Raw genomic sequence first — 57,124 nt, 5'->3', positions numbered from 1 at the left:
GCAGCAGAGGATAGAAATAGATATTGCTGACCTTCTCTTCGGTATCCGCTCCAGTCACGGCACCAGCCCGCAGGACAGAAGCGCCCTGATGCAGCCCCTGATTCCAGAAATTCACCGCATAACGGCTGAGGATAGCAAAGACCGACCCCACCAGACACAGGATCGAGGTCAGATCGGCAGCCGTATCAGGGTCTTCGATCGCCTCCCACAAGGCGACATAGCCCAAATAGAAGAGGAACAGGATCAGGAATGAGGTCAGACGTGGATCCCAGGCCCACCAGGTGCCCCACATAGGCTGCCCCCAAATCGCCCCGGTTGCCAACGCAATCAATGTCATCACGATGCCCACAGGTGCGGCCGCGCGCGCAGCCAGCGCACTGACATGATGACGGCGAACCAGCCAAACCAGAGAGGTCGCCAGCATCATAAGCCAGCAGTTAATCGCCATCAGTGCGGCGGGCACATGCAGGTAAATGATCTTGACGGTCGATCCCTGCTTGTAATCATCGGGTGTGAAGAAAAATCCCCACACCAGACCAATGACGATGCAAACCAAAGCCGCGCCCCAGAAGAACGGCATCACCCGTTCACTGGTGGCAAGAAACTTGCGCGGATTGGCATATTCCCAGAGGGTATTGGCTTTGGCTGCGATAGACATGGGCCTTATCTAGTCCGAGTCGGGTTCATTCTCAATTGACATCCGTCAAAGTTACACTGTGTCACCGTAGGTTAATGCGCAACACGGCGGCGCTGGCAAAAGGTAACAGGGCAATCGTCGCCGCAGTGATCCCAGCCAGCATCAACAAGGGTGTCTGCGTTTCCATTCCGGTTGCGCCGCGGCGCGCGACCTCGGCCCCGAAGATCAATGTCGGTACATAAAGAGGCAGCACAAGAAGCGACAGCAGCAATCCGCCGCGTTTCAAGCCGACCGTAAGAGCGGCACCAAAGGTTCCGATGACGCTCATCGCGGGCGTGCCAATCAAAAGTGAGACGACAAGCCAGAAAAAGCCGGGCAAAGGCAAATTAAGCAGAACGCCCAGGAAGGGCGCGGCCAGAACCAGTGGCAAGCCCGTAGTCAGCCAATGCGCCAAAGACTTGATCGTTACGACCGCTTCTAACGGCAGGGGCGCCGTCGCCAATAGGTCGAGCGAGCCGTCCTCCCAATCCAGCGCAAGCAGCCGGTCAAGTGACAGAAGGCAGGCCAAAAGTGCCCCCAGCCATAGCACGCCAGGTGCAATCGTGGACAACAACGCGGATTGCGGGCCAACTGAAAAAGGCACCAGCACGGTGACGATAAGAAAAAACGCCAGGCCAAGGCCGAACCCTCCGCCCGCACGGAAGGCCAGTTTCAAATCACGTAAAAGCAGGGCGATCACAGGAAACCTCCGTCGAGATCATCGACAGGTTTCGGTTTAGCCTTGTAGGGCCCCACATCCAGGACCTCTCCGTCCAGACCAAGGTCGATATGGGTGGCAATCAAGGCAGACCCACCCTGCCCCAGATGCGCGCGCACCGCGTCTGCAAACATCTGCACTGCATTCTTATCCAGCGACACAGTGGGCTCATCCAACATCCAGATGGGTCGTTCGGTGACCAACATCCGCGCCAACCCCAATCGACGTTTCTGGCCTGCCGACAGATTGCCGGCATGGCGATCCGACAGCTCAGTCAAAGCAAACGCGTCCAAGGCCGGTTGAATGCTGTGACTGCCGAAGACCTGCGCCCAGAACGACAGGTTTTCCACCACGGTCAGAGTCGGCTTGAGTCCGTCGGAATGTGAGGCATAGGCGATCCGGTCCTCAGCCCCGTCGATCTGCCCCTCAAGCGGAGGCTGCAGGCCTGCCAGCGTTCGCAGCAGCGTTGTTTTACCGATCCCGTTCGGCCCGCGTAGGATAAGCGCCTTTCCGGGCTCCAGCGAAAAGCTGAGATTTTCCAGCACAGGAACGCCCCCTCGGGCGATCGACAGGTCGGTCACGGTCAATGTCATGAATCCCGCTTATCCTATTGCCGTCAGAGGCAAAAGGCGGGATTTGCCGCAGCATACCGACAGCAACGTATTTGGGTGGCATCTAAGCGCAAGGACAGAGGAAAAGAATCCTATCAGACCGGTAGCAGCGCCAGCGCAATACGGCGCCCTTCGGATAACAGGATATTGTATGTGCGGCACGCGGACGGAGAGTTCATGATCTCAACCCCGATCCCCGAATCTTCCAAGGCGGCGCGCAGATCAGAAGGAATATGGGCCAGCTCAGCGCCGGTTCCAATAAACAGCACATCGACCTGACCCGCCAATTTCAACAGACCATCCCTGTCGTCGTACCCGCCCCATTTCGCTGATCCTGCAGGGCCGGTCAGCACCGACCCGTCATAGACCTGACCACCGATACGGAAAAACCCAGGACCATATCCGTCAACAGGGGCCGCATTGTCATAAGAGATTTCATTCATACGCATAGGAGGCATCTAGCCCCAAAGCGGTAGGCCCGACAAGGCTGCAAGCGCTATCGCCAGATACGCAGCGGCACGATAAAGCTTTTCCCGCTCGGGCCGGAACATCCAACCACCCAGCCAATTACCAGCCAGATTGGGGACCGCCAGAGCCAGACCCAATATCACAGCAGGCAGCGTGATACGGTCCATGCCAGTCAGGTACCCCAGAAGCAGAAAATCAAAGGCGAACAGGTATAACAGGATCGTCGCACGGATCACGGCCACGGGAAGAGGTCGAGACATATAGAACAAGATAACGGCCGGTCCGGGCAGGCCCGCGACACCGCCCAAAAACCCACCAGCGCTTCCTATTCCCAAAACCATTTTGCGACTGACATGACCGTGATAGCGCAGACCGAACACCAGAATAGCCAGCATAAGAAACGCCAACAGGCTAACGGTATAGCGAAATACATGTGGATCGACCGTGGTCAGCAACCACAGCCCCAATGGCAGAGCGAGTGCGCACCCTCCCACCAGACGGACCAGATCACCCCTGTCGACCTCTCGCCAGGCCCGGCCAAGGTTGGGCAGCGGGCCCAGTATATCCATGATTGTCAGGCAGGTCAGCGCCTTGAAAGGATCAAGGAATGGGGTTGCGATTGGCAGGAATATCAGGGCGGTCCCAAATCCGGAAAAGCCGCGCACTACACCGCCAAGAAAGGCAGCAAAAACTATGATGGCCAGCCCTGTGGGGGACTGGCCAAAATACTCAGGCATCGATGTTGGCAAACTGGTTGCCAGAAGTGTTTGATGGCTTGGACCAGTCGCGCTTGACGCCCAGCCACAACAGGATGGTTGAGGCCACAAAGACGGACGAATAGGTACCTACGATCACACCCCAAATCATAGCAAAGACAAACCCGCGGATCACATCCCCGCCCAGAACATAGAGCGAAATCAACGCCAGCAAGGTGGTGACAGAGGTCATGACTGTCCGGCTGAGCGTTTCGTTGATCGAAATGTTCAGAACCTCCTTTAGGTCCTTTTTCTTGTATTTCCGCAAGTTCTCGCGCACCCGGTCGAACACGACCACCGTATCATTCAACGAATAGCCCACGATGGTCAGCAGCGCAGCGATGATCGCCAGATCAAAGCGGATCTGCAGTTCGGAAAAGATGCCGATAGTCAGGATGACGTCATGCACCAGCGCAGCGACAGCCCCCAGCGCAAACTGCCATTCAAACCGCAGCCAGATGTAGACAAGCACCGCCCCAATGGCGAGCACCACCGCGATTACGGCGGTCTGGATAAGCTCTCCCGAGACTTTGGGTCCTACAGATTCGACGCTTTCGAAGGGCAGTTTCAACCCGGGGTCCGCTGCGGCAAGAGCTTCGCCAATTTGTTCAATCGTGGCCGCATTGACAGCCTCAGCATCATCCTGCGCCTGAATGCGGATCATCGCGACATGTTGATCTGGCCCGAAGCTCGGATCGAAAATCTCGGTGATCGTCACGTCGCCAAGTCCAAGCGGCGCAATAGCGTCACGATATGTGCCGACATCGATTTCCTGCGCGCTTTGGGTCCGAATGGTGGTCCCTCCACGGAAATCAATGCCGAAATTCAGGCCCTGCAGCATGAATGACGTAAACGCGACAATCATCATCAAGGCCGAGATACCCAGCCAGATCTTCCAGCGACTGAAGAAATCGAACGAGGTATTCTGGGGTACGAGTTTCAGTCTCATGTCAAACCTCGATCGTTTTCGGACGGCGGCGTTCGAACCAAATCACGATCATCAGGCGCGTCACGAAGATCGCGGTGAAGACCGAGGTCAGAATACCCAGACCCAAAGTGATTGCGAACCCGCGCACTGGCCCGCTGCCCATGGCAAACAGGATTACAGCGGTAATGAAGGTGGTCACGTTGGCGTCCAGAATGGCCGACAGCGCTTTTTCATAACCCAGCTCAATCGCGCGGGCAGGACCTTTGGCAGATTTCAGTTCCTCTCGGATACGCTCGAAGATCAGTACGTTGGCATCCACCGCCATACCTACCGTCAGAACGATCCCCGCGATCCCAGGCAGGGTCAACGTCGCCCCAATCAGGGAAAGCAGACCAAACAACAGGCCAACGTTGATGATCAGCGCAATATTGGCGAAGAAACCAAACAGGCCATAGCTGAGCGCCATGAATGTCAGCACCGCGACAAAGGCCACGATGGTAGCCACCTTACCCGCGTCGATACTGTCCTGGCCCAGCTCGGGGCCGATGGTTCTTTCTTCCAGAAACTCCAGCCCGGCGGGCAGTGCCCCTGCGCGCAACAGGACAGCCAGATTTGTACTTTCCTCGACGGTGAAATTACCGGTGATGATACCAGACCCGCCGGGGATATGACTTTGGATCACCGGGGCTGAGATCACTTCGTCATCCAGAACGATGGCGAAGGGTGCCCCGATGTTTTCCAGCGTGTAATCACCAAATTTACGCGCGCCAGAGGTGTTAAAGCGGAAACTCACCGCCGGGCGGCCATTCTGGTCAAACGCGGGCTGCGCATCGACCAGTTCCTCGCCCGTTACAACCGGCGCGGCATCCAACGTGTAATAGACGCCATTTTCGTCAATCGACGGCACCACCTCTTCGCCAACGCCCGCTATCGCATCGGGGTCGGTTCCGCGCCCAACGACGGGGTTAAAGGTCAGTTGCGCGGTCGTGCCGATGATCTCTTTCAACTCTCCTGCGCTGCCGATACCTGGCACCTGGATCAGAATTCGGTCGGTGCCTTGCCTTTGGATGGTCGGCTCGCGGGTGCCCACCTCGTCAATCCGGCGGCGAATGATTTCCAGCGATTGACGCACGGTGCGGTCGTCTGAGGCCAGCTTCTCGGCCTCAGAAAGTTGTACAATGATCGTATCACCTTCGGCGCGGGCCTCGATATCCGTGGCCCCTACACCGCTGAGGGTCTGCACCTGACGGGCCAGACCGCGGACAACCTCCAGCGCGCGGGACATGCCCTCGGGCTGACTGATGCGAAGGCGAATCTCATCAGGCGCCGCTTCCTGGCGACGGATGGTGCCCACAGTGGCACGTTCATCCCGCAGCGCATCCCGGATTTCCGGCCACATCGCATCCATGCGGGATTCGTAGACGTCACCCACCCGAACTTCGGCCAAAAGATGCGCGCCACCACGCAAATCCAGCCCTAGATTGACCAGCGACGACGGCAGCCAGTTCGGCCATTGCGCCGCCTCTGCCTGCATTTCAGGGGTGTCGACGCCAAGCTCGATCGCCGCCTTGGCGTCATTGGATTGTTCAACGCGCGTATAAAACGCATTCGGCAGGGCCATCAGCAAGCCAGTCACGCAGACAAGCCAGATCAGAACCCGCTTCCAGGTATCAATTTGCAGCATTACCCTGCCTTTTCAAGGGATTGTATCGCGAAGTTACTTCGCCGGCTCAGTCTTGTTCAGAACCTGCGAAATGGTCGATTTAACCACGCGGACTTTGACTCCCTCGGCGATTTCGACTTCGATCTCGTTGTCGCCTTCTTTGACCTTGGCCACTTTACCAATCAGCCCACCCTGGGTAACGACCTGATCGCCCCGGCGCACGGCCTCGACCATGGCTTGATGTTCCTTCATTTTCTTCTGCTGTGGACGGATCAGCAGGAAATACATGATCGCAAAAATCAGGATCAGCGGGAGAAACTGGGCGATTGCGCCACCTTCCATGGGATATTCCTTTTGGTTTGGTACTGCGAAAATGCTCCGCAAATTTGGCGAGAACCTATTCTTTGAAATGCCTGTTTGCAAGGACAGGAGGCGCTTGGAATTTATTCTTTAAAAAACATGGATAACTTTGCCGGTCTTTCTGCATTTCCAAGGATTAAGGGCGCCGGGTCAGTTACCCTCTATGAAGATGCTCCCGCTCGGATATAGTTGTAATGAGGGAGGTCCGATGACGCATTTTATTCAATCCTTTGGCATGTTTGTCCGGCTGATCGTGACGGCCTTGCTACTGGCCCTGCCAATCGCGGCATCAGCTCAGGATATCGTGGAAGACATCCGCGAGGATGATGAACAGTCCGAGACCTTCAAAGCACCGGTTATTGTCGACGGTGAGATGCTGTTTTTCTTGCGTGGGTCCAGCGCGCTACCGGCGTCGGAACGTGTCGAGCGGGTGCAGGAGGTCATCGTCGAAGTTGCCGAAGCCTCAACAAGCACAGAGGTCTCGATTACTTTTGAAGACACAGAGCTGGGGACCAGCATTCGGGCCGACGGCGTACAGGTCACCATCGTCACAGAGGCTGACGCCGCGCTGGATCAAATAAAGCTGGATGTTCTCAGCTATTTGCATGGCCAGGCCATCGAAGAGGCGATCATCGCCTACCGAGCCAACCGAACCGATCAGGCCCGCGTATCCGGCGCCATAGAAGCGGCGGGCTGGACCCTTGGTTTCGTTGTGTTCGTCGTGGTTATCTTGTGGCTGCATCGCAGTATCCGACGGCGGACCTTGAAGTTTGTTAAGCGCCACCTGAAAGATGTTGAGACCGCTACAGCCAAAAGCGTACAGGCCGAAGCGATTGCGGCACTGGTCCGTTACGGCCTGAACTTCATACTGCTGATCATCTTCTTTCTGGGCTTTTACTACTACCTGTCCTTTGTCCTACTTTCCTTTGCTGAAACCCGATATTTCGCTCAACTGCTGCTAACCTATCTGACAGAACCCGTTCTTCTGATCTTTAAGGGAATCATCAGCTATTTCCCGAACCTGATCATGCTGGGCCTGATCACATGGGTTACAATGTATATTATCAAGGGTATGCGTGTGTTCTTTGACGCGGTTGAGGCCGGAACTTTTGACCTTGGAGATTTCGAAAAGCACTGGGTGAACCCAACGTTCAATATCGCCCGCGTGGTTGTTATCCTGATCGCTCTGGTGTTTGCAGTGCCCTACATTCCGGGGTCGGACTCGGCCGCGTTTCAAGGTCTGACCCTTCTGGTGGGTGCCATGCTGTCGCTGGGCGCAAACTCGGTTGTGTCCAACATGCTGGCCGGTCTGTTCGTGATCTATCGCCGGTCAACCTCGATCGGGGATCGCATTCAGATCGGGGATCACATCGGCGACGTGGTTCAGATCAAGCTGATGGAGACGCATCTCAAATCCATCAAGAACGAGTTGATCTCTATTCCAAATGCCCAGTTGATGAACTCGGACGTGGTGAATTTCTCAAAAAGAACCGACGGCAGCGGGCTGTTGCTGCATACGACCGTGGGAATCGGGTATGAGGAACCATCCGAAAAAGTCGAGGCCATGCTGATCGAAGCGGCCAATCGCACCAAGGGCATCAAGGCCAAACCCGAGCCGTTTGTGTTGTGGACCGCGCTGGCAGACTACGCGATCAACTACCAGATCAATGGGTATTCGACCCGTGGCAGTATCATTCCCAAGATCCGCTCGGACCTGCATCGCAACATCGTGGCCGTGTTCAATGAAAACAATGTGCAGATCATGACGCCGTCTTACATGGCCGATCCGCCAAAACCAAAAATTCCGCTCGAAGACTGGGATGGCCATTTGGCGCATGAAACACACGACGATACGGATAAGTCGTAACCGGTGCTACACCCCGCCTTTCAGATGGTGCATAAGCGGCTGCAGTGATTCACGCATTTAAGGACCTGAACCATGCACGACATCCGCGCCATACGCGAAAACCCAGCCGCTTTCGACGCCGCCCTTGCGCGCCGTGGGGACGCGCCGGTGTCGTCGGACCTGTTGCGCCTGGACGAAAGCCGCCGCGCCAAGATATTGGCCGCAGAAACCGCTCAGGCGGAGCAAAACAAGGCGTCCAAAGAGGTTGGTGCGGCCAAGGGTCGTGGCGATGAGGTCGAGTTCGAGCGCCTGCGCGCGCTGGTCGCCGAGAAAAAGGCCGAGATCGCCCGGATGCAGACCGAGGCCAAGGATCTGGACGCCCTTCTGACCGATCAACTGATCCGCATCGCCAACCTGCCCGCCGAAGATGTGCCCGAAGGCGCGGATGAAAACGACAATGTCGAAGTCAACCGCTGGGGCACTCCGCCCACGCTGGATTTTGCGCCCAAAGAGCATTTTGAGATCGAAGCCGTCCAGACCGGTATGGATTTTGAGACTGCCGCGAAACTGTCCGGTTCGCGTTTTGTGCTGCTGTCCGGTGGCGTAGCCCGCATTCACCGCGCATTGGCGCAGTTCATGCTGGACACACATATCAACGAAAACGAACTAACCGAGGTCAACGGCCCGGTTCTGGTTCTGTCCGAAATGATGCAGGGCACCGGGCAACTGCCGAAGTTTGGCGAGGACAGCTATCAGACCCGTGAAGGCTGGTGGCTGATCCCGACCTCCGAAGTGTCGCTGACCAATATCGTCAATGAAACGCTGATCGAAGAAAGCTATTTGCCTCGCCGCTATACCGCGCATTCCCTGTGCTTCCGGTCCGAGGCTGGCAGCGCTGGCAGAGACACCCGTGGGATGCTGCGCCAGCACCAGTTCGAAAAGGTCGAGATGGTCTCAATCACCCATCCGGACAAATCGGATAAGGAACAAAAGCGCATGTTACGCTGCGCCGAAGGTATTCTGGAAAAATTGGGCATACCCTATCGCACGGTGATCCTGTGTACGGGCGACATGGGCTTTGGCGCGCGCCGTACCTATGACATCGAGGCATGGTTGCCCGGACAGGATACCTATCGCGAGATCAGCTCGGTCTCGACTTGTGGTGATTTTCAGGCCCGCCGCATGAACGCGCGGTTCCGCCCCGAAGCGGGTGGCAAACCGGAATACGTCCATACACTGAACGGCTCCGGCCTGGCTGTCGGTCGTTGCTTGATCGCCGTGCTGGAAAATGGTCAGAACGCCGATGGTACCGTGACCTTGCCCAAGGTTCTGGCCCCCTATCTTGGCGGTAAACTGACCTTACAGCGGGACGGCACGCTGGTATAAGAAAACCGGCGCTAACCAACTGCGCCGGTCCTGAGAAAATCAAAAGGTGGAGGAGGTCTACTTCTTCGCCTTTTTCTTATCTTTTTTCTTACTCTTCTTCTTGCCGACTTTCTCTTTGGCGTCCTGTTTCTTTTGATCTTTTTTCTTGTCGTCCTTTTTGGACTTTTTATCCTTTTTGGCTTTGGCTTTCACCTTGTCCTTTGCCTTTGAGAATGCGGCCTCCATTTCCAGCAGCTTTTTGGCAGCTTTCTCAGCCTTGGCTTTTGCCTTGGCCTTTTTTCGCGCTTTGGCTTCAGCAGCGGCTTTCTCTTCAGCAGCCTTCTGGGCGGTTTCCTCAGCCCGCTTCCGGGCGGCGGCAGTAACGCCCTTCCGAGCAGCTGGGCGCTTGGATGCCGCGCGCGCAGTCGTGGTTTTGGCTGAAACAGCTGCTTTCGCCGCCGCTATAAGAACCGGTGCCCGTGCCACACCGATGCGGGGAACTTTGACGAGCTCTGCGGGTTTCGCGCTCGCAAGGTCTTCTGCGGTCTTGAAGCCATTGGCAATCAACGCTTGCCCAAGCACCTCGCCTACACCCTTTACATCGGTCACTGCGGTCATCAGAGTTCCTTTCCTTCTCACATCGGGCCGGAATACCGGCTAGCTGCTACGGGCCAGCCCCCGGGATTGATCCTTAGGAGGGAAAGGTACAAGCCGTTTGGTGTCCTCATCCCAAAGTTTCAGATTCAAAGCCGCTACCGCCTCGGGGAATTTGATCCGGCGCGGCGTATACTCGGACGGGAGGTTATAGTGGCATTCCCGCAGCCGGTAAGAGGGGATGCGCGCGTTGAAGTGGTGTATATCGTGCAATGTGATGCAGGCCACCGCATTATCAAACCACCAGCCGAAATCCAGCGCCGACGACCCCTGCAGCGCGGCCAATTTCGGATCCAGATCTGGGCGACGGTCCCAGTATGTGTCTTCGAAATTATGCTGAAGATAGACTAGGAAAACTCCCAGCATCCCGCCAAGGAAGGAAAAGGCCACCCAAACCAAAATACCGGTCGCACCGGCGATCAGATACAGCAGGCCCAGGAAAATCAGGATCGACAGGTTGTGCAGCAGCACGCCTTTGACGCCGAACCGCACCGTATTCTTGGGCCAGCGGTAGCGAATGAAATAAGTAAACAATGCTCCGACCGGTACCAGCACAAACGGGTTGCGGTATAGGCGATAATACAGCCGCGACCACCAGTTCGCCGCATTCCATTCCCTCACGGTCATGGTATGAATTTCGCCGGTCTCACGATGTTCCAGATTGCCGATGCCGGAGTGATGCAGGTTGTGGTTTTGCTTCATCACTTCGAATGGAGCGAAAGTGAACGGGGACAGCCCATGCCCTGCCCATTCATTCTGTGCACGCGTTTCAAATAGCGAATGATGGCCGCAATCGTGCTGCAGCACGTAAAGGCGAACAGCGGAAAACGCGAAAACCACCCCGGCAGGCATCATAACATACCAGCGGTCCACATAGATGATGGCTAATGCCAACGATGAGAAATAAACCGCGAAAGTCCCAAAGTAGCTGATCGCGGCCAATCCATTGTCCTGAACCGCGTATTGACGTGTGTATTCTCTCAAATCCATTCCGTCGGCTCCCCACAATGGCCCGTTGCAATGTGATTCTAAAAATGAGTGCGGTCTTCCCGCAAACAAGCGACACGCTTGGAAACAAAAGCGCGCCAGCGAATGCTAGCGCGCCATCAAAGGGCTGTCACGCCCCGAGATGAAAAATGCAACAGATTGGCGCAGTTACGCGCGTCCCTTCAAATGTTTGGCCAAGGCACCTGCGTTTTTCTTACGCCGTCCCTTATAAGGGTTCTTGTCTCCCTGTCCGCGCAAGGTCAGTCGGATGGGGGTCCCGGGCATATCGAAACTCTCACGCAGGCCGTTGACCAGATAACGGTTATAGCTTTCAGGCATCTTGTCGGGGTGCGAACACATAACCACGAATCCAGGGGGGCGGGTTTTGGCCTGAGTCATATACCGCAGCTTGATCCGGCGACCCTGCGGCGCTGGCGGCGGGTGCTGTTCCAGCATTGCGATCAACCAACGGTTCAAAGCAGCAGTCGGCACACGTCGGTTCCAGATATCATGGGCGCGTAGGATAGCAGCACGCAGGCGCTCAAGCCCCCGCCCTGTTTTGGCGGAAACCGTGACCAGTGGCGCGCCGCGCAACTGCGGCAGAAGACGTTCGAACGATTCTTTCAGATCGCGCAGTTTTTCCTGCTTGTCCTCTTCGATATCCCATTTGTTAATGGCGACAACGACGGCTCGGCCCTCGCGTTCGGCCAGATCCGCGATGCGCAGATCCTGCTGTTCAAACGGAATCGCCGCATCCAGCAACACCACCACAACCTCGGCAAATTTTACTGCCCGCAAACCATCCGATACAGAAAGCTTCTCAAGTTTTTCCTGTACCTTGGCTTTTTTGCGCATCCCCGCCGTATCGAAGATCCGCATCGGCGTGCTTTCACCCTCGGGGTCGGCCCAGTCGATCCGCAGGCTAATTGCATCGCGTGTGATCCCGGCCTCGGGTCCGGTCAACAAGCGATCTTCGCCAACGATCTTGTTGATCAGGGTGGATTTTCCGGCATTCGGGCGACCAACAACGGCAACTTGCAACGGCTTGGCGTCGGTGATCAACGGGGTTACGGCTTCGCCGTCTTCATCAAGCTCGATATCAGTTACGGGCGCTTCTTCGATCGCTTTTTCCGCAGCAGCATCCGCCAGAGGCATCAGATGTGCGTAAAGATCGGTCATCCCCTCGCCATGTTCACCCGACAGGCGGACCGGCTCGCCCAGACCCAGATTATAAGCTTCGAGCACACCGGCATCAGCCGCCGAACCTTCGGCTTTGTTGGCCGCAAGGATCACGTGTTTCGATCGTTTGCGCAGAATCTCGGCAAACATCTCATCTGTGGGCGTCAACCCCACACGCGCGTCGATCATGAACAGGCACACATCAGCCATGTCCACGGCGCGCTCGGTCAGGCGTCGCATCCGGCCTTCAAGGCTGTCGTCTGTCGCATCCTCAAGACCCGCCGTATCAATAACGGTAAAGCGCAGATCGCCCAGACGCGCTTCGCCTTCGCGCAAATCGCGCGTAACACCTGGCTGGTCGTCGACCAATGCCAGTCGTTTGCCGACGAGGCGGTTGAACAAAGTGGATTTGCCCACATTGGGGCGCCCCACGATAGCGAGGGTCAGGGACATGATACTCAACTTTCAAGACTCAGACGCGCCCTTTAGCGCATCTTGTCGTCAACGGAAAGCGTGCAGTTCACCTTTGGTCGAAACGACGTACAAGGTTTGCCCGGCAACAACTGGCGCCGTAGTGGCACCGCCGGGAACCTCGACGCGGTGAACCAGCGTGCCGTCGAGCGGGTTATAGAACCTTAGATAACCATCGTTCGATGCAACAACGATACGCCCACCAGCCATGATCGGCCCGTAATGCGCATAGATTGCGCCACGCCGACCGGGCTTGTCCTTGACGAATCCAGGCAAGTCCTGCGCCCACACAATCGAGCCATCCGAGGCATCCAGACGCACCAACTGACTGCGATCACTAATCAGGAAGATGCTGTTTCCAGCCGGCCAAACCGTATCAACGGCGCCTTCATCCGCGGTCCACCTCCGCTCACCCGAAGTGGAATCGAATGCCACGGTGCGGCCTGAATGGTTGCCGATATAGATGGTATCGCCGACCACCATCGGGCCGCCTGTTACGTCAACGATCTGCGCTGCGGCGCGCCCTCGACGCCCACCAGCAACCGACGCGTTCCAGCGGCGAATACCACCTCTGCGGAACGTTGCAGCTATATCGCCCGAGCCAAATGCAAACACCGAGAAATCCGAGGCAATCACCGGCGCAGGCGCGCCCAATACATTGCCAACGCTTGGGGTGCCCTGAACCTGCCAGAGGATGCGCCCATCTTTTGTATCAATCGTCCATCCGATTTCATCTCCGGCGACAAGATACAGCAGGCCATCATTGATCAGAGGTGAGCCGCTGCCCGTAGCATTCAGGCGCTTTTGCCAACGAATGGCACCGGATTTGCCATCCAGAGCGGTCAGGCGACCAAAACCAGAAGACACATAAAGAACGCCATTAGCATAGGCCAATCCACCGCCGGTTGCATCTGAATCTCCGTCGGTGCCAGGGATTAGATCTGTACTCCAGGCAACCTGCCCCTGCGGTGAGACCGCTGAAACGGTCGCTCCGGAATCCAGCGTGTAGACCAAACCACCTGCAACGACCGGCTCGGCCGTGATGCGCTGCTTGCGCGAATCTCCATCACCGATCGACGTTGACCACAGTTTCTGTGGAGTATTACGCAAAGAGGCATTTGTCGTCCGATACGCAGCGGTTCCCGGGCTTTGCGACCAGTTGGCATTGGCCGTCTGGGCGGGAAGGCTGATTGGCTTGGCCCCCTGGGTCTCAACCGTTTCATTGTCGGATGTGGGTCGGATGTCCTCACGAGCTCCGGGCAGGATGACCTCGGGCTCCTGACAAGCCGCCAGCAATGTCAGGGAAACAACCGCGACCGGCAACCCAATACGGGGGAAGAGACTAATCACCATGATACTCCGAACTTGCCTGTCATTTATTTTCTACCGGTTCAGCTTTGCCGTGCGACCAGCGGTTCCGGTTCACCACCCAGCGCAACAATCAACTGTGTTGCACGTTGCTGCAGATCTACGCCGATTTCAGCGTCCTGCCGCATTGCCTGCAAACGGGAAATGGCGGCATCGACTTGACCTTCGGACACTTCGATCAGTGCCAGTTGCTCCTCTGCCAGCAACCGCAATGGGGCTCCCGGCACGGCCAGCGCTTCGAATTGCTGACGCCGGTCTGCTACCGGCATTGTCTCGCTTTGCAGCAGCAAAGCCTTGAAGGTCGCGATGGCCCGGTAAATTTCAGGCAGATCACCCTGAACCGCAATGGCGTTCAGACTCTCAACAGCGCCCTGCCCGGACTCGATTTCGGTCTGCGAGGCAGAAAGCAGCATCTTTACAATCGCATCTCCACCGGGTGTTGGTGCAGGTACCAAGGCAAGATCATCGGCACGATCGGCGGACTCATTCTGTGCCATAGCGGCCAGAATCGCATCTCCCAGATCCTGTGCCTGACTGGTTGCGCGCGCCTTGCGCAGTTCGTTGAACGCGGCACCACCAACGATCAGAACAACCGCCACTACGCCAACCCAACCCCAACGGCGCAAAAGCAAGAACAGACGGTCGCGGCGCACCTCTTCGGTCACCTCATCAATGAAACTGTCGACGTCGCTCATCCCTGCTCCCCGGGCTTGTGTTCTGTGATAATGGGCAATGTCATACCCCGCTGCCATTGCCAAGCCAAGGGTCCGATTTCATACAATTCCCACACCTGCGGATACCCTTGCAGAAAAAAGTGAACCGAACTATTCAGTTTAGTGTGGAAAAGATGAGGCCCCGCCCCCATTTCTAAGCATGCGCGCCGAGGGACAGTCGGCAAAGAATTCTGGGAGAGACCCTGTATGCGTTTGATTTCATTCGTAAACGCCTTTTTGGTGATTGTTGCCTTGTTCTATTTGGTATTCGAAAGGGATGCATTATTAGCATTCGCCGGCCGCGATGATTCAAACCCGGGCACTACGTCCGAGGCAGAATCTTCTGAAATTCCCGCAGAGGATCGGCACGTAATCCGTGTAGTTGCACAGCGCGCTGTCGCCCGCGAAGTAGACAGTGCAGTGACTCTGCGTGGACAAACCAGAGCAAACCGCGAGGTCGAAGTTCTGGCCGAAACGACGTCAACTGTCGTATCAGAACCCAAGCGCAAGGGCAGTTTTGTCGAAGCCGGTGATTTGTTATGTGAGCTGGATCCAGGCACCCGTCCGTCAAGCCTGGCCGAAGCAACAGCCGCCAAGCTTGAAGCCAAAAGCCGGGTGCCCGAAGCCGAAGCGCGTCTGCTGGAGGCACATGCGCGCGTAGCCGAAGCCGAAATTAACTTGAAAGCCGCACGAAAGCTATCAGAGACCGGTTTTGGGTCGGAAACCCGCAGGATTTCCAGCGAGGCGGAAATGAGTACAGCCCAGGCTGGTATCAAAAGCGCCGAAGCCGGGCTGGAAGCAACACGCGCCGGTATCGAAGCGGCATCAGCCGAAGTCGAGGCCGCCGAACGTGAAATCGAACGCCAGACGATCGAAGCTCCATTCAAGGGTCTGTTAGAAAGTGACACAGCTGAGCTTGGAAGCCTTATGCAACCAGGGTCGCTGTGTGCGACTGTGATCCAGTTGGACCCAATCAAGTTGGTCGGGTTTGTTCCCGAGGCAGATGTGAACCGGATCATCGTAGGGTCCGAGGCTTCGGCCCAGCTGATCTCGGGGCTTCAGGTCTCTGGGCGGGTCACCTTCCTTAGCCGGTCGGCCGATGAGACCACCCGGACCTTTGAGGTCGAGATTACCGTTCCTAACCCCGACCTGACAATTCGGGACGGTCAGACTGCGGACATCCGAATCTCGGCTGAAGGGACCAAGGCACATCTGTTGCCTCAGTCCGCACTGACGCTGAATAACGATGGCAAAGTTGGTGTACGGACCGTTGGAAATGGGAACATTGTGGATTTCCTGCCGGTCACTTTGTTGCGCGACACTTCCGAAGGTGTCTGGGTCGACGGGTTGCCGGAAACGGCGGACATCATCATTGTCGGGCAAGAATTCGTGACTCGCGGCGTGATGGTTGAGCCAACTTATCGGGATGCAGCGCAATGACCGGAATAGTAAGCTGGGCCGCTGGCCGAGCCCGAATGGTTCTGGCATTTATCGCGATTTCCTTGATCGTAGGTGGATACGCCTATGTTGGCCTGCCGAAAGAAGGTGAGCCGGATATCGAAATCCCTGCGCTTTTCGTCTCGGTTCAGTTCCCCGGCATTTCCGCTGAAGACTCGGAAAACCTGCTGGTCAAGCCGATGGAAACCGAGCTGGCTGATCTGGACGGTCTCAAAGAAATGACGTCGACGGCTGCCGAAGGCTATGCCGGTGTCGCGCTGGAATTCGATTTTGGATGGGACAAGACGGCGATCATGGCCGATGTCCGCGACGCCATGAACAGCGCCCAGGCCGATTTTCCTGAAGGGGCTGAGCAATATACCCTGACCGAGATCAACTTTTCTGAATTCCCGATTGTGATTGTCAATCTGACCGGGGCTGTTCCTGAAAGAACAATGGCCCGTGTCGCCAAAGATTTGCAGGATGATCTGGAAGCATTGGATTCCGTGCTTGAGGCTGGGATAGCCGGCAATCGAGACGAATTGCTAGAAGTGATCATCGACCCGCTGCGGCTGGAAGCGTATAACGTTACCGCCGCCGAGCTGATCAATGTTGTTCAGAACAACAACCAGCTGATCGCCGCTGGTGAGGTGGAAACCGATCAAGGCACCTTCTCGGTCAAGATCCCTTCGTCTTTCAAGACCGCCCAGGACGTGTATGACCTACCCGTCAAGGTCAATGGCGACCGCGTCGTGACCATGGGCGAGCTGGCGCAAATCAACTATACTTTCGAAGATCGCGAAGGCACCGCCCGCTTCAACGGCGAGGCCACCGTGGCACTCCAGGTCGTCAAACGCAAAGGCTATAATCTGATCGACACGGTCGACGAGGTCAAAGCCTCTATCGCAGCGGCCCAATCCAAATGGCCAGCCGAGATGCAGGCGGCGATCAAACTGGGCACCTCGAACGACCAGAGCCGGATCGTAGGGTCGATGGTCAGCCAGCTTGAGGGTTCGGTTCTTACCGCTATTGCGCTGGTTATGATTGTCATTCTGGCCTCGCTTGGGACCCGTGCCGCCCTGCTGGTGGGTTTTGCGATTCCAACCTCATTCCTGCTGTGCTTTGCATTCCTTGCAGTGATGGGGGTCAGCATTTCGAACATCGTCATGTTCGGTTTGATTCTTGCCGTCGGAATGCTGGTCGACGGGGCCATCGTGGTGGTTGAATATGCCGACAAGCGGATCAACGAGGGCGTGGGTCCCATGCATGCCTATGTCGAAGCCGCACAACGGATGTTCTGGCCGATCGTATCCTCGACAGCTACGACATTATGCGCCTTCTTGCCTATGCTCTTTTGGCCCGGCGTTCCGGGCGAATTCATGGGGATGCTGCCAGTTACGCTGATATTCGTTTTATCGGCGTCGTTGATCGTTGCATTGATCTACCTGCCCGTGATGGGCGGCGTTTCCGGCCGCCTCAGCCGCGTGTTTGACCGGTCGTCGAACTGGCTGAGGGCGCGAACAGCCTGGTGGGTTCGGGCAGCGATGGTTCCCCCGTCGTTATACCTGATCTTCCTGGGGGCGATGCAGACATTGAACCCGGACTACCTGGTCGATTCAGGTAGTTCGGTTCTTGGAATGATCCTGTTCATGCTAGGTGCGTTTGCCGGGTCGGTCACCCTTAGCGCGGCAAAAATCGAACGCGCCCCGGTTGAGCATGTGCAGACCAGCCGCGAACACACACGCTTTGGGCATGTGGTGAAATTCCTTGTGGGCAACCCGATCATGCCGATTGTATCAATTGTGGTGATTGGCCTTGCTGTAGCTTCAGTCATGACCGCATTTGGGAAAAACAACCGCGGTGTTGAATTCTTCGTTGAAAGCGAACCAGAGCAGGCCACGGCCTATGTCCGTGCGCGCGGCAATATCTCTTTGGCCGAAAAGGACCAGATGGTACTCGCCGCAGAAGAGATTATCAGTGCGCACCCGGCTGTTATCAACGTCTTTGCATTCGCTGGTGAAGGTGGTTTGGACACCGGTGGACCTGGTGGCCAATCCCCGGCGGATACCGTTGGTCAGGTTCAGTTCGAAATCATCCCTTGGGAAGACAGACCGAACGTCTCGGAACCGATTTTCGGAGGATTGTTGGACCGGCACACAGTGGCGCCAGACTATGACGGCGACTATGTTCTGGAAGAGTTGAACAGGGAGCTTGCGCAGCTACCGGGGATCATCGTTGAGACCTTGCCGCTTGAGCAAGGGCCAGGCTCTTCCAAACCTGTCCATCTGCGGATCAAGGCCGATGGCTGGCAAGAGCTGACATCAGCCACCCTGGCCGCGCGTGAGGTATTCGACGCCACCCCGGGCCTTATCAAGATCGAGGACACGCTGCCCTTGCCCGGCATCGACTGGCAGATTGACGTTGATGTCGCCAAAGCAGGCCGATTTGGCGCAGACGTAGCCACCGTCGGTGCGATGGTACAGCTTGTTACGCGTGGCCTTTTGCTGGGCGAAATGCGCCCGGACAACGTGGATGATGAAATCGAAATCCGTGTTCGCCTGCCTGATCAGGATCGTGTCTTGTCAACGCTTGACACGCTCAAGGTCCGCACGGTCGATGGTTTGGTGCCACTGTCCAACTTTGTCTCGCGCAAACCAGTCGCCAAACTGGCCGAAATCAACCGTGTCGATCAGGAACGTTATTTTGACGTGAAGGCGGATGTTGAGCCCGGCCTGAGCAATGTTGTGGTCACAGGACCGGATGGCGCCGATCAAAGATTGGCAGTGGTGCGTGAACTCGCAGAGGATGAAATCCCAACAGCTACCGCATTGGCATTTCCCGATGGGACTCAGTTCGAACTGATCATGCTGACCGAGGCAGAAAGCACCGATGATTTGCGCACGCTGATCGAATCCGGTGACGCGCGCACCAGTCTGATTAACCCGAACGAACGGATTGTTGTGTTGACTGAATGGCTGGAAACCGATCCTTTTGGCAGTTCCGTCAGCTGGACATGGACAGGTGATCAGGAGGATCAGGCCGAATCCGGGGCGTTTCTTGTGAATGCCTTTATGGGCGCGTTGGGGCTGATGTTCGTTATTCTGCTCGCGCAGTTCAACTCGTTCTACAATTCGATCCTAGTTCTGCTGGCCGTGGTACTGTCCACAACAGGTGTTCTGATCGGTATGATGGTGATGCAACAGCCCTTCTCGATCATCATGACAGGAACGGGTATTGTGGCTCTGGCAGGGATCGTGGTGAACAACAACATTGTTCTGATCGACACCTATCAGGAATATAGCCAGTACATGCCAAGGATCGAGGCGATCATACGCACCGCCGAGGCACGCATTCGTCCGGTTCTGTTGACCACACTCACCACGATGGCTGGCCTTACCCCGATGATGTTCGGGCTGTCGCTGGACTTTATCAACGGCGGGTATTCGATCAACAGCCCCACAGCGCTGTGGTGGAAACAGCTGGCAACCGCAGTTGTCTTTGGCCTTGGTATCGCGACGGTACTGACGCTGATCGTGACGCCTTCGCTTTTGGCTATGCGGGTCTGGGTGACAACCTATGCCATCTGGTTGGGTAAGATTTTGGCTCGTGCTACAGCGGGAAAATCCAGCCAGGTGGCGCTGGATATGGCCATCGGTAAAGCCGCGATGAATGCTCAGGCAACCGAAATGGTCTGGGATGATGAGCTGCGTACCGACGATCCGAGCGCTGACAGTTCTGGGAAAGAACCGACCGGTTCACCGCTGAAAGCAGCCGAATAAAGAGCAACAGGGTTGGGCAATCCAGCCCTGTTTTACTCGCGCGTCCAGGTTTGATGCGCACAAATGTGATGTTCACACCCTTTGACCATCAGAGTGTCACCCTTCAGCGTCATCTGCGGAACTGCATCAACATCCACTAACGGTACCCAGAATTCACCCCCGCCATATTTGCCACCGCCTTGGCTGCCGACATCCCAGAACAGTTTCTTTCCGATATTCGGCGTCTGTACTGCTTTTCCGCTGGCGTCATATGCAGATAAAATCTGACCACAGAACTTGTCACCGCAGGCTGTAATTTTGATGTCAGAGACGAGGTTCTTCCGGTCCGGCTCGGTCTTCCAAATTCCGATGATGGGGTCTCCAAGCGCATAGACCGGTGTAAGTGTGGCAATTGCCGCTATGGCTGGCACAATGAACTTGCGGAAATATTTATGCATAACAATACCTCAGATGCGTGATCTGTAGTGTAACATAGTTTGGGCCGCCTATCAGGCCGCCTGCATATCCGATTGCTGGCGATTCCAAAGCTGGGCATAACGCCCCTCACGTTTCAGCAATTCATCATGCGTGCCTTGCTCCAGGATTTTGCCACGCTCTAGCACTACAATACTGTCTGCCTCGGCGATTGTGCTCAGGCGATGGGCAATCGTCAGAACCGTACGCCCCTCGCCCGCATGGGCCAAAGCATCCTTGATGTCTTGTTCGGTATCTGTGTCCAGCGCCGATGTCGCCTCGTCCAGCAAAAGGATTGGCGGGTTTTTCAGCAGCGTTCTGGCAATACCGACCCGCTGCTTTTCCCCACCCGACAGCTTTAGCCCGCGCTCACCGACTGTGGTGTCATAGCCTTCGGGCAACGTGACTATGAAATCGTGGATCTGGGCAGCCCGGGCGGCGGCTTCGACATCTTCCTGCGTGGCCCCGTCGCGTCCATAGGCAATGTTATAGCGAATGGTATCGTTAAACAGCACGGTATCCTGCGGCACCACTCCGATTGCCGCGTGCAGGCTGGTCTGCGTGACGTCGCGCACATCCTGCCCATCAATTTTCAGCGCACCCCCGGTGACATCGTAGAACCGGAACAGCAACCGACCGATGGTGGATTTACCCGACCCCGTCGCACCCACAATCGCTACGGTTTGGCCCGCAGGAATGGTTAGGGAAACACCTTTGAGAATTTCCCGCTCAGCATCATATCCGAATTGTACATCATGCAAGGTAACCTCACCCCCTGTTACATCCAGATCCGGTGCATCGGTCTTGTCGACCACTTCGGCGGGTTGTTCCAACAGGTCAAACATCTGGCCCATATCGACCAGAGATTGGCGGATTTCCCGATACACCGTACCCAAAAAATTCAGCGGTACGGTAATCTGGATCATATAGGCGTTGACCATAACGAAATCGCCCACGGTCAGCGTCCCGGCCTGCACCCCAATGGCTGCCAAGACCATCACACCGATCAATCCGCAGGTGATCAGAAAGGACTGCCCGAAATTTAGAAACGCCAGAGAATACGCAGTCTTGAGAGCCGCCCCCGCATAGGCTTTCATTGACACATCATACCGTTCAGCTTCACGCGTTTCGGCATTGAAATACTTGACGGTTTCAAAATTCAGCAGGCTGTCGATGGCGCGCTGGTTCGCCTCGGTATCCTGATCATTCATCTCGCGGCGCAGTTTCACGCGCCACTCGGTCACCGCAAATGTGAACCAGATATACAGCGCGATCGTTGCCGCGACGACCACCAGATACCAGACATCAAACAGCCACATCAGAATGATCGCAACAAGCAGCAGTTCAAGGATCAAAGGCCCGATGGAAAACAGCAGGAAACGCAAGAGGAACTCGACCCCTTTTACGCCGCGCTCGATAATACGGCTCAGACCGCCCGTGCGCCGCGTCACGTGATAGCGCATCGACAACTGGTGGATATGCTGGAAAGTTTCCAATGCCAGTGCGCGCAATGCCCGCTGCCCGACAGGAGCAAAGGCCGCATCCCGCAACTGCTGCAAACCAACAGTCATCATGCGCGCGACACCATATGCCACCGTCAACCCAACAGCACCCAACGCAACGGGGGGAACGCCCTCGCCCGCCAGGCTATCAACCGCGCCTTTGTACAAAATCGGGGTGTAGACCGCGATCAACTTGGCCAGAACCAACATGCCCATAGCAATCAGAACGCGGCGCTTAACCCAGGGCTCATCCTCGGGCCAGAGATAAGGCGCAACTTTCCGGATTGTACGCCAGCCAGAGCTGCGCGCGTCCAATTTTGGGATATTGTCGGAATTCATCGGGGCTACTCGTCTCTTCACGTACCGGAACTGCGGTCAGAGAGTGCCCCTGACCCCGGAAGGTCAGAGGTACAGGATTATTCCGGAATGGTGAATACCTGCCCCGGATAGATCAGATCCGGGTCGCGGATCGCGCCTCGATTGGCCTCGAACAGTTTGACATACAAGACACCATCGCCAAATCGTTCCCGAGAGATAGCCCAAAGCGTATCACCCTTTTGTACTGTAACCGAACGGATGGCCGGTGTTTCCTGAGAGGGTGCAGGCCCATCGTCCACTTCGGCCACGCTCAGAACTTCTAGAGGCTCACGCTTGAACGGGGTTTCCAGACGGCTTTTAACCGTGCCGTCCGAGGCAACCTCATCCACACGCAGCGTATACACACCGGGATCAATGCCTTCGATCTCGCTGCGCCATTTTCCATCATCCGTGGGCTGCATATCGGCGACCAGTTGGTTGTCCAGGTACACGCGTACCGCGGAACCATCAGCCACGCGGCCGGTCAGCTCGACCTCACCCGTGTCTGAATACCCGATCGTATCCAACGCAACCTGATCAGGTTCGGTGCTCTGAGGCGTCGCAGGTTGGACAAGCTCGACCCCGTCTTCCCCCGATCGCAGGATCGCAACCTGTTGTCCTTGCGTGGAATCTGCCGTTTCTTCAGAAGATACGTCGCCGGTTTGAGCGACCTGCCCCGCCTCGGTTTCATCGCCGCTTGCGGATTCGTCGGCTGGGGTGGTTTCTGCAGTATCGACTGATGCGACCTCTGGTTCAGGTTCGGGCAATGCAGCAATCAGATAGTCGTCAGAGCGTACAGGTTGATCGACCCCATCGGATTCCAGCGTCAGACCGCGTGCGGCGGTGGAAAACGGAATGGACACGAATTCTGCAAACTGGCCACTGTCATCGACGGTAAAGCTGTGCAGTGTTTCGCCATCCAGCAACACTCGCACCTCAACGCCGGGCTCTGCGTTACCAGACAGAACCGCATTCCCATCAGGCTCGACGAAGATCTGGTCAAGGGCCGGAGGTGCAACTTCGGCAACATCCGCTACCGGTTCAGCAGTTTCGTCCGCCCCTTCTGTCGACGCCTCGGCTTCTATCGTTTCCGTATCCGTATCGTCGGTCTGCGGGGCATCCCCTGTGTCGGAAGCTACAGAGGTGTTCTCTGACGCATCCTCGGCCACATCTGTTTGCGGCGCTGGGTCCAGAGGTGTGCGATCAAACGCGCCGGAAAAATACGCGCCGCCTGCGCCTAACAGAACCAGCAAACCGGCGATCACCCCCCAGGTGAAAGATCCGGAGCCTTCGCTACCCGAATTGGAATCCATACTCTTCCTTTCACACCGCAGCGCAAATGCCTTATCTGCAACGCAATCTGCCTGACGGTTGAGCCAATCTATCAATACCGCTATCACGGGTCAAAACCCCAGATACAACCCCGGAGAACCCTCCCGATGTCTCAGAAATCCGTCTGTGTGTATTGCGGGTCACGCAATGGCGCCCAAACCAGCTATTCCGACGCCGCCCGGTCCTTTGGCCAGCTTCTGGCGCAGGAGGACTGGCGACTGGTCTATGGTGCTGGCGATGTGGGCCTGATGGGCGAAGTTGCGCGCGCAGCGCAATCCGCCGGAGGCGACACATTCGGCGTAATTCCCGTTCACCTGTTAAAGCGCGAGGTCGGCAAGACCGACCTGACCCGTTTCGTGATTACCGAAACGATGCACGAGCGGAAAAAGGTCATGATCATGAACGCCGATGCCGTGGTCGTCCTGCCGGGTGGTCCGGGTTCACTGGACGAATTGTTCGAAGCCCTGACATGGCGACAGTTGGGTCTGCACGACAAACCCATTCTGGTCATGAATGTTGATGGATATTGGGATGCCCTTCATGATCTTGTGCAGCAGGTCATCGGCCAGGGATTTGCGGACACATCTCTGGCCGATTTCATAACGTGGGTCGACAGCCCGGAAACGGCTATGTCGACACTGAGGGCGATGCTGGTCCCGCATAAGGGCTAGTCGGGCAGTATGGTCCGTCCGCAGATCGCCGGATACTCAACTGGCTGGTTTTAGACGGCTGATCAGAACCTGTTCCACTTTGTTCAGCGGGTGGTTGGTCAGGGTCTTATCAACCTCTGCAACCACTTTCCTTAAGACTTCGCTGTGCAGGCGGCGACGCAGAAGGCCCAGAACATGGGGGCTGGCGACCAAAACCAGGCGTTTATATGCGCCCTTCAAACCTTTGCGATTCAACAGATTTGCCACATCCTGCACGAACAGAGACTTGGCCTGCGATTTCCACTTGGGTTCTTCAACGGCAGATTTCTGATTGGGCCCATTGTCAGAGCGCCGCCCCGCCCGATCAGAGGGCCTAGCGTTTGGGACATCGCTTTCTTCGACCGAGACAACCACCAGATTGGGGTCTTCGGCATCCGTGATATTCTCCATGAACAGCGCCTTTTCCCCGTCGGCGATGACAATCCATGTTCCCTGCGTTAATGCGACCATTGTGATCTCCTGATTTGGTTTTCTGAGACCATCCCTCATCTTTCAGGCACGGCTAACCATTTGCGCAACTTTGTTTTTCGCTGCGCCGCCTGGAATTTTTTCAAGTGATTTGCGGCTCTCTCCTCCGCCACACTTAAAGTAAGCACTGCGCGCCGTCTTACAATCCGGCCGGACCGCGAAACTGCGGCTATAGGCGGGTTTTCACCGGTTAGGAGAACAGTTCGATTACCGTAATTTCGGGCGTTACACCAAAACGCACGGGCAGGATCGAACATCCGATACCCCCGGACACGACCAGATCACGATTGCCTTCGCGCACGTGACCATAGGCATAGCGATTGCCGAATTTCGAGGGCACCACCGGCGACCAGCCAAACAGCCGTACCTGCCCTCCATGAGTATGACCTGACAGGGTCAGGGCCACGCGATCGGGAACTTTGGGGAAGATATCCGGTTCATGCGCCATCATCACCACCGGGGCATCATCCGTGATCTGCCCAAGCGTCGCAGGCAGGTCATCCAGCCCTTGGTATCGACCATTGCCCGTATAAATCGCCAACTGATCTTCGAGGCCTGCAAGCCAAATCCCGGCACCATCCAGTTTGAAGGCCTCGTTTGAAAGCACCCGGATACCATTCCGTCTCAGCGCATCGCCGTACAGATTCGGCCCGCCCCTGCGCTTTTGGGCTGACCGGTCATCCCACCAATCGTGATTTCCCAGAACCGCATAGACACCATGCTTTGCCTGCAACCCGGACAACACCGGCGCCAGATCGGCAATTTTAACCGGTTGTAAATTTATCCTGTGCCCGGCGGCATAGTCCCCCAACAGCAGGATAAGGTCAGGTGACAGAGCGTTTGTGCGCCGAACGATCTGCTGGACTCTTTTCAACCCCACATAGGGCTCACCAACATGCAGATCAGCCAGCACCGCGATCCGCAGCGGCGGTGCGGTCCAGTCCGCGCGCCGGATCCGCCACTTACGAACACGCAGGCGCAGCGCGGGTTCGATGAAGAAACCATACGTGGCAGCAAAAAGGCCTGCCAGCATCACTGCCAGCAGGCCCTTTATGAACCCTCTACGGGTCACTGGATCACATCCGCGAAGCGACGTTTTCCCAGTTCACCAGATTGTCGAGGAAGTTCGACAGGTACACCGGACGCTTGTTGCGGAAGTCTATGTAATATGAATGCTCCCACACGTCGCAGCCCAACAGAGCAGTCTGGCCAAAGCACAGCGGGTTCACGCCGTTTTCGGTCTTGGTCACGGCCAGCGAACCGTCCGCATTCTTGACCAGCCACGCCCAGCCCGAACCGAACTGACCGGCACCAGCCGCGCTGAACTGCGACTTGAACTCGTCAACCGAGCCAAAGCATTCGACCAGCGCCTTTTCCAGCTCGCCAGGCATGGCGTTGTCGCCGGGGCCCATCATCTCCCAGAACTGGTTGTGGTTCCAAAGCTGACTGATGTTGTTGAAGATGCCGTTTTGCGCGACGGCATTTGCGTCGTAGGTGCCGGTGATGATCTCTTCCAGCGACTTGCCGTCCCACTCGGTACCAGCGATCAGCTTGTTGCCGTTGTCGACATAGGCCTTGTGGTGCAGGTCGTGGTGAAATTCCAATGTTTCGGCGGACATGCCCTTGGCTGCCAGCGCGTCGTGTGCATAAGGAAGATCAGGAAGTTCAAAAGCCATCTCGGCCCCCTGTTTAAAATGTAAGTTGCGGTTCCCAAGGTTAAATGCTTTGGCAAGTGCCGCAGGTCAAGGGCAGAGATCATAAAACCCGGAGGTCCGCGATGCTAACTCAGGCGCGCAAGATGTTTTACCGCGCCCGCGGATACTATGCGGGCAGCCTGAATGGCGAGCCTTTCCGGCTGGATCCCTACCACTCGAAGTTCTGGCGCAAGGCCTCGGCCGGCGCGTGGGAGCCCGAGACTTTTGCCGTGCTGGATAGATATCTAACGCCGGACAGCGACTATCTGGACATCGGGGCATGGATCGGCCCAACGGTGCTGTACGGTGCCCGCAAAGCCCGCCACGTCTGGTGTTTCGAACCAGACCCCACCGCGTTTCGGCATCTGGCGTGGAATCTGGACCTGAACGACATTCGCAATGTTTCGGCATTTGGCGTCGCATTGTCGGATCAATTCGGCGTGGCCCGTATGGCATCCGTTCGCGGTGAACCCGGGGATTCCACCAGTTCACTGTTGCATGACGGGGTGCATGGGACAGATGCATTGACCATCGAGTGGGATCAGTTCGAGGCCGTAAATGACCTGTCCCGTGTCTCCTTGGTCAAGATGGATATCGAAGGGGCGGAATTTGCGGTTCTGCCGAGCCTTTTGCCCTTTCTGAAAAAGCATCGCCCGGCCCTGTATATTTCGCTCCACTCGCCCCTTCTGGCCGAGGAAGACCGGCTTATACGGACATCTCAACTCTTAGAAAGCCTTGCCTTCTACACTGAAATTCAAGACGAAAACGGGCACCCACTAAAGGTCGAAGAATTGCTGCAACCTCAAGAGTTGAAGCGGTATCGCGCCGTTGTGTTGCGTGAATAGAATGTGCAGAATTTTTTTCGTGCATTAGTTGCATATGCGCTCGAAACTCTCGCGTTGTTTGGTGTCTTCCCTTCTGGATAGACCGATTAAACGAGGAACCATGAAATATCTTTTCTTAGCATCCATTTTTACCGTTTTTGCACAGGCAGCGGCGGCGGAAACAATTACTTACGATTGTGCCGTTCGCGACCGCGACGGAACCGGGTGGGTCGCGCCCCGCTATATCTTTGTTATTGATAAGGACGGCGTTAGTGCGCAAACAGCCAGCGGGCACAACGAAATGCAGTCCGCTAAGCTGAAAATTGATAGAAAGAAGCGTTACAAGCTGGATTGGCGCGTTGAGTTGACAGAGTTTGGCGGCCAAAAAGTCCGGGTAAATTACACGGCCCGCATTGACCCTTCTGACAACACCGTGAAACTGAGAGGCAACTGGGTGAATGCCAACTTTGTCAACAAGCCTTCAGGGCAAGGCAAATGCAAAGTGATCGATGGTTAAGCTTCGGTTAAACCGCAAAAGCCCCGGAAAATCCGGGGCTTTTTTTCCTAGCTTCGGAACCTAATAAACCCCGACCTCACTGCCCGGCTGCGCTGCGACCTTCAACAGTTTGAACACGTAGTCTGCGGTTGACCGGAAGCAGACGACGCGGAGAGTTTCGGCGTCATCCAGCCAGAACGCACCGGCAACCTGCGCCAAGCGCGAGCGGCGGATTTGGCCGGGTTGGAAGGCGTCAGCCGACAGATCTACCGGGGCCAGTTTGCCCAGAACTTCGCGAGCGTTCGAGCCCGAGATGCTGAACACCGCGCGGGCATCCGAGACGTTGACCGCCAGGGCATGCACACCGCTTAGCGCGTTGGTCATCGCGGCCAGTTTGGCCTCGACCTCGGCATATGGGACAAGCACAAGCAATTCGTCGGTGGACATCCAGCAAACACCGCTGTCTCCGTCGACAAATGCCTCGCGCTGGCCGGGTACTTTCTGGCCGGTGGCGTCTTTGACGGCCTTCACCAGAACCTTGTCGGACAGGTCGCCGCGCAGGGTGATCATGCCCTGCAGGCCGCATTCTTCAACCTTGGCGATGCCCTCATAGCTGGCGTGGTTCAGTGCGCTGATGGGTTCAGACATTCTGCTTCTCCCCGTCCTTGTCGAAGAAGATCGGATCCACGATCTTTGCTTTGTAGGATTTGCCATCGGTGCCCGGGAACTCGACAATCTCGCCCATGCGGTCAGGACCATGCTTGATCAAGCCCATGGCGATGCCTTTGCCCAGATTGGCCGAATAATAGGTTGAGGTCACACGACCGATCATGTTGCGCTGACCGTTGGCGTTGACGCCCTCTCCCACTGCGTAAGCCCCATCCGGGATGACAGAACCATCCACAGTCTCAAGACCCACCAGTTTCCAACGCTCGGGATCGGCCATATGGCTGCGCAAATGGGCACGTTTGCCGAGGTAATCCTCTTTCTTTTTCGAAAGCGCCCAATGCAGCCCCAGATCCTGCGGGATCACGGTTCCATCGGTTTCGTCGCCGATCATGATAAAGCCCTTCTCGGCCCGCAGTATGTGCAGACATTCAGTGCCATAGGGCATCACGCCGAATTCCTTGCCTGCATCCATCAGCGCATTCCAGAAGGCCTGCCCTTGTGATGCAGGGACGGCGATCTCGTACGACAGCTCACCCGAGAACGAGATGCGATAAGCCCGGCAATCAAAGTCGCCGATCTTGCCATCGCGCCACTCCATGAAGGGCAGCGCCTCTTTCGACACATCCATGCCGCCGAGCTTTTCAAGCACCTTGCGGGCGTTGGGGCCAACAACGGCGACCTGCGCATATTGCTCGGTCACGTTGGCAACATAGACTTTCCAGTCCCACCATTCGGTTTGCAGCCATTCTTCCATGTGACCGTGGATACGTTCGGCCCCGCCGGTGGTGGTGTGGCACAACCATGTGTCTTCGTCGATCCTGGCAACAACACCGTCGTCGATCAGAAAGCCATTCTCGGAACACATCAGGCCATAGCGGCATTTGCCGACCTTCAGAGTAGACATCATGTTGGTGTACATCATGTCCAGGAACTTGCCTGCGTCCGGCCCTTTGACGATCAGCTTGCCCAAGGTCGAGGCATCCAGCAGGCCGAGGTTCTCGCGGGTATTTTTCACCTCACGGTTCACGGCGTCATGCACGGATTCACCCGGACGAACATAGGCATAAGTCCGGCGCCAGTGGCCGACCGGCTCCCAATCGGCGCCGTTCTTGTCGTGCCAGTTGTGCATCGGGGTTTGACGGATTGGCTGGAACACCTCACCACGTGCCTCACCGCCGATAGATGCCATTGAAATTGGGGTGTAAGGCGGGCGGAACGTTGTTGTTCCAACCTTCGGGATTTCGGAGTCCAACGCATCAGCTAGGATCGCCAATCCGTTGATGTTACTCAGTTTACCCTGATCGGTTGCCATGCCCAGAGTGGTGTAACGCTTGGTATGTTCAACGCTCTCATACCCCTCACGCGCAGCAAGTTGCACGTCCGAAACTTTGACGTCGTTTTGGAAGTCCAGCCAGGACTTCATCCGCAGTTGAATATCCGCGTTCGCAGGCATCAACCAGACCGCAGCCATAGGTGCCTCTGACGTAGTTTCCCCGACAGGCGCTTTGGTGCGTTTGGTTTTGAATCCAGCCGCTTTGGCTGCGGCCTTACCGGCTGCATCGGCATCGGCCAGCACATCGCCCAGCGCCATCGGGCCATTCGATGCCCCGGCGGCTACGACGAACCCTTCGCCATCGGCCCCAAGCGGGGGTCGCGCAGGATCCGGCCGGAAATGCGCATTGGCATCGTCCCAGATCAGCTTGCCGCCGCAGTGCGACCACATATGCACGACCGGAGACCAACCGCCCGACATCGCAACCGCATCGCATTCCACCTCTTCACGGGCGCCACCGATGCCGTCCTGATTGCAGATGGCAACTTTCTTGACGCGTTTGCCGCCTTTGACTTTGGCAATGGCCTTGCCCACATCGACGCGGATACCCAGTTGGCGCGCCTCTTCAGCCAGAGGGCCGGAGGTAGCCCTTGCGTCAACCACACGCAAGATATCGACACCGGCCTGTTTCAAGGTGATCGCAGTCCGGTAGGCGTCGTCATTATTGGTGGCCACAATCACCTTTTCACCGGGTGTCACACCCCAGTTCACGACATAATCCCGCATGGCCGAGGCCAGCATGACACCCGGCACATCATTACCCGCAAAAGACAACGGACGCTCAATCGCACCGGTAGCAGTCACGACCTGTTTCGCCCGAATACGCCAGAGACGATGGCGCGGGCCCTGTGCACCAGGCTTGTGGTCTGTCAGGCGTTCATAGCCCAGCACATAGCCATGGTCATAGACCCCTGCACCCATGCAGCGGTTGCGCAAGATGACGTTGCCCATTGTTTCAAGTTCGGAAACAATTTGTTCCACAAACTTATCCACAGGCTCATCATTGATTGTGCCGCCATCAACTGGGGCACGGCCACCCCAATGCGCGGTCTGCTCAATCAACATGACCTTTGCACCGGACTGAGCGGCCACTTTGGCAGCCTGCAAACCGGCCACGCCGCCACCGATCACCAACACATCGACGAAGTTGTAGAAATGCTCATAGGTATCCGCATCACGGCTGTCCTTGTCGGGGGCTTTGCCCAGACCGGCAGATTGGCGGATGAACGGCTCGTAGACATGTTTCCAGAACGGCTTGGGATGAATGAACATCTTGTAATAGAAGCCAGCCGGCAAGAACCGCGACAGGTGCGTATTGATCGCACCGATATCAAATTCCAGGTTCGGCCAGTGGTTCTGAGAGATCGAGGTCAGACCGTTGAACAGCTCGGTCGTGGTGGCGCGCTGGTTCGGCTCGAACCGATTGCCCTGCCCCAGACCGACCAGAGCGTTGGGTTCTTCCGCACCACTGGCGACAACACCACGTGGGCGGTGATACTTGAACGACCGGCCCATCATCATCTGATCATTAGCCAGCAAGGCCGAGGCAAGCGTGTCGCCTTCGTAGCCCTGCATCGAAGTGCCGTTGAAGGAGAATGTGACCTGTTTCGACCGGTCAATCAGCCGGCCTTGATTTGCGAGACGGGTGCTCATGATGCGGACCTTTCGCAGGCGGAATTACGGGTGGTGGCGCGGATCATTTGTATTCTCTCCACGTCCAGCCAGGGCGCTTGGCGGTAATCGCCTCGCGAATTTCTTTGGGCGGCTCAAACACCTGGGCAGAGTAGGTGCCGAAAACTTCGAGCGTTTGCGTGCAGCGCGCCGCGTGGAACCACTTGCCGCATCCATTCGCATGGCGCCAGCGTTCGAAATGAACGCCTTTAGGGTTTTCACGCATGAACAGGTAATCGTGGAAATCACCATCTGATGAGCCCGGACCGAAACGCTTCAGATGCGCCTCGCCACCGGCGGCCAGTTCGGTTTCTTCGGCATCGACACCGCAATAGGGGCAATTCAGGATCAGCATATGTTCATCCTCTCGGCAGCAGGCGAGACCATGCTGCATGCGAAATCTAAGTAACGGGTGCGCGAGATTTTTCGCCGAAAAATCTCCATCAGTGCGCCACCCCGGCCGCGACGCTTTCGTCGATGAAGCGGCCTTCTTTGAAACGATCCAACGAGAACGCCTCGGTCAGCGGTGAATGACCCGTGGCCATCAGCTGTGCCATGCCCCAGCCGGACCCCGGAATGGCCTTGAAGCCACCGGTGCCCCAGCCACCGTTGATGAAACAGTTCCCCAGGGGTGTTTTTGACAGGATGGGCGAGCGGTCGCCGGTCATATCCACGATCCCGCCCCATTGCCGCAGCATTTTCAGACGTGAGATCATCGGGAAGGTCTCGACCAACGCGCGCACAGTTTCTTCGATATGGTGGAAGCTGCCGCGTTGGGTGTAGTTGTTGAACCCGTCGGTGCCGCCACCGATCACCATCTCTCCCTTGTCGGATTGCGACATGTAGCCATGCACCGTGTTGGCCATCACGACCACGTCCATGCAGGGTTTGATCGGCTCAGACACCAGCGCCTGAAGAGCAATCGCCTCAAGCGGCAGACGGAAGCCCGCCATTTCGGCCAGTTGACCGGAATGGCCCGCAACCACGATGCCCAGCTTGTCACAGTCGATCGCACCTTTGGTGGTGTCAACACCGACAACACGACCATCCTGTGACCGAACCCCGGTCACTTCGCATTGCTGGATGATATCCATGCCCATAGCGGAACAAGCGCGCGCATAGCCCCAAGCCACCGCATCGTGACGGGCGGTGCCACCGCGTTCCTGCCACAGCGCACCCAGAACCGGATAGCGCGGGCCTTCGAGATTGATGATTGGCACCAGTTCCTTGACCCGTTCAGGTGTGATCCATTCAGTCTTTACACCCTGCAGCGCATTCGCATGAGCCGTGCGCTGATAGCCGCGGATTTCATGCTGGGTCTGCGCCAGCATCATCACGCCGCGCGGGCTGAACATGACGTTATAATTCAGGTCCTGGCTCAGATCCTCATAAAGGCTGCGCGCCTTTTCATAGATCGCGGCAGACGGATCCTGCAGATAGTTCGAGCGGATGATGGTTGTGTTCCGACCGGTATTACCACCGCCCAACCAGCCTTTTTCGATCACAGCGACATTCTGGATGCCATAGTTCTTACCCAGGTAATAGGCGGTTGCCAGACCATGGCCACCCGCCCCCACAATGATGGCGTCATAGCGTTTCTTGGGCTCGGGCGAACGCCAGGCGCGTTCCCATCCGGTATGATAGCGCAGCGCTTCGCGCGCCACAGCAAAGGCTGAATAGTGTTTCATAAGCGAATCCATCCGGTTCGGTGATTGGCGCAGGTATGCCGCGTAACCGCCTTTGGCCCCTGCCGTGCAACGCCATAATATCGCACTATTGCGACATCGCCCTTATTATTGCGACATGAAGCCCCCTCGCGGCCATTTGTCCCTTTTTTCCGCCCCGCCACAGGTCTAAGTCAGGACAGCCATCTTGGAGTTATCATGACCTTCTGGGCCCTCATCATAGCCACCGCCGTCCTGATAGCGGTTTTTCTTGGGATTTCGATACTGCGTAGGCGAGATACGCGCGAACCATCCACTGCGTATGACTTGCAGGTCTATCGTGAACAGTTGGCCAGCGTAGATCGAGACCTGGCCCGTGGTGTCATCGCTGACGCAGATGCCGAGCGAGTTCGCACGGAAATTTCACGCCGCATTCTTGCGGCTGATGCGCAGATGCAATCTTTGTCTGAACCGCAAGGGCCTTCCAAATGGATCTCGGTTACGGCATCCATATTTGTCGCGGCCATCCTGGTAGGCGGAGGATCCTGGATTTATCTGAAGCTTGGTGCAGCCGGGCTCCCCGATCAGCCCCTGTCATTGCGGCTAGAAAAGGCCGATGCTCTGCGCACAGAGCGCCCCAGTCAGGCCGAGGCAGAAGCCGCCACGCCACCCGCACCACTGCCACAGCTTGACGAAAGCTATGCCTCTCTTCTCGGGCAACTTCGCGAAACCGTTTCCGGTCGTCCTGATGACCTACAAGGACATATCCTTCTTGCCCAGCACGAGGCGAACGCAGGTAACTTCCATGCCGCCTACAAAGCGCAGCAACGTGTGATCGAACTGTCTGGGAACACGGCACCCGCAGATGCCTATTCGCATCTTGCCGAGATGATGATCCTTGCTACCAACGGATATATCTCGCCCGAAGCTGAAGACGCATTGAAACAGTCATTGCAGCGTGATCCACGCCACGGTCCGGCCTTGTATTACCTGGGACAGATGATGGTACAGGTCGGACGACCTGATATCGGTTACAGGATCTGGGTGGATGCACTTGGAAGCGCGCCGACAAATGCCCCCTGGGCAACGGCCATTCGCGCACAGATGGACGATCTGGCCTTTCGTGCGGGTGTGTTCAATGCCGCCCCTATACCAGCAGGGAACCCAGGCCCCGGTGAGGATGACATCGAGGCCGCTGCATCTCTGACCGCACAAGAGCGCCAAGAGATGATCCTTGGCATGGTCGAGCAACTGTCAGATAGGCTTGCAACCGAAGGCGGCTCCCCCGAAGAATGGGCCCGGCTGATCGGTGCCCTTGGGGTGGTTGGCGACATCGACCGGGCCACCGCGATCTACGCCGAAGCCCAATCCGTATTCTCGGACAATGACAACGCACTGGATATCCTTGGTGCGGCAGCAGCTCAGGCTGGGGTGACCCGATGATCCATGACATTTTTGAGGAATTTGCAGGCTCGCTTGCGCCTATGAGCGCGTTGATCGGTCTTGATCTGGGAGAAAAGACTATCGGGGTTGCAGTCTCGGACCGGATGCGCGGTGTTGCTAGCCCGCTGGAGACCGTAAGGCGCAAGAAATTCACTCTGGATTCTGCCCGTCTGCTGGAAATCATAGCCGACCGTGAGATCGGGGGCATCCTACTGGGTCTGCCGAAAAACATGGATGGTAGCGAAGGGCCACGCTGCCAGTCCACCCGTGCCTTTGCCCGAAACCTGTCCCGTTTGACCGAAGTTCCGATCGGGTTCTGGGACGAACGGCTCAGCACGGTTGCGGCAGAAAAGGCACTGCTTGAGGCGGATACGACACGAAAGCGTCGCGGACAGGTTATCGACCACGTCGCGGCAGGCTATATTCTGCAAGGCGCGCTGGACAGAATGCGCTTTCTTTAAGGATCGGAAAACGCTGATGTCGAACATGGTTTGGAAAAGGAACGAGGTCGAAAGCCCGTGCATCCAGATCTGCGTTGTGCACCCGACCGAGCGTATTTGTACCGGTTGCTACCGCACGATCGACGAAATCTCTCGCTGGTCGAAAATGGACAGCTCTGAGCGCGCCGATATCATGGCAGACCTACCGTCTCGCAAACCGCTGCTTGCCAAACGGCGCGGCGGCCGGGCGGGGCGGCTCAACAAGGCCTGAGATTTCCACAAAAGGATGTGATTGCTGAATCTGCACCGCTGCGGGCTGGTCTGAACTACGAGGGGGTCAAGTTCGTTGACAGCTGGTGAGTGAGTGGCAACCCACAGCGGCGCGTTTCAACAATCGATCCTCTGCAGTGGTTCGGCAGAGGAGTTCGATCTGTGTACGTCTTTTTTGACCAATCGATCAAGAAAAATCCTCGCTGATATTTCTGTGCCCTGACGTAAATGTCACAGCAGGCTCAAGCCGCTGCGTTTCTACCCAGACGCAAGCCATGTTTTGGCGTTCTGAATTTCCTCGGCGGGAAAGAACTGAGTGCGTGTGCCAAGGATGTGGCTGGCCACCCGTTGGGCCAGATGTTGCCAGGCTTTGTCGCCAACAACCGCTGCCCGATCCAGATTACCAATATGCCCCCGGGCCAGCCGAAAATGCGAGGCAAGCGCCGTAAGGCCTTGCCATCCGTCAAACTTGGACAGATCAATCAGCAGGCGAAACCCCTGTTTCTCCTGCAAAATGTAGTCCAGATCGGTTTCGGCCTTTTTGAATTCGTCAGGGTCGAGTTTTCCCATCAGGCTGACCTGCACGCAGGGGCCGCCCAGATCCATAACGTGAATAGAGCCCAGAGATTCGCGCAACCATCGGCGCGCTTCTTCAATATTCGCGTGATCGAATACCTGCACAGGGCAAGGGAAAAGCGGAGCCGCAAGCCGGATACTGGTCTGAACCCAACCCTGATCCGCCACCACTCCAATTCGGTCAAAGCCGCGCCAGTGGCTGAGGCCCAATTTTGTATCCGACCAAACCGCATTCAGATCGTACCCTTTGAACTCTGGCTGCACGATCGCCAACAACCGCACTGTATCGTGTTCGGCCAGTGCGGCCTCAATCGCCGGGATCAATGTTGTGGAATAGTCCGTACCTGTCACTTCGCCGGAAAGCTCGATTTCAATCAATGCTCCGTCAGAGTTTTTGTGGACAGCAATCATCAAAAAATCCTCCAAATCTGTATAATGACAGAACGTTAGGAGGATTTGATCCATTCGGCCACACCGCCAGCGCATTCAGGCCGAAAATAGGCGATCATCCGGCCATCCGACCCAGCCTCAGCCCCGCTGCCCCATGGCGCTACCCCGTGCAGGCAGTGGCGGTGCAGCAGATAGGCCTCGCCCGGACGTGCGGGCAGTACGATGCGACGGCAAGTATCAAAGACCTCACGACGGGCAGCCTGATAAACATCTGTTATGTCCACCTGATCCAGAGTGTCCGGGCGCTTGTCTTCAAGTGCATCCGCAAATGCAGCCTGCATGATCTTGTGGCTACCTTCCCAAAGAACCATCGGGGACGCATTCGCGCTGGCATCGGTCAATGGAATGCCCAGAATCCACGCATGCGGTTCCTCGACCCTGCGGCGCCTGTCCGGGCCGGACGGGCGTAAACCATCCACATGGGCCGCATCCCGCTTTGCTCGATACTGGGCAGCAGCCTCGCCCTCTCCGCGTCGGGGCAACGGGTAGCCGGGGTAAATGACCGAGACCTGGGCTTTGTGCAACGGCAACGACCCATAACGCGACACTATGAAATCCATGACGGCCCCGGTCAGAACCGGGGACCCCTGGACCCTGCCCTCGGTGTCGTTGTTCAGCGCGTCGACCCCAATGAACCAGGTCCCTTCACAGTCCATCCAATGCGCGAATTCCGGATCCGTCGCAGCAGCGCGTGCTGCAGGCAGCGCATAAGATACCCAGTCCAGAATAGCCCGGTCGTGGGGAAATTTCACCCAACCCTTTTCCTCGAAAGAACTCAAAAACCCAACGCCTTGCGCAACATATTCAGGGCGACCAGAGTCAGGAAGACCGCGAATATCCGCTTGAGCGGCTTTGGATCCATCGCATGGGCCAACTTTACGCCCCAGGGCGCAGTGATCATGGTCATGGCGACCACAATCCCAAAGGCAATCAGATTGACGGCGCCGATGGTAAAGGGCGGGCGGTGTTCAGGGGCAATTTCGAGAAACAGGAACCCCATGACCGAGGGCACAGCGATGATCACGCCAAACCCGGCCGCCGTGGCGACAGCCCGGTGAATTGGCGTGTTGAACAAGCTCATTAACGGCACGCCAAAGCTGCCGCCGCCGATACCCATCAGAACGGATAGGAAGCCGACCGAGGGCGACAGGAGAGCGCGTTTCAGGCCCTTGGGCATGGCGTCTCCAAGCCGCCATTCGGATTTACCCAGACCAAGATAGGCACCAATCACCATACCCAATACACCGAACAGGGCCTGCAATGCCTCGGTCCGAAGAGCGGATGCCACCATCACGCCCAACACCGCACCGATGGCGATGCCCGGACCCCAACTGCTCAGGATATCCCAATCAACGGCACCCTTTTTGTTATGTGCCAGAACCGACCGTAGTGAGGTTACGATAATCGTTGCCAGTGAGGTGGCGAGGCACAGCTGCATCAACTGCGGGCCGCCATACCCAAGGGTCTGAAACGCATAGAAAAAAGCAGGGACCAGCACGATGCCTCCGCCGACACCCAACAGACCCGCCAAAACGCCTGCCAGCGCTCCGATCACCAGCAGAAGAACCAGCATCTGAGCAAGCAACATTACTTCGGGCATCATTCCCCCCAACCGACCTTTTGCCGTATTGCCACCATTCAGGCCTCGGTCAGAGGCGCGACATGATCCAGTGCCTGCAACATAACCTCGGGGCCCGCCCCGTCATGCACTGCACCTTCAGACAGGGTCCGTCGCCAAGCCCGCGCACCCGGCCGTCCTGCGAACAGGCCAAGCATATGTCGCGTAATCTGGTGCAAGCGCCCTCCGCCAGCAAGATGGCATTCGATATAAGGCACCATTTTCCGGACAACAGCAAACGGGTCGGCGGCCTGACCGACCCCAAAAATCACAGGATCCGCTGTGGACAGAACATCTGACGGCTGATGATACGCAGCCCGCCCGATCATCACACCATCCAGCCCTGCATCCAGATGCCCGCGCGCCTGTTCCAGATCAGCAATGCCACCATTTATAGAGATGTGCATATCCGGGAATTCCGCCTTCATCCGATGCACGAGATCATAATCCAAAGGCGGTATATCCCGGTTTTCCTTGGGGCTGAGCCCTTGCAGCCAGGCTTTGCGCGCGTGAATTGTGACCCGAGAGCATCCCGCTTGCCTGATCTGGCTCAGAAACTCAGGCAAAATGTCTTCGGGCTGTTGGTCGTCGACTCCAATGCGGCATTTGACCGTGACATCTACGTCCACGGCTTCGCGCATTGCGGCAACACAATCCGCAACGCGGTCAGGGGATTTCATCAGCACCGCACCAAAAGTGCCAGATTGCACTCGATCAGACGGGCAGCCACAATTCAGATTGATCTCATCATAACCAGCATCCGCCCCCAACCGGGCCGCTTGTGCCAATTCCTGAGGGTTCGACCCGCCCAGTTGCAGGGCCACGGGATGCTCCTGCGGGTTGTGGTCCAGCAAATGCAGCGCACCACCCCGAACTAACGCAGGCGCTGTTACCATTTCAGTGTACAGCAGCGCCTCGGTGCTCAGCAACCGATGCAGATAACGACAATGCCTGTCCGTCCAATCCATCATAGGGGCGACGCTCAGGCGTGCGGCTTGTCTTACCTTGTCATTCAATGCTGAGTCCTCGTCGCACCCGGTATCCAATCAGACGGATCGAAACCGCAAATTCCTGCCCCTCGAATCGGGCAGCCCGGGGTTTAGCATATTCGAAAGGGGCCGTCCTTGTGTCTGCCAACCGCGTTACCGATTGTCGACACCGTACCGGCAAATCATCATTTCGACGCTGCGCTGAATGGTATCAGACATTTCGTCCTGACTAAGTACGGTCCCGCAAAAAACCATGGGCCAGAATGCCCTGCTCTTGATCAATCCGATGAATTCACGACCCGCGATGTCGGGGTTATCGATGCGTAGCTGACCATCCTCTGCCGCATCTTTAAGCATGGCCGAGAAGATGGCAGTTTTGTCCAATTTGCCCTGCGCGGCGACCGCAAGGTCGGGATTGCGCAAGGTTTCGCTGATCACCATACGCGACATCGCCATCACCTCGGGTGACATGAGAATGCGTCCCTCGGCCCAGGCCAGATCGGTCAGTTGCTCTTGGATATCCCGGCCCTTTTCGTATCTGATATCCAACACCTCAGAGAAGCGGTTCGACAGCTCAACCACGATCGAGCGGAACAGGTTTTCCTTACTTTCGAAATACTTGTACAGTGTGCGCTTGGAGACCTCGGCCCGTGCCGAGATCCGATCCATACTGGCCGCCGAGAACCCCTTTTCCTGGAATTCAGCTACGGCAGCCTCGATGATCTGGGCATGCTTTAATGCTTTCGGTGCGCTGAGGTCATTCATGCTCCAAAGCTATAGACCCTTTGACACGAGCCGGTCAAACGCTAGGTAAACTCTCGGGTTTACAATGCCCTGCCCCCTGCCTAAGGTAAACTCGCCAGTTTACCGATTCAGGTAACCAGCCCAACAGGAGATCCCCCCAATGGCTTTGACATTGAAACTGAACGGCCAGACCCACACGGTCGAGGCCGAGCCCGGCACGCCCCTTCTGTGGGTAATCCGGGACGAACTGAAGATGACAGGAACCAAGTTCGGCTGCGGTGTCGCGTCCTGTGGGGCCTGCACCGTGCATCTGGACGGAGAGCCTGTGCGTTCTTGCCAGACGTATATTGAGGATGTCGAAGACGCCGAAATCACCACGATCGAAGCTGTCGGAAACAACGATATTGGCGCCGCGGTACAGCAGGCCTGGGTCGAATTGGACGTGGTTCAATGCGGTTACTGCCAATCCGGTCAGGTGATGTCGGCGGTCGGATTGCTGTCCGAAAACCCAAAGCCCAGCGTTGAAGAAATCGACGACTACATGTCCGGCAACGCCTGTCGCTGTGCCACCTATCAACGCATCCGCGCCGGTATCCAGCGCGCATCCGAAATTCTGGAGGCCTGATCCATGACCATCAACACCTCTCGCCGTGGTTTTCTAAAAGGCGCTGCTGCAACCGGTGCCGTCTTGCTGGTTGGGGCCCGCCCCGATGGCGTTCTGGCTGCGGCCTCGTCCGAGACGACGCAGCTCAACCCATTTGTTAAGATTGACGCCGACGGCACCGTGACCGCCATCGTCAAACACTTCGAAAAGGGTCAGGGCCCCGCGACCGGCCTTCCGACGCTTATCGCCGAGGAAATCGGCATCACTATGGACCAAATTAAATACGAATTCGCGCCGTCGAACCCCCAAGTCTATAACAACCTGCTGTTCGGCCCCTTCCAAGGCACCGGCGGGTCAACCGCGATGGCGAATTCCTGGCTGCAATACCGTCAGGCTGGCGCTGCTGCCCGTGAGATGCTGATCAACGCCGCCGCCCAAAGATGGGGCGTCGATGCATCAGGCATCACCATTGAGGAAGGCATCGTCAAAGCAGACGAGAAATCTGCACCGATTGCCGATTTCGTGGCAGCCGCTTCGCAGATGGAAGCGCCGACCGAGCCACGCCTGAAAGACCCCTCGGAATTCCGCCTGATCGGAAACGAGGCCGTGCGTCGCAAGGACTCGGCAATCAAAGGCAACGGACAGGCGATGTACGCCATGGATGTCCACCTGCCCAACCAGATGGTTGCGATGATCAAACGTCCGGAGTCGCGCGGTGGTGTTGTCATCAGCTTTGACGACAGCGCCTCGAAAGAGATCAAAGGCTATATCAGCGCCGCTGCATTGCCCAATCAGGCGGGCGTTGCGGTCTATGCCGAAGATACCTGGGCCGCGATTCAGGCGCGTGACGCGCTTGAGGTCGAATGGGACATGTCCGGCGCTGAAACCCGCCACTCGGATCAGATCAAGGCCGAGATCATGGACGCGCTGAATGCCGAGCCCGCCTATAACGTGAACAAGGCAGATGTTGCCACGGTTTCGGCGGCGATCGACGCGGCGGATACGGTCGTAGAAAAAACTTTTTACTACCCGCTTCTCGCCCATGCTCCGATGGAGCCACTGAACTGCACAATCGAACAGACAGCAGAGGGTGACATCGTTCTGCATGATGGCGCTCAGATGCCAACCGGCCCGCACATGGCGTATCAGCAAATCTTTCAGCTGCCACCCGAGAAAATCCACATCAGAACGATGCTGGCCGGCGGGTCTTTCGGGCGTCGCGCAACACCGGATGCGGACTATCAGGTTGAGGCCGCGTTGGCCTTTGTTGTCACTGACCGCTCGCGCCCGGTCAAACTGGTCTGGACGCGGGAAGACGACATTCGCAGCGGGTATTACCGCCCGGCCTTCGGCCACAAAGTTCGTGTCGGGTTGAATGCGGAGAGGAATATCGTGGGATGGCAGCATCAGGTTGCTGGGCAATCGATCATGAAGGGCACCCCGTTCGAAGCGGTTGCAGTGCATGACGGCGTCGACCACAGCTCGATCGAGGGCATCGCAGACAGCCCCTATGATATTCCGGGGATGGCGCTTGGACTGACCGACACACCCAAGGCCACATCGGTCCTATGGTGGCGGTCGGTAGGACATACCCACACTGCCTATACGATGGAAACAATGATGGATTTGGCCGCCACCGCCGCGGGCCGTGACCCGGTTGAGTTCCGTCTCGCACATCTGGCGGATGCGGGTAATGCAGACCAACAGCGCAAGGCCTCAGTTCTGAAACTTGCGGCCGAGAAAGCAGATTGGGGCAACGTCCCTGCCGGTCGAGCGCAAGGTATTGCGGTGCACAAATCCTTTGGTTCTTATGTGGCTGAGGTGGTCGAAATCTCGGGCGATCCGGATGACGGTATCAAGATCGAAAAGGTCACCTGTGCTGTCGATTGCGGTATCGCGGTGAACCCCGACGTGGTGCGTGCCCAGATGGAAGGTGGCATCGGCTATGGCATCGGGCATGTGATGCGCGATCAGATCACACTGACCGGCGGTTCCGTGGATCAATACAACTTCCCGGATTACGAGCCCCTTCGGATCGGCGATATAGCTACAATCGACGTCCACATCCTGCCCTCGGCCGAGGCCCCCACAGGCGTGGGCGAACCCGGCACGCCGCCCTCGGCCCCCGCGCTCGCGAACGCAATCAAGGCAATGTCGGGGACCTTGATTGCCGATCTGCCGATGGCCGAGAACGGCATAAGCTTTGCATAAGGTCCCGACCCCGCGCCGAAAAAAACGGCGCGGGGATAATTTGATCAAATTTCGTGACAAGGCGCTTTGTGTCGATTAAACCTCGGAGTACCAGAGTGATGGAGACGCCGATGGACCTGAACGCCCTACACAGTTTTCGCGTAGCGGCCTGCGACCTTAACGGTCAGCTGCGCGGCAAACGCGTGCCTCCTTCTTATGCTGACAAGCTGAGTAAAGGTGTGGTGCGGATGCCCTTTTCGGCATTGAATGTTGATCTGTGGGGCGCGGATATCGAGGATAGCCCGCTTGTGTTTGAATCAGGCGACGCGGACGGCATATTACTGCCAACCGAGCGTGGCCCCGTCCCAGTTCACTGGCTTGAAACCGAAACAGCGCTGGTGTTGATGTCCCTGTATGACGATCAGGGCAAGCCCTTTGCCGGCGACCCTCGCCATGCTCTGACCTCGGTGCTGCAACGCTATGCCGAGCGTGGCTGGTCTGTTGTTGCGGCGACCGAGCTGGAATTCACGCTATTGGACTCATCAGGTGCACGGCCGGTGCCTCCGATCAATCCTTTGACGGGGCGACGACTGGTCGACGAGGCAGTCCTGTCCATGGCGGAAATGGATGCGTTCGACGCCTTTTTCACAGACCTCTATGACGGATGCGAGGCAATGAGCATCCCGGCTCAAACCGCCATTTCCGAAAGCGGGATTGGCCAGTTTGAAATCAACCTGAACCATCAGGACGCCATGCGCTGCGCAGATGATACGTTGCTTTTCAAGGTGTTGACTCGTGGCCTTGCGCGCAAACATGGGTTTACCGCAACTTTCATGGCCAAACCCTATGCCCAGGATGCGGGCAATGGGATGCATGTCCATTTTTCGGTCGTCGACCAGGATGGGCAAAATGTCTTTGACAATGGCGGGCCTGAAGGCACTGATCTTTTGCGCTCGGCCATAGCCGGATGTCTGTCCGCAATGCCTGGTTCAACTCTGATTTTTGCACCGCACGGGAACTCCTACACCCGGCTTGTCCCCGGCGCCCATGCCCCAACTGAGGCATGCTGGGCTTATGAAAATCGCACTGCCGCGCTGCGCGTTCCCGGCGGCGCGCCCTCTGCCCGCAGGATCGAACATCGCGTTGCTGGTGGTGACATCAATCCCTACCTCATGCTGAGCGCCGTACTCGGTGCGGCGCTGAACGGCATCGAGGACGGAACTGAACCGCCAGCTCCGATCACGGGCAACGCCTATGAGATCGACGGCCTGCCGCAACTCGCTGGCGACTGGGCTTCAGCCATCACCGCCCTTGAAACCGATCCGCAAGTTGCGCGCATCTTTCCCGCCCCGCTGATCAGCAATCTTGCCATGACAAAGCGACAAGAGATCCTGCGCTTTGACGAACGCCCACCCGAGGAGCATTGGCTAAGTTATCTCGAGGCGGTTTGAGCCCCCTTGCCCGCTTCGTTCTGCTCAGCTAGAATAAATTTGATCAAATTTGGTGACCCATGAAAATCGGTATCCTTGTAGCCGGCCACCCCCCTGACGAATTGCACGATCAGTTCGGTGAATATGACGGCATGTTTCGCGCGCTGCTGGATGGCAACGGCTTTGAGTTTGTGACCTATGCGGTTGTCGACGATCACTTTCCGCAAAGTTTTGACGATGCTGATGGATGGATCATCACCGGCTCGCGCTATGGCGCCTATGAGGACCATGCCTGGATTCGCAAGCTCGAAGCGCTGATCCGCGACATCCATCAAAGCGGCAAACCCCTGATCGGCATATGCTTTGGTCATCAAGTCATTGCGCAAGCCCTTGGCGGGAAAGTTGAAAAGTTCAAACAGGGCTGGGCCGTGGGGCGGACGGACTACGATTTGGACGGACAGACCGTCACTTTGAATGCCTGGCATCAGGACCAGGTGGTAGAGCTGCCCGCCGGTGCACAAGTAACCGGTTCGAACGCCTTTTGCCAGAATGCCATGCTGGCCTATGGCGACACGATCTGGACCGTTCAGGCCCACCCGGAGTATGGCGACAGCTTCATCGAAGGGCTGATGGACACACGCGGCAAAGGTGTCGTTCCAGACAATCTGATGCAGGCCGCCGCCGACCGCCTTCCCACCCGCGACGACAGTCCGAAGATCGGACAGTTCATGGCAGAGTTTTTGAAGAAAGAGAGGGCCTGATGGCCGATTGGACAGAACAACTGCCACAGGCAGCCCGTACCTATTTTGAAGGTCACCGATTGGATGAGGTCGAGTGCATCATCTCTGACCTGCCCGGCATCGCGCGCGGGAAAGCGGTTCCGGCCACCAAATTTGCACGCCAGTCCTACTTCCATCTACCCGATAGTATCTTTTACCAGACTATCACCGGGGACTGGGGCGAAGCCGCCGGAGAGGACGGCTTCATTGAACGGGACATGATCCTTAAGCCTGACTTTTCGACTGCTTCCGCTGCTCCTTGGACGGGTGACTGGACACTGCAGGTGATCCACGACGCCTATGACCGGGACGGAGAGCCGATCCCGTTCAGCCCACGCAACGTGTTGAAGCGCGTCGTAAAAATGTATCACGACAAAGGCTGGAAACCGATTGTCGCGCCAGAGATGGAGTTCTTTCTGGTCGCCCCCAATGTCGACCCCGCGCAGGGGATCAAACCGATGATGGGCCGTTCGGGTCGTCCGGCGGCCGCGCGGCAGGCCTATTCGATGACAGCAGTGGATGAATTCGGCCCGGTGATCGACGACATCTATGACTTTGCCGAACATCAGGGATTCGAGATTGACGGCATCACCCAGGAAGGCGGCGCCGGACAGCTTGAAATCAACCTGCGCCATGGTGATCCGGTCAAGTTGGCAGATGAAGTGTTCTATTTCAAACGCCTGATCCGCGAAGCCGCGTTGCGACACAACTGCTTTGCGACCTTCATGGCGAAACCGATTGCGGATGAGCCCGGATCGGCCATGCACATCCACCACTCGATCACCGAGATCGAAACCGGACAGAATATCTTTTCCGGACCTCAGGGCGGCGAAACGGATGCATTCTATAACTTCATTGCAGGGCTGCAAAACCACTTGCCTGCAGGCCTGGCAGTCATGGCACCTTATGTGAACTCGTACCGCCGCTATGTGAAAGACCATGCCGCGCCGATCAATCTGGAATGGGCTCGTGACAACCGCACGACCGGCATCCGTGTTCCCCTGTCCGGCCCCGAGGCGCGGCGCGTTGAAAATCGTATCGCAGGCATGGACTGCAACCCCTATCTGGGCATCGCCTTGTCGCTTGCCTGCGGCTATCTCGGCCTGACACAGCAGGAACGTCCGCGCCGTCAGTTTTATGGCGACGCCTACGAAGGTGACGGTGATATCCCGCAGGTCATGGGCAATGCGCTGGACCTGTTCGACGAGGCCACCGCCCTGCACGAGGTGCTGGGTCCGGAATTTGCCCGCGTTTATGGCATTGTCAAACGTGCCGAGTATGAAGAATTTCTACAGGTCATCTCTCCGTGGGAGCGTGAGCACCTGCTCATGAACGTTTAAGCCGCGATGAATCTCCTCTATTCCAACGACCGCAAGGCCGAGTATCCGGCCAGCTGGTATGCCGCGACGGCCAACACGCTCGACCGTTTTCCTGCGCTTGCTGGGGATACCAAAGCGGATGTCTGTGTGGTCGGTGGCGGCTATACCGGACTGTCCGCCGCGCTGCATCTGGCCGAGGCCGGGTTCGACGTCGTGCTGCTTGAGGCGCATCGCGTTGGTTTCGGAGCGTCAGGCCGCAATGGCGGGCAGCTGGGCAGCGCCCAGCGGATGGATCAGGAAGACCTTGAACGCCTGGTCGGCGATGACGATGCCGCCAAGCTGTGGGATCTGGCTGAAGATGCCAAGGATCTGGTCAAATCGCTGATCGAAAAGCACAAAATCGACTGTGATCTGAAACCGGGCGTGGCGGTTCTGGGCCTCAGCACCGGGGATCAGCAAGACCTCCACGATCACGCCGCGCATCTGTCGGCGCGATATGGGTATGACCATATGGAGCTGCTGGACGAAGGCGCCGCGCATGGTCTCTGCCCGTCGCCCACCTATCGCGGTGGTTATCTGGACATGGGGGCGGCGCATCTGCACCCGCTGAACTTTGCCCTGGGGTTGGCCGAAGCCGCAGCCAAGGCCGGCGTGCGCATCTTTGAGGGTACCGAGGTCACCGGGATCGACGAAGTCGATCCGGCCATCGTGCAAACCCCGCAGGGAAAGGTGACGGCCAACCACGTCATATTGGCCTGCAACGGATATCTTGGTGACCTGAACGGCAAAGTGGCGTCGCGCGTCATGCCGATCAACAATTTCATCGCCGCGACCGAGCCTTTGGGCACCGATGCCGCCCGCGTCCTGACCCGGGATGTCGCCGTCGCCGACACCAAGTTTGTGGTGAACTATTTTCGCCTCAGCGCCGACAACCGCCTGCTATTCGGCGGCGGGGAAAGCTATGGCTACCGTTTCCCGACAGATATCGCCTCCAAGGTGCGCAAACCGATGACCGAGATTTTCCCGCATCTGCGCGATGTAAAGATCGACTATGCGTGGGGCGGTACTCTGGGTATCACCATGCGGCGAATGCCCTACCTGACACGGGTTGCCCCGAATATCCTGTCAGCCTCTGGCTATTCGGGTCACGGTGTTGGCACAGCTACACATGCCGGGCAACTGATGGCGATGGCCATTCAGGGCCAAGCCGAAGGGTTCGACACCATGTCCCGCGTACCCGCCCTGCCCTTCCCCGGAGGCCCCGCCCTACGCAGCCCGTTGCTAGTGCTGGCGATGACATGGTTTTCCCTGCGGGACCGGCTGGGATTCTGATTTCGAGATTGTCAGAGAAACTCACTTAAACTCTCTCAGGATACGAAAGCCCGTCAATTTTGACCGCCAATCAATGCCCGCCCCACCGCGACTTGCAGCGCGCGAAAAATCCATAGCAAATGGATAAGAACCGCCTTTTACAACCCGCCTGTGACAATCGACTGATCTCGCCATCTCTAAGTGCTGGCTGGAAGTCGACCAACCCGGGTGCGTCGCTGTCCAGCAGGACATCGTTCTTTCCCCGACATTCCCCGACATATGCCGAAGACCCCAAGCATTGGAGGCATCAAGTTCATCAACGCGAACTGGGTAACCGCGCCACACTAAATCCGGCCGCTTTTCACCAATCATCTCTTCTGTCGGTTTGGCATGGAAATTGGCCTGATCCGTCGTAACTTCCTCTCTTTGCGCAAAAGGAGTCTGCGTTCCGGCACGGGCGGCATATTCCCATTCGGCTTCCGTTGGTAAGCGGTAGGCATCTATCCCGAGTTTTTTGTTCAGCCAATCCGTGTAAGCCAAAGCATCCAAATAAGACACATCATTCACTGGATGATTGCCCGTAAGATCTATGCGCTCAAAACTATCGCCGATTACAAAATCTTCCGGCACATATTTGCTACATCCCCCATCTTCAACGCAGGCCATCCACTCATCACGGGTAACCTCGTTACGTCCCATGGCAAAGGACAGATCTATTCTGACGCTATGAACCGGACCTTCACTATGCGCGATATACGGCTCTTCCGCTGTCGCGGGTCGGCGCCCTTTTTCATCCCAATGAAAGTTTCGTTTCGATTCTCCCGGTGGTCCACCCATCATGAACTCACCCATAGGCAAGACAATCATTTCAGGGCAAACATCGCATTCCTGAAACATCTCAAGCGGCGCAACTTCAGTGCCATCCGACAGAAGATAATCTGCGTGAACCGCCGAAGCGAAAGTTGAAAGCGCGCCACAAAGGGCCAAATGACTGATAGTCAATGCAGTGATCCAACCCATCATACGAGAACAACGTCAAAGAAGATCCATTGCCACCTTACTTCCCCCAAAGTTGCAAGTTCAAAAGAATTTCCCGCTACGCGGGGTAAGCCAACCTGTGTCTCTCTGACTACGACAGAATAGTGAAATTTCGCCACCCTGAAGATTAAGGGCTTGGATTGACACTTCATTAGCTTTATCTTTCCCAAAGATAGAATTCAGGAATGCCAAATATGACGCTGCCTCCTAACGTCCATGACGCCGAACCCATCCCCGCGGCCGCCCGCGACGCCATTGATGCCTTGATGCAGTCAGGCGACCTGTTCCGCTACACTGCGCCGCAGGACGCTCCGGTTGCGATGCTCGAGTCGGAATTCGCGGAACTGCTGGGCACGAAATACGCGCTGGCTGTATCGTCCTGCTCAGCGGCACTGTTCCTGTCGCTCAAGGCGCTGGGTTTGCCGCGGGACGCGCGGGTGCTGATACCGGGCTTTACCTTTGCGGCGGTGCCCTCATCGGTCATACATGCGGATTGCATCCCCGTACTGTGTGAGGTGGGTGACAATTATCGCATCGACATGGATGACTTTGCCGCCAAACTGGATAACGTGCAGGCCGTGATCATTAGCCATATGCGCGGACATACTTCGGATATGGACGCGATCATGACCCTGTGCAGCGCGCGCGACATTCCGGTGATCGAGGACGCAGCCCATTCGCTGGGGACAACTTGGCATGGCCGCAATATTGGGACGATTGGCAAGATCGGCTGTTTCTCGTTTCAGTCCTACAAGATGATCAATGCGGGCGAAGGTGGCATTCTGATAACCGACGACGCTGATCTAGTGGCGCGTGCCGTGATCATGTCCGGCGCCTACGAACATAATTGGAAGAAACACAAAGGTCCGCGTGGCGACAACTCATCGGAACTCGAAGAGGCCTTTGGCCGCTGGCAGAACCAGTTGCCGCTGTATAACCTGCGGATGAGCAACCTGAGCGCTGCAGTAATCCGTCCCCAGATGCCTGAATTGGCACGTCGTGTCAGCGATGGGTTGCAAAACCACGACTATGTGGCGGAGCGCCTGAACTCATCACCCTATATCAACGTGCCTGCCCCGCTGATGCCAGAACGCCGGGCGCCGGACTCGATCCAATTCAATCTGGTTGACCTAAGCGATGATGATATCCGCGCCTTTGCCGCAGCATCCGAGGCACGCGGGGTGAAAGTTCAGGTATTCGGCCTGAGTGAAGACAACGCCCGTGCCTTTTGGAACTGGCAATTCCTGCCGGAACAGACCGAGCTGCCACAAACGCGAAACATGCTGATGAAAGCTTGCGACGTGCGCCTGCCTGTACGCCTGACAGGCGCGGAACTGGATGTGATCGCTGATATTCTGTTGGCTTCAGTAGGGGAAATTACCGCCCCGAAAATCGCATTTGGAACCTGAACAAGCTGAATTCAAACGAAAAGGCCCGCCAGCGGCGGGCCTATTTCATTGTGTGGACAAATTCAGTTCAGTTTAGACAGCTTTTGCTGCAACTCCGCCAACTGCTTCTTGATGTCGTCCAGATCCTCACTCGACTGGGGTTTGGCCTCGCTATCCGTTTCCGGACCGGACCAACTGCCGGAAATGCCGCTGGTCATCGCCTTCAGAAATGCCTTTTGCTGCGCTTGCAGCGCTTCGAAACCCGGAATCTGGGTCATCGGATTCATCGCAGACATGTTTTCCATCATTTTGCTTTGGCTTTCGCGCAGCATTTCGAACGAGCTTTGCAGGAATTGCGGCATCACTCCTCCGCCCGGCAACATATAGCTGCGCACAAGATCGTTCAGCACGTTCACCGGCAGGACATTCTCACCGCGGCTTTCATGCTCGGCAATGATTTGCAGCAGATATTGCCGTGTCAGATCATCCCCAGTCTTCAGGTCTATGATCTGAACTTCGCGACCGTCACGTATGAATGCCGCAATATCTTCGAGCGTGACATAGTCACTGGTTTCAGTGTTATACAGCCGACGGCTGGCATATCGTTTGATTAGCAACGGTTTTTCTTGTTCTGACACCGTCTACCCTCCCCAAGGAATGATGCATTGCAGCAGAGATTATGCGAGTGCAGAACAAAAAGAAAGGGCAGGTCTTTCGACCTGCCCAACGCGATTGCACCAAATGGGAGGAGTGGGTGCGCCTCGCTATCTTACCTTACTTGGCGCCAGCTGCTTTTTTCGCAGCAGTGGACACGTCGTTGGTTGCTTTTTTGACAACGGCAGTTGCATCTTCTGCAGCGTTTTTGCCAGCAGCCATCAGCAGCTCAACGGTTTCCGACTGAACTTTTTTCGCGATTTCAGCGAAAGCAGCCAGGTTTTCAGCAGCAACTTCAGCCGACGCGCTTGCGTAGTCGGTTGCAGCTTTTGCGTAATCTGCAGGGTCAGATTTCGCTTTCGACATATCGGACAGTTTGGCCAGGGTTTCCTTGGTCCATTTGTTCGAAATCTCAGCCGATTTCTCAGCCGCTTCCAGAGCAACGCCCGACAGCTTTTCGTTCAGGGTCGCGGTGGTGTTGAACGCACCTTCCAGAGCGGTGGTGTCAACAGGGAATGCACCCATCATGTCTTTCAGGGTCGCGGTAAAGTCTTGAGTCTTTGCCATTGTCCAAATCCTTTGCTTGCCGATCCGGGCCAACCCCGGGCTTCATCAGCTTGAGGACAATATCGTTGCTGCATCGCAGCATTGCAAGTTTTTTCTTGCTGCGCTGCAGCAATATTTTTCTAAACTGTTAAAAATCAATCTGTTGCCTTCACCAAAACATAGGTTCCTGGTGCTTCGGCCAGGGAAGCGTATCCCGAATCGCCCACTTGGCGCGCGGGGATCTGCTTGCCGGATCTCTTCTTCAGCCAAGCTTCCCACTGCGGCCACCAGGACCCTTTATGAAAATCGGACTCTTTCATCCATGCATCGGCATCCGCATTCAGATCAGGGTTGGTGTAGTGGCCGTATTTCTTCTTGCTCGGCGGGTTCACGATGCCTGCTATGTGACCGGATTCCGAAACGACAAACGTCTTCGAACGTGACCCCATCTGCTGCACACCCCGATAACAATCTTTCCAGGCGGCGATATGGTCGGTTTCACAGCTGATGGCCATCAAAGGAACATCAACGTCGCGGATATGCAGTTTGTGCCCAAGCAAATCGAAACCGTCGGTCACAAATTGATTTTTCTGGCAAAGCCCCCGCAAATACTCGATTGCCATTTTGCCCGGAAGATTTGCGCCATCCCCGTTCCAGTAGAGCAAATCAAACGCCGGAGGGGTCTCGCCCATCATATAGCTTCGAATGGCAGGGCCGTAGATCAGGTCATTCGATCGCAGGAACGACATGGTACGACCTATGACCCATGCTTTTAGGATACCGTCTTTTGTCACTTGTTCTTGAATGCCATCGACAAAGTCATTCTGTAGGAACGGCGTGAATTCCCCCTGTTCACCGAAATCGGTCAAGGTTGTGAAGAAGGTCGCCGATTTGATGGATTTGTCGCCACGCTGCTTCATCAGGGACAGCGTCAAGCTCAACGTGGTGCCGGCAATGCAATATCCCACCGCATTGACCTGCTTGACCTTACAGATCGACTTGACGGTCTCGATGGCGGTCAGAAATCCCTCTTCGACATAGTCGCCCATACCGACCTCGGCATGAGAAGCATCCGCATTAACCCAACTTACAACAAACAGGGTATAGCCTTGCTCGGTCACCCATTTGATGAGGCTGTTCTGCGCCTTAAGGTCCAGAATATAGTATTTGTTGATCCAGGGCGGAAACAGAACGATCGGGGTCTCGTGTACGGTCTCGGTCGTGGGTTTGTACTGGATCAACTCCATAAGCCTGTTGCGATAGACCACGTCGCCCGGAGTTGTCGCGATATTCTCGCCAAGCTTGAACGCGGATTCATCCGCCAGTCTGACAACCATTTCACCATTATTGGCTTCTAGGTCCGCAACTAGATTCTCTAGCCCTTTGATCAGCGATTGCCCTTCCGTCTCGACCGCCTTTTCCAGCGCGTCGGGATTGGAGGCCAGGAAATTCGTCGGAGACATCAAGTCAATGATCTGTTGCGAAAAGAAATGCAGCCTCTGCTTGTCCTTGCCGTCCAGATCGTCGACCGAAGCAACCGCCTGCGCGATTGCATCGGCATTTGTCTGATACTGCTGGCGAATAAACCGGAAATAGGGGTTGGTGTCCCAAAGAGGGTTTGAGAACCGTTTATCCTTGGGTCCGGGTTCGCTGTCCTCGACCCCGCCGGCGGCCAGCGCCTGCTGAGCCTCAGCAAAGTTCATAACGGATTGTCCCCAGAAGGCGACCTGATGTTCCAGAAGCTTGGCGGGATTCTGCCACGCTTCGGCGAAATACGAAGTTGCTGCTCTTGCGAAAAGATCTTGATTCGGACCGTCCAACGCGGGAGTGTGTGCCTCTTTGCCAGCCATCACATCGATCAGCCTTTTCGACAATTCTTCGACTTTCGTCATATTTTCTCTAATCCGTTCAAGGTGTTCCTCGGACAGCTCTGGCGCGTTATCTTCACTTGTTGTCATTTTAACAATTCCACCCTAACCTCGCTGCTATGCAGAATAACGTCGTGGGCGTCGGGGGGCAAAGCGACGAATGGTCCGAATTATCAGGCTGACACTCAGGAGGCCCATTTCATGCGCTACATGATGACCTACGATCTGATGGAAACGATGCGCAACACCAATCAGTGGATGGGTGCTACGGCAAGTGCCATAGCTTCTTATCCGCTGTTTTCGATGGTGCCCAACCCTGCGTTCAGCATGATGGCCGCCTGGGGCGAGGTGACTGAGCGGACGTTCCAGCGCATGGTTGTAAAACCCGACTGGGGAATCCGTACATTCACTTGCGAAGACGGCAAGGATCATCTGGTCGATATTGCCCCGGTGATCGAACGCCCTTTTGGTGATTTGATACATATACGTGTCAATGGCCGCGCTGAACAGCCCCGCAAGGTGCTGTTGGTCGCCCCGATGTCTGGACATTACGCCACTTTGCTTCGGTCCACCGTAAAAAGCCTCTTGGTGAATTGCGAAGTTTATATCACTGACTGGCATAATGCGCGCGATATCCCCGTGTCCGAAGGTAAGTTTGATGTAGAGGATTATACACTTTACCTTGTCGATTTCATGAAAGAATTGGGACCGGACACCCACGTTGTAGCCGTCTGCCAACCGGCGCCGCTGACTCTGGCCGCCACAGCCTATCTGGCCGAGGTCGAACCCAAAGCCCAACCCAGTACGCTGACATTGATCGGCGGACCTGTTGACCCGGATGCCACACCTACCGACGTGACCGATTTTGGCCGTCGCGTGACAATGGGGCAGCTGGAAGAAACCATGATTCAGCGCGTCGGCTTCAAGTATAAGGGCGTCGGGCGCATGGTGTATCCCGGCCTGCTGCAGTTGGCCTCGTTCATGTCGATGAATTCGGACCGGCATTCTCAGGCGTTTTCCGAGCAGATCCAGAGGGTTATGCGGGACGAGGCTTCGGATCACGATGCCCATAACAGATTCTATGATGAATATCTCGCCGTCATGGACATGACCGCCGAGTTCTACCTTTCGACCGTCGAACGCGTCTTCAAAAACCGCGAAATCGCGCGCAACGAGTTTGTTGTTGCGGGGCACAAGGTGGATATCGGCAAAATTACAAACGTTGCAGTCAAAACAGTCGAAGGTGCGAATGACGACATCTCGGCCCCTGGCCAGTGCATTGCTGCGCTCGAGCTGTGTACAGGGCTGCCGGACTCGAAAAAAGCCAGCCATGTCGAACCTGGCGCAGGTCACTATGGCATCTTCGCCGGCCGTAGCTGGCGCGACAATATCCGCCCATTGGTGATCGAATTTATGAACGCCAACGCCCGCAAACCCTCGCGCAAAGCGGCCAACCGCAACAAAGTGGCCTAACGCCGATGGGAAAGAAAGTCGCCAAACAGACGGCTTTCGCCTGCAACTGTGGAAAACTCTTTGGCAGCATTACAGCCAGAGGCGTTCAGTACGGAACGCATGTAGTCTGCTTTTGCCGTGATTGCCGGGCCGCGCAGATATATTTCGGGCAACCGGACCCTGCGCCGGAACCGGTGGAGATTTTCCAAATGGCCCCTGAAGAAATAAGGATCGACGGCGGCATCGAACACCTGGCCGCGATGCGCCTTGGCCCCAAGGGGATGCTGCGCTGGTATGCCAGCTGCTGCAATGCGCCGCTGGCGACGACATCAAATACTCCAAAATTTCCGTTTGCGGGCTTTGATGTGAAACGAGTTTCCGACCCGGACTGTTTAGGGCCGGTTACGACCCAAGGGTTCATTCCCCAGGCCGATGGAAAACACAAACACAAGCGACTGGGTTACGCTGTCTCCGGGATTGTTACGCGGGTACTAAAATCCCGGCTTTCTGGCAGCTGGAGGGACACCCCGTTCTTTGATCAGAATACGGGCCAGACGATCTCAACCCCGGTCATTCTCAGCAAAGAACAGCGTAAAGCGCTCTACGCGTAATCCAGCGCAGGCTTCACGCTGAGCCAGGTCTTCAGCGCCTCGGTGACATTTTCAGGCGATTCCAACGTAGGCAAATGTCCTGCATCCTTGATGACGTGCAGTTCTGCATTTGGGATCAGGTCCGCCATGAACGCATGCCTTCGCACCGGAACAACCGTGTCATGCGCCCCACATAGCACCAAAGTCGGGGCCGTGATCCGGTGCAGGTTGCCCTGCTGATCCGGGCGACGCTGCAGCGCACGAATCTGACGCTCGAACACCTGCGGGCCCAAATCCAACGCCATCGAGATGACATCAGCAAGAATGGGAATACGTCGAGGCCCCGGGGCCAGCGAATCCGATCCAATCAGCCGACGCATCACTTCCTCTAACCGACCCATCTTGGCGGCGACCAACAGCTCCTCCCGCGCGGCTGCGGTCTGGGGCGATTCCGAATGCGCATCCGAAGCCATCAGACACAAGCGCGACACCCTCTCGGGTGCATATCGGACAATTTCCAAAGCGACTACGGCGCCCAGGCTTAGGCCCGCCAATGCAAAGCGTTGTGGCAACTGAACCAATAGGCCCCGCGCGATCTCTTCAATCCGTTCAGCAGTCGAAACCGAAGCGACCGTCACGGCGCGATCACGTGACAGGGCGCGCATCTGATGCTCAAATACCCGCGCATCACACATCAAACCGGGCAAAAGAACCAACGGCTCGATCAAACAACGCCTCCTTTGGAAAAGTCACTCAAATCGTCGTCATTAGTTTCAGGATGAGAGGTTTTGTATGGTTCGGCAAGTTAAAGTTCAGGGGTAGCGGATACCGCGAAAAGCGGGGAAGTCCGCATATCGTCTTTGCCGCTCAAGTTCACCCTCGCCAGGCGTGCCTCCTGGGCGCAGAAGGCAGCCCCGCGGCGCGATATAGCTGTCGATGCGCTTATGAGGCACAGGCCTCCAGACCAGATTGAAAGCACAGAGTTTTGGAAAGAACCAGATTTCGGAATATTCCAGATGGTCGTGCATCCACCACGCCAAATCCCGCCAATCCCGCCCCGCCTCATATTGATCCGCAAACCATGGGATCACGATCGATGCACCGGCAATCCGATCATCACCCACCGCGCGATCCCAGATGTGACATTCCAGCGGGTTATCATTTCGCGCGCAATTCAGCCGGTTTTCATTACCGAAACGGTTCAATGATGCCGAGCGATAGCCGGATCGTACGGCAATCCGGCCAAAGGTCTCCTCAAGCGGGTCCAGCAGGGTTTCGCAAAGCGCCTTTCCGGTTTCGATGGCAAGGTCGGGATCGTCAGGAAAATTCTGCTTTTCGTGAAAATTGCCTATTTCCGAATACAGAAAATCGCGCATGAAAAAATGACAGGACAGACGCACACGACCGAGGGTTTCAAGGCTCCACATACTGCCTGGTCTACGCATTGTTTCTTCCTCACTCGATCCCCAAGGTATTCAGCCATCTCAGAATACCAGCCACCACATCGTCGGTCTGCCCCGGAGACATCAACCGCCCGGCGATCACATGGGAATTAGGATCGTCCCCGGGCCCCATTGTTACCAGCACAACCGACGCAGGGGCGCCCCATGCTTTGGCAATCTCGTGGGTCAGGTCGGCACGCACGACCTGATCTTCATTCGAGAACCAGAACAACGCGGGAACCCTTGCGTCTGAAAAATCCAGCGCATAGACCACATCCACCAGCACTGTCATCGGCACCACGGCCTGCCAAGGGTAGACCGCCGACCAGAATTTGTTCATTTCCGGGTTCACCCCTGCGACGCCCCGGGTTTCACCCATAATCAGGGGCAACCAGATGCGCGCCCAAGGCAATCCGGGTATCCATGCGCCGGCCGCTTTAACGCCGAAATTCGGAGAAACAAATACGATCCCCGCAACGTTTTGGCTCAGCTCTTCATTCAGTGCGGCCGCAGCTGCCAACGTGCCGCCGGTTGATGTCGAAATCACCACGACCTTTTCCCCAACCGCCCGTGCAGCAGCCAGCCCTTCGGCAAGATCCTGCATCCAACCCGAGGCCGTCGCCTCACCCATTGCATCCCCCCCGCGACCATGACCCTGCAGCCGCGTGTAGACCAGATTGGCGCCCAACGTTTCGGCGAGCAGATCGGGAACCGGTCGGATCTCTTCGGATGATGCAGAAAACCCGTGCAGATATAGAATCGAAACAGGTGTTCGCTGCTCTTTATAGCCCTCTTGCCAAATAACTCGCTTTTCGACCCCCGGAATGATGTC

Annotated in this window: 54 protein-coding genes (2 of these 54 only partly in view); 19 read left to right on the top strand and 35 right to left on the bottom strand. The window is 56.7% G+C overall.

Features of this window, described 5'->3' with window-relative positions; genetic code table 11:
- The 8 genes from AC2FGB_RS00835 to yajC form a co-directional block, all read right to left on the bottom strand.
- On the bottom strand, positions 1-658 hold the 5' portion of the coding sequence (locus AC2FGB_RS00835; protein ID WP_142633092.1) for a heme ABC transporter permease. Its footprint begins 116 nt before the window's first position; only the first 658 of its 774 coding nucleotides appear in the window; the start codon lies at positions 656-658; its stop codon lies beyond the left edge, outside the window.
- A gap of 61 nt (positions 659-719) precedes the next feature.
- Positions 720-1,376, bottom strand: a complete 657-nt coding sequence (gene ccmB / locus AC2FGB_RS00830; RefSeq protein WP_282021834.1) for a heme exporter protein CcmB — start codon at positions 1,374-1,376, stop codon at positions 720-722.
- Entirely contained in the window at positions 1,373-1,987 is a 615-nt protein-coding gene (gene ccmA / locus AC2FGB_RS00825) for a heme ABC exporter ATP-binding protein CcmA (RefSeq protein WP_142633088.1), read from the bottom strand. The genes ccmB and ccmA overlap by 4 nt, the downstream gene beginning before the upstream one ends.
- Positions 1,988-2,100: 113 nt before the next feature.
- Positions 2,101-2,454 (bottom strand): Mth938-like domain-containing protein, encoded by a 354-nt coding sequence (locus AC2FGB_RS00820; protein ID WP_142635082.1) that lies wholly within the window; start codon positions 2,452-2,454, stop codon positions 2,101-2,103.
- A gap of 9 nt (positions 2,455-2,463) precedes the next feature.
- Positions 2,464-3,210 (bottom strand): TSUP family transporter, encoded by a 747-nt coding sequence (locus AC2FGB_RS00815; RefSeq protein ID WP_496693382.1) that lies wholly within the window; start codon positions 3,208-3,210, stop codon positions 2,464-2,466.
- Entirely contained in the window at positions 3,203-4,177 is a 975-nt protein-coding gene (gene secF, locus AC2FGB_RS00810) for a protein translocase subunit SecF (protein WP_142633084.1), read from the bottom strand. Before secF ends, AC2FGB_RS00815 begins: the two co-directional genes overlap by 8 nt.
- A 1-nt stretch (position 4,178) precedes the next feature.
- A complete protein-coding gene (gene secD / locus AC2FGB_RS00805) occupies positions 4,179-5,840 on the bottom strand; it encodes a protein translocase subunit SecD (protein WP_282027340.1) in 1,662 nt (553 codons plus the stop codon).
- 33 nt (positions 5,841-5,873) lie between these two features.
- Complete coding sequence (gene yajC, locus AC2FGB_RS00800) at positions 5,874-6,161, bottom strand: preprotein translocase subunit YajC (RefSeq protein ID WP_142633080.1); 288 nt, start codon at positions 6,159-6,161, stop codon at positions 5,874-5,876.
- 226 nt (positions 6,162-6,387) lie between these two features.
- Between yajC and AC2FGB_RS00795 the strand changes: the two genes are divergently transcribed.
- Both AC2FGB_RS00795 and serS read left to right on the top strand, forming a co-directional pair.
- Positions 6,388-8,046, top strand: coding sequence for a mechanosensitive ion channel family protein (locus AC2FGB_RS00795; RefSeq protein ID WP_496693381.1), 1,659 nt, complete (start codon positions 6,388-6,390; stop codon positions 8,044-8,046).
- A 72-nt stretch (positions 8,047-8,118) separates the two neighbouring features.
- Positions 8,119-9,411 carry a serine--tRNA ligase gene (serS, locus tag AC2FGB_RS00790; RefSeq protein WP_496693380.1) on the top strand — a complete coding sequence of 431 codons (1,293 nt, stop codon included), beginning with the start codon at positions 8,119-8,121 and terminating at the stop codon, positions 9,409-9,411.
- A 57-nt stretch (positions 9,412-9,468) separates the two neighbouring features.
- Here serS and AC2FGB_RS00785 read toward each other — a convergent pair whose 3' ends face one another.
- The 5 genes from AC2FGB_RS00785 to AC2FGB_RS00765 form a co-directional block, all read right to left on the bottom strand.
- On the bottom strand, positions 9,469-10,008 hold the full coding sequence (locus AC2FGB_RS00785) for a helix-hairpin-helix domain-containing protein (RefSeq protein WP_496693379.1): 540 nt from the start codon (positions 10,006-10,008) through the stop codon (positions 9,469-9,471).
- A 39-nt stretch (positions 10,009-10,047) separates the two neighbouring features.
- Positions 10,048-11,034 carry a fatty acid desaturase gene (locus AC2FGB_RS00780; RefSeq protein WP_496679905.1) on the bottom strand — a complete coding sequence of 329 codons (987 nt, stop codon included), beginning with the start codon at positions 11,032-11,034 and terminating at the stop codon, positions 10,048-10,050.
- A gap of 165 nt (positions 11,035-11,199) precedes the next feature.
- Positions 11,200-12,663, bottom strand: a complete 1,464-nt coding sequence (der, locus tag AC2FGB_RS00775; protein WP_142633070.1) for a ribosome biogenesis GTPase Der — start codon at positions 12,661-12,663, stop codon at positions 11,200-11,202.
- 48 nt (positions 12,664-12,711) lie between these two features.
- Entirely contained in the window at positions 12,712-14,034 is a 1,323-nt protein-coding gene (locus tag AC2FGB_RS00770; protein WP_271947724.1) for a PQQ-like beta-propeller repeat protein, read from the bottom strand.
- A 38-nt stretch (positions 14,035-14,072) separates the two neighbouring features.
- Positions 14,073-14,744, bottom strand: coding sequence for a hypothetical protein (locus AC2FGB_RS00765; protein WP_142633066.1), 672 nt, complete (start codon positions 14,742-14,744; stop codon positions 14,073-14,075).
- 225 nt (positions 14,745-14,969) lie between these two features.
- Between AC2FGB_RS00765 and AC2FGB_RS00760 the strand changes: the two genes are divergently transcribed.
- The gene (locus AC2FGB_RS00760; protein WP_496693378.1) at positions 14,970-16,202 is read left to right on the top strand and encodes an efflux RND transporter periplasmic adaptor subunit; all 1,233 of its coding nucleotides are present in this window, start codon (positions 14,970-14,972) and stop codon (positions 16,200-16,202) included.
- A complete protein-coding gene (locus tag AC2FGB_RS00755) occupies positions 16,199-19,978 on the top strand; it encodes an efflux RND transporter permease subunit (protein ID WP_496688501.1) in 3,780 nt (1,259 codons plus the stop codon). The genes AC2FGB_RS00760 and AC2FGB_RS00755 overlap by 4 nt, the downstream gene beginning before the upstream one ends.
- A gap of 32 nt (positions 19,979-20,010) precedes the next feature.
- On the opposite strand, the gene AC2FGB_RS00750 is transcribed toward AC2FGB_RS00755, so the two are convergent.
- The 3 genes from AC2FGB_RS00750 to AC2FGB_RS00740 all read right to left on the bottom strand — a co-directional run bounded on the left by AC2FGB_RS00750 (position 20,011) and on the right by AC2FGB_RS00740 (position 23,603).
- Positions 20,011-20,415, bottom strand: a complete 405-nt coding sequence (locus AC2FGB_RS00750) for a DUF2147 domain-containing protein (RefSeq protein WP_142633060.1) — start codon at positions 20,413-20,415, stop codon at positions 20,011-20,013.
- 51 nt (positions 20,416-20,466) lie between these two features.
- Complete coding sequence (locus AC2FGB_RS00745) at positions 20,467-22,272, bottom strand: ABCB family ABC transporter ATP-binding protein/permease (protein ID WP_142633058.1); 1,806 nt, start codon at positions 22,270-22,272, stop codon at positions 20,467-20,469.
- A 77-nt stretch (positions 22,273-22,349) separates the two neighbouring features.
- Positions 22,350-23,603, bottom strand: coding sequence for a LysM peptidoglycan-binding domain-containing protein (locus tag AC2FGB_RS00740; RefSeq protein ID WP_496693377.1), 1,254 nt, complete (start codon positions 23,601-23,603; stop codon positions 22,350-22,352).
- Between the two features lie 126 nt (positions 23,604-23,729).
- Here AC2FGB_RS00740 and AC2FGB_RS00735 point away from each other — a divergent pair, with 126 nt between their 5' ends.
- Positions 23,730-24,293 (top strand): LOG family protein, encoded by a 564-nt coding sequence (locus tag AC2FGB_RS00735; protein ID WP_281994432.1) that lies wholly within the window; start codon positions 23,730-23,732, stop codon positions 24,291-24,293.
- 36 nt (positions 24,294-24,329) lie between these two features.
- Here AC2FGB_RS00735 and AC2FGB_RS00730 read toward each other — a convergent pair whose 3' ends face one another.
- The 3 genes from AC2FGB_RS00730 to AC2FGB_RS00720 all read right to left on the bottom strand — a co-directional run bounded on the left by AC2FGB_RS00730 (position 24,330) and on the right by AC2FGB_RS00720 (position 26,476).
- Positions 24,330-24,782 (bottom strand): host attachment family protein, encoded by a 453-nt coding sequence (locus tag AC2FGB_RS00730; RefSeq protein ID WP_142633052.1) that lies wholly within the window; start codon positions 24,780-24,782, stop codon positions 24,330-24,332.
- 208 nt (positions 24,783-24,990) lie between these two features.
- Positions 24,991-25,872 carry a metallophosphoesterase gene (locus AC2FGB_RS00725; protein WP_246097120.1) on the bottom strand — a complete coding sequence of 294 codons (882 nt, stop codon included), beginning with the start codon at positions 25,870-25,872 and terminating at the stop codon, positions 24,991-24,993.
- A gap of 4 nt (positions 25,873-25,876) precedes the next feature.
- Positions 25,877-26,476, bottom strand: a complete 600-nt coding sequence (locus AC2FGB_RS00720; RefSeq protein ID WP_142633050.1) for a superoxide dismutase — start codon at positions 26,474-26,476, stop codon at positions 25,877-25,879.
- Between the two features lie 101 nt (positions 26,477-26,577).
- Here AC2FGB_RS00720 and AC2FGB_RS00715 point away from each other — a divergent pair, with 101 nt between their 5' ends.
- On the top strand, positions 26,578-27,339 hold the full coding sequence (locus AC2FGB_RS00715) for an FkbM family methyltransferase (protein ID WP_281971889.1): 762 nt from the start codon (positions 26,578-26,580) through the stop codon (positions 27,337-27,339).
- Positions 27,340-27,439: 100 nt separating this feature from the next.
- Positions 27,440-27,835, top strand: coding sequence for a hypothetical protein (locus AC2FGB_RS00710; RefSeq protein ID WP_142633046.1), 396 nt, complete (start codon positions 27,440-27,442; stop codon positions 27,833-27,835).
- Between the two features lie 60 nt (positions 27,836-27,895).
- Here the strand turns inward: AC2FGB_RS00710 and AC2FGB_RS00705 are convergent, their stop codons facing one another.
- The 4 genes from AC2FGB_RS00705 to AC2FGB_RS00690 form a co-directional block, all read right to left on the bottom strand.
- Entirely contained in the window at positions 27,896-28,462 is a 567-nt protein-coding gene (locus tag AC2FGB_RS00705) for a sarcosine oxidase subunit gamma (RefSeq protein WP_281971888.1), read from the bottom strand.
- Complete coding sequence (locus AC2FGB_RS00700) at positions 28,455-31,469, bottom strand: sarcosine oxidase subunit alpha family protein (protein WP_496688510.1); 3,015 nt, start codon at positions 31,467-31,469, stop codon at positions 28,455-28,457. Before AC2FGB_RS00700 ends, AC2FGB_RS00705 begins: the two co-directional genes overlap by 8 nt.
- 43 nt (positions 31,470-31,512) lie before the next feature.
- On the bottom strand, positions 31,513-31,842 hold the full coding sequence (locus AC2FGB_RS00695; protein WP_142633040.1) for a sarcosine oxidase subunit delta: 330 nt from the start codon (positions 31,840-31,842) through the stop codon (positions 31,513-31,515).
- Between the two features lie 88 nt (positions 31,843-31,930).
- Entirely contained in the window at positions 31,931-33,175 is a 1,245-nt protein-coding gene (locus AC2FGB_RS00690) for a sarcosine oxidase subunit beta family protein (protein ID WP_271947765.1), read from the bottom strand.
- A gap of 195 nt (positions 33,176-33,370) precedes the next feature.
- Here AC2FGB_RS00690 and ccmI point away from each other — a divergent pair, with 195 nt between their 5' ends.
- From ccmI to AC2FGB_RS00675, 3 genes are read left to right on the top strand one after another with little or no spacing between them, the layout of a single operon-like run.
- Positions 33,371-34,594, top strand: coding sequence for a c-type cytochrome biogenesis protein CcmI (gene ccmI / locus AC2FGB_RS00685; RefSeq protein WP_496693376.1), 1,224 nt, complete (start codon positions 33,371-33,373; stop codon positions 34,592-34,594).
- Positions 34,591-35,055 (top strand): Holliday junction resolvase RuvX, encoded by a 465-nt coding sequence (gene ruvX / locus AC2FGB_RS00680; protein WP_271947775.1) that lies wholly within the window; start codon positions 34,591-34,593, stop codon positions 35,053-35,055. Before ccmI ends, ruvX begins: the two co-directional genes overlap by 4 nt.
- Positions 35,056-35,071: 16 nt before the next feature.
- Positions 35,072-35,305, top strand: a complete 234-nt coding sequence (locus tag AC2FGB_RS00675) for a DUF1289 domain-containing protein (protein ID WP_142633031.1) — start codon at positions 35,072-35,074, stop codon at positions 35,303-35,305.
- 257 nt (positions 35,306-35,562) lie between these two features.
- Here AC2FGB_RS00675 and AC2FGB_RS00670 read toward each other — a convergent pair whose 3' ends face one another.
- The 5 genes from AC2FGB_RS00670 to AC2FGB_RS00650 all read right to left on the bottom strand — a co-directional run bounded on the left by AC2FGB_RS00670 (position 35,563) and on the right by AC2FGB_RS00650 (position 39,702).
- Complete coding sequence (locus AC2FGB_RS00670; RefSeq protein ID WP_142633029.1) at positions 35,563-36,291, bottom strand: SpoIIAA family protein; 729 nt, start codon at positions 36,289-36,291, stop codon at positions 35,563-35,565.
- Positions 36,292-36,326: 35 nt separating this feature from the next.
- Positions 36,327-37,082: a phytanoyl-CoA dioxygenase family protein gene (locus AC2FGB_RS00665; RefSeq protein ID WP_246097119.1), complete on the bottom strand. Its 756-nt coding sequence runs from the start codon at positions 37,080-37,082 to the stop codon at positions 36,327-36,329.
- Positions 37,083-37,105: 23 nt separating this feature from the next.
- On the bottom strand, positions 37,106-37,930 hold the full coding sequence (locus AC2FGB_RS00660) for a sulfite exporter TauE/SafE family protein (protein ID WP_142633025.1): 825 nt from the start codon (positions 37,928-37,930) through the stop codon (positions 37,106-37,108).
- A gap of 38 nt (positions 37,931-37,968) precedes the next feature.
- Positions 37,969-38,964: a tRNA dihydrouridine(20/20a) synthase DusA gene (gene dusA / locus AC2FGB_RS00655; protein ID WP_496688516.1), complete on the bottom strand. Its 996-nt coding sequence runs from the start codon at positions 38,962-38,964 to the stop codon at positions 37,969-37,971.
- A gap of 126 nt (positions 38,965-39,090) precedes the next feature.
- Entirely contained in the window at positions 39,091-39,702 is a 612-nt protein-coding gene (locus tag AC2FGB_RS00650; RefSeq protein ID WP_496688518.1) for a TetR/AcrR family transcriptional regulator, read from the bottom strand.
- Between the two features lie 139 nt (positions 39,703-39,841).
- On the opposite strand from AC2FGB_RS00650, the gene AC2FGB_RS00645 reads away from it, so the two are divergent.
- The 6 genes from AC2FGB_RS00645 to AC2FGB_RS00620 all read left to right on the top strand — a co-directional run bounded on the left by AC2FGB_RS00645 (position 39,842) and on the right by AC2FGB_RS00620 (position 47,335).
- Entirely contained in the window at positions 39,842-40,306 is a 465-nt protein-coding gene (locus tag AC2FGB_RS00645) for a (2Fe-2S)-binding protein (protein WP_496688520.1), read from the top strand.
- A 3-nt stretch (positions 40,307-40,309) separates the two neighbouring features.
- Positions 40,310-42,496 carry a molybdopterin cofactor-binding domain-containing protein gene (locus AC2FGB_RS00640; protein ID WP_496693375.1) on the top strand — a complete coding sequence of 729 codons (2,187 nt, stop codon included), beginning with the start codon at positions 40,310-40,312 and terminating at the stop codon, positions 42,494-42,496.
- A 110-nt stretch (positions 42,497-42,606) separates the two neighbouring features.
- Positions 42,607-43,926: a glutamine synthetase family protein gene (locus tag AC2FGB_RS00635; protein WP_496693374.1), complete on the top strand. Its 1,320-nt coding sequence runs from the start codon at positions 42,607-42,609 to the stop codon at positions 43,924-43,926.
- A 59-nt stretch (positions 43,927-43,985) separates the two neighbouring features.
- Positions 43,986-44,666, top strand: a complete 681-nt coding sequence (locus AC2FGB_RS00630) for a type 1 glutamine amidotransferase (RefSeq protein ID WP_496693373.1) — start codon at positions 43,986-43,988, stop codon at positions 44,664-44,666.
- Positions 44,666-46,024, top strand: a complete 1,359-nt coding sequence (locus AC2FGB_RS00625; RefSeq protein ID WP_496688525.1) for a glutamine synthetase family protein — start codon at positions 44,666-44,668, stop codon at positions 46,022-46,024. Before AC2FGB_RS00630 ends, AC2FGB_RS00625 begins: the two co-directional genes overlap by 1 nt.
- A gap of 6 nt (positions 46,025-46,030) precedes the next feature.
- A complete protein-coding gene (locus AC2FGB_RS00620) occupies positions 46,031-47,335 on the top strand; it encodes an NAD(P)/FAD-dependent oxidoreductase (RefSeq protein WP_496688527.1) in 1,305 nt (434 codons plus the stop codon).
- 21 nt (positions 47,336-47,356) lie between these two features.
- On the opposite strand, the gene AC2FGB_RS00615 is transcribed toward AC2FGB_RS00620, so the two are convergent.
- Complete coding sequence (locus AC2FGB_RS00615) at positions 47,357-48,334, bottom strand: formylglycine-generating enzyme family protein (protein ID WP_496688529.1); 978 nt, start codon at positions 48,332-48,334, stop codon at positions 47,357-47,359.
- A gap of 212 nt (positions 48,335-48,546) precedes the next feature.
- Between AC2FGB_RS00615 and AC2FGB_RS00610 the strand changes: the two genes are divergently transcribed.
- On the top strand, positions 48,547-49,761 hold the full coding sequence (locus AC2FGB_RS00610) for a DegT/DnrJ/EryC1/StrS family aminotransferase (protein WP_496688530.1): 1,215 nt from the start codon (positions 48,547-48,549) through the stop codon (positions 49,759-49,761).
- A 62-nt stretch (positions 49,762-49,823) separates the two neighbouring features.
- Here the strand turns inward: AC2FGB_RS00610 and phaR are convergent, their stop codons facing one another.
- The 3 genes from phaR to AC2FGB_RS00595 form a co-directional block, all read right to left on the bottom strand.
- A complete protein-coding gene (phaR, locus tag AC2FGB_RS00605; RefSeq protein ID WP_142633004.1) occupies positions 49,824-50,378 on the bottom strand; it encodes a polyhydroxyalkanoate synthesis repressor PhaR in 555 nt (184 codons plus the stop codon).
- Positions 50,379-50,514: 136 nt separating this feature from the next.
- Positions 50,515-50,961: a phasin family protein gene (locus AC2FGB_RS00600; RefSeq protein ID WP_142633002.1), complete on the bottom strand. Its 447-nt coding sequence runs from the start codon at positions 50,959-50,961 to the stop codon at positions 50,515-50,517.
- A gap of 134 nt (positions 50,962-51,095) precedes the next feature.
- Entirely contained in the window at positions 51,096-52,898 is a 1,803-nt protein-coding gene (locus tag AC2FGB_RS00595) for a PHA/PHB synthase family protein (RefSeq protein ID WP_496688531.1), read from the bottom strand.
- 111 nt (positions 52,899-53,009) lie between these two features.
- Between AC2FGB_RS00595 and phaZ the strand changes: the two genes are divergently transcribed.
- Both phaZ and AC2FGB_RS00585 read left to right on the top strand, forming a co-directional pair.
- Entirely contained in the window at positions 53,010-54,281 is a 1,272-nt protein-coding gene (gene phaZ / locus AC2FGB_RS00590) for a polyhydroxyalkanoate depolymerase (RefSeq protein WP_496693372.1), read from the top strand.
- A gap of 5 nt (positions 54,282-54,286) precedes the next feature.
- Complete coding sequence (locus AC2FGB_RS00585) at positions 54,287-54,871, top strand: DUF6151 family protein (protein ID WP_496693371.1); 585 nt, start codon at positions 54,287-54,289, stop codon at positions 54,869-54,871.
- Here the strand turns inward: AC2FGB_RS00585 and AC2FGB_RS00580 are convergent.
- The 3 genes from AC2FGB_RS00580 to AC2FGB_RS00570 form a co-directional block, all read right to left on the bottom strand.
- Complete coding sequence (locus tag AC2FGB_RS00580; RefSeq protein ID WP_496688537.1) at positions 54,862-55,578, bottom strand: alpha/beta fold hydrolase; 717 nt, start codon at positions 55,576-55,578, stop codon at positions 54,862-54,864. The two genes, AC2FGB_RS00585 and AC2FGB_RS00580, sit on opposite strands and share 10 nt — an antisense overlap.
- 84 nt (positions 55,579-55,662) lie before the next feature.
- Positions 55,663-56,277, bottom strand: coding sequence for a hypothetical protein (locus AC2FGB_RS00575; protein WP_496693504.1), 615 nt, complete (start codon positions 56,275-56,277; stop codon positions 55,663-55,665).
- Between the two features lie 28 nt (positions 56,278-56,305).
- Positions 56,306-57,124 carry the 3' portion of an alpha/beta hydrolase gene (locus tag AC2FGB_RS00570; protein WP_496693370.1) on the bottom strand. Its footprint extends 162 nt past the window's final position, so the window shows 819 of its 981 coding nt (coding positions 163-981); the start codon falls outside the window, past its right edge — the gene reads right to left on this strand; the stop codon is at positions 56,306-56,308.

Source organism: Ruegeria sp. CDSC021, assembly GCF_059610845.1.
This window is presented reverse-complemented; position numbering and strand designations above follow the sequence as displayed.

Excerpts from the sequence above, each read along its gene's own strand:
- ccmA (WP_142633088.1), bottom strand. The coding sequence starts at position 1,987 with ATGACATTGACCGTGACCGACCTGTCGATCGCCCGAGGGGGCGTTCCT.
- AC2FGB_RS00820 (WP_142635082.1), bottom strand. The coding sequence starts at position 2,454 with ATGCGTATGAATGAAATCTCTTATGACAATGCGGCCCCTGTTGACGGA.
- AC2FGB_RS00815 (WP_496693382.1), bottom strand. The coding sequence starts at position 3,210 with ATGCCTGAGTATTTTGGCCAGTCCCCCACAGGGCTGGCCATCATAGTT.
- secF (WP_142633084.1), bottom strand. The coding sequence starts at position 4,177 with ATGAGACTGAAACTCGTACCCCAGAATACCTCGTTCGATTTCTTCAGT.
- secD (WP_282027340.1), bottom strand. The coding sequence starts at position 5,840 with ATGCTGCAAATTGATACCTGGAAGCGGGTTCTGATCTGGCTTGTCTGC.
- yajC (WP_142633080.1), bottom strand. The coding sequence starts at position 6,161 with ATGGAAGGTGGCGCAATCGCCCAGTTTCTCCCGCTGATCCTGATTTTT.
- AC2FGB_RS00795 (WP_496693381.1), top strand. The coding sequence starts at position 6,388 with ATGACGCATTTTATTCAATCCTTTGGCATGTTTGTCCGGCTGATCGTG.
- serS (WP_496693380.1), top strand. The coding sequence starts at position 8,119 with ATGCACGACATCCGCGCCATACGCGAAAACCCAGCCGCTTTCGACGCC.
- AC2FGB_RS00785 (WP_496693379.1), bottom strand. The coding sequence starts at position 10,008 with ATGACCGCAGTGACCGATGTAAAGGGTGTAGGCGAGGTGCTTGGGCAA.
- AC2FGB_RS00780 (WP_496679905.1), bottom strand. The coding sequence starts at position 11,034 with ATGGATTTGAGAGAATACACACGTCAATACGCGGTTCAGGACAATGGA.
- der (WP_142633070.1), bottom strand. The coding sequence starts at position 12,663 with ATGTCCCTGACCCTCGCTATCGTGGGGCGCCCCAATGTGGGCAAATCC.
- AC2FGB_RS00770 (WP_271947724.1), bottom strand. The coding sequence starts at position 14,034 with ATGGTGATTAGTCTCTTCCCCCGTATTGGGTTGCCGGTCGCGGTTGTT.
- AC2FGB_RS00765 (WP_142633066.1), bottom strand. The coding sequence starts at position 14,744 with ATGAGCGACGTCGACAGTTTCATTGATGAGGTGACCGAAGAGGTGCGC.
- AC2FGB_RS00760 (WP_496693378.1), top strand. The coding sequence starts at position 14,970 with ATGCGTTTGATTTCATTCGTAAACGCCTTTTTGGTGATTGTTGCCTTG.
- AC2FGB_RS00755 (WP_496688501.1), top strand. The coding sequence starts at position 16,199 with ATGACCGGAATAGTAAGCTGGGCCGCTGGCCGAGCCCGAATGGTTCTG.
- AC2FGB_RS00750 (WP_142633060.1), bottom strand. The coding sequence starts at position 20,415 with ATGCATAAATATTTCCGCAAGTTCATTGTGCCAGCCATAGCGGCAATT.
- AC2FGB_RS00745 (WP_142633058.1), bottom strand. The coding sequence starts at position 22,272 with ATGAATTCCGACAATATCCCAAAATTGGACGCGCGCAGCTCTGGCTGG.
- AC2FGB_RS00740 (WP_496693377.1), bottom strand. The coding sequence starts at position 23,603 with ATGGATTCCAATTCGGGTAGCGAAGGCTCCGGATCTTTCACCTGGGGG.
- AC2FGB_RS00735 (WP_281994432.1), top strand. The coding sequence starts at position 23,730 with ATGTCTCAGAAATCCGTCTGTGTGTATTGCGGGTCACGCAATGGCGCC.
- AC2FGB_RS00730 (WP_142633052.1), bottom strand. The coding sequence starts at position 24,782 with ATGGTCGCATTAACGCAGGGAACATGGATTGTCATCGCCGACGGGGAA.
- AC2FGB_RS00720 (WP_142633050.1), bottom strand. The coding sequence starts at position 26,476 with ATGGCTTTTGAACTTCCTGATCTTCCTTATGCACACGACGCGCTGGCA.
- AC2FGB_RS00715 (WP_281971889.1), top strand. The coding sequence starts at position 26,578 with ATGCTAACTCAGGCGCGCAAGATGTTTTACCGCGCCCGCGGATACTAT.
- AC2FGB_RS00710 (WP_142633046.1), top strand. The coding sequence starts at position 27,440 with ATGAAATATCTTTTCTTAGCATCCATTTTTACCGTTTTTGCACAGGCA.
- AC2FGB_RS00705 (WP_281971888.1), bottom strand. The coding sequence starts at position 28,462 with ATGTCTGAACCCATCAGCGCACTGAACCACGCCAGCTATGAGGGCATC.
- AC2FGB_RS00700 (WP_496688510.1), bottom strand. The coding sequence starts at position 31,469 with ATGAGCACCCGTCTCGCAAATCAAGGCCGGCTGATTGACCGGTCGAAA.
- AC2FGB_RS00695 (WP_142633040.1), bottom strand. The coding sequence starts at position 31,842 with ATGCTGATCCTGAATTGCCCCTATTGCGGTGTCGATGCCGAAGAAACC.
- AC2FGB_RS00690 (WP_271947765.1), bottom strand. The coding sequence starts at position 33,175 with ATGAAACACTATTCAGCCTTTGCTGTGGCGCGCGAAGCGCTGCGCTAT.
- ccmI (WP_496693376.1), top strand. The coding sequence starts at position 33,371 with ATGACCTTCTGGGCCCTCATCATAGCCACCGCCGTCCTGATAGCGGTT.
- ruvX (WP_271947775.1), top strand. The coding sequence starts at position 34,591 with ATGATCCATGACATTTTTGAGGAATTTGCAGGCTCGCTTGCGCCTATG.
- AC2FGB_RS00675 (WP_142633031.1), top strand. The coding sequence starts at position 35,072 with ATGTCGAACATGGTTTGGAAAAGGAACGAGGTCGAAAGCCCGTGCATC.
- AC2FGB_RS00670 (WP_142633029.1), bottom strand. The coding sequence starts at position 36,291 with ATGATTGCTGTCCACAAAAACTCTGACGGAGCATTGATTGAAATCGAG.
- AC2FGB_RS00660 (WP_142633025.1), bottom strand. The coding sequence starts at position 37,930 with ATGCCCGAAGTAATGTTGCTTGCTCAGATGCTGGTTCTTCTGCTGGTG.
- AC2FGB_RS00650 (WP_496688518.1), bottom strand. The coding sequence starts at position 39,702 with ATGAATGACCTCAGCGCACCGAAAGCATTAAAGCATGCCCAGATCATC.
- AC2FGB_RS00645 (WP_496688520.1), top strand. The coding sequence starts at position 39,842 with ATGGCTTTGACATTGAAACTGAACGGCCAGACCCACACGGTCGAGGCC.
- AC2FGB_RS00640 (WP_496693375.1), top strand. The coding sequence starts at position 40,310 with ATGACCATCAACACCTCTCGCCGTGGTTTTCTAAAAGGCGCTGCTGCA.
- AC2FGB_RS00635 (WP_496693374.1), top strand. The coding sequence starts at position 42,607 with ATGGACCTGAACGCCCTACACAGTTTTCGCGTAGCGGCCTGCGACCTT.
- AC2FGB_RS00630 (WP_496693373.1), top strand. The coding sequence starts at position 43,986 with ATGAAAATCGGTATCCTTGTAGCCGGCCACCCCCCTGACGAATTGCAC.
- AC2FGB_RS00625 (WP_496688525.1), top strand. The coding sequence starts at position 44,666 with ATGGCCGATTGGACAGAACAACTGCCACAGGCAGCCCGTACCTATTTT.
- AC2FGB_RS00620 (WP_496688527.1), top strand. The coding sequence starts at position 46,031 with ATGAATCTCCTCTATTCCAACGACCGCAAGGCCGAGTATCCGGCCAGC.
- AC2FGB_RS00615 (WP_496688529.1), bottom strand. The coding sequence starts at position 48,334 with ATGGGTTGGATCACTGCATTGACTATCAGTCATTTGGCCCTTTGTGGC.
- AC2FGB_RS00610 (WP_496688530.1), top strand. The coding sequence starts at position 48,547 with ATGACGCTGCCTCCTAACGTCCATGACGCCGAACCCATCCCCGCGGCC.
- AC2FGB_RS00600 (WP_142633002.1), bottom strand. The coding sequence starts at position 50,961 with ATGGCAAAGACTCAAGACTTTACCGCGACCCTGAAAGACATGATGGGT.
- AC2FGB_RS00595 (WP_496688531.1), bottom strand. The coding sequence starts at position 52,898 with ATGACAACAAGTGAAGATAACGCGCCAGAGCTGTCCGAGGAACACCTT.
- phaZ (WP_496693372.1), top strand. The coding sequence starts at position 53,010 with ATGCGCTACATGATGACCTACGATCTGATGGAAACGATGCGCAACACC.
- AC2FGB_RS00585 (WP_496693371.1), top strand. The coding sequence starts at position 54,287 with ATGGGAAAGAAAGTCGCCAAACAGACGGCTTTCGCCTGCAACTGTGGA.
- AC2FGB_RS00575 (WP_496693504.1), bottom strand. The coding sequence starts at position 56,277 with ATGTGGAGCCTTGAAACCCTCGGTCGTGTGCGTCTGTCCTGTCATTTT.